The sequence below is a fragment of the Mesorhizobium sp. B2-4-17 genome, from assembly GCF_006441275.1.
Taxonomy (GTDB): domain Bacteria; phylum Pseudomonadota; class Alphaproteobacteria; order Rhizobiales; family Rhizobiaceae; genus Mesorhizobium.
Map to the genome: position 1 here is coordinate 54987 of NZ_VFUX01000023.1, position 57487 is coordinate 112473.

General features: G+C 63.8%; 50 protein-coding genes and 2 pseudogenes (2 of these 52 only partly in view). 36 read left to right on the plus strand and 16 right to left on the minus strand.

What is annotated here, in order from left to right:
- From FJ548_RS18950 to FJ548_RS19015, 13 genes are all read left to right on the plus strand, one after another.
- Window positions 1–719: the 3' portion of an ADP-ribosylglycohydrolase family protein gene (locus FJ548_RS18950; RefSeq protein WP_140778659.1), read on the plus strand. Its footprint begins 322 nt before the window's first position; 719 of the gene's 1041 nt are visible here — the last part of the coding sequence; the start codon falls outside the window, past its left edge; it ends in the stop codon at window positions 717–719.
- Window positions 716–1690: a PfkB family carbohydrate kinase gene (locus FJ548_RS18955; protein ID WP_140778660.1), complete on the plus strand. Its 975-nt coding sequence runs from the start codon at window positions 716–718 to the stop codon at window positions 1688–1690. The genes FJ548_RS18950 and FJ548_RS18955 overlap by 4 nt, the downstream gene beginning before the upstream one ends.
- A 40-nt stretch (window positions 1691–1730) precedes the next feature.
- Window positions 1731–2792, plus strand: a complete 1062-nt coding sequence (locus FJ548_RS18960; protein ID WP_140695093.1) for an ABC transporter substrate-binding protein — start codon at window positions 1731–1733, stop codon at window positions 2790–2792.
- Window positions 2793–2859: 67 nt separating this feature from the next.
- Window positions 2860–3729 carry an ABC transporter permease gene (locus FJ548_RS18965; RefSeq protein ID WP_181165567.1) on the plus strand — a complete coding sequence of 290 codons (870 nt, stop codon included), beginning with the start codon at window positions 2860–2862 and terminating at the stop codon, window positions 3727–3729.
- Window positions 3729–4517, plus strand: a complete 789-nt coding sequence (locus tag FJ548_RS18970; protein WP_140695180.1) for an ABC transporter permease — start codon at window positions 3729–3731, stop codon at window positions 4515–4517. The genes FJ548_RS18965 and FJ548_RS18970 overlap by 1 nt, the downstream gene beginning before the upstream one ends.
- Window positions 4517–5584 (plus strand): ABC transporter ATP-binding protein, encoded by a 1068-nt coding sequence (locus FJ548_RS18975; protein ID WP_140695095.1) that lies wholly within the window; start codon window positions 4517–4519, stop codon window positions 5582–5584. The genes FJ548_RS18970 and FJ548_RS18975 overlap by 1 nt, the downstream gene beginning before the upstream one ends.
- Before the next feature lie 228 nt (window positions 5585–5812).
- The gene (locus FJ548_RS18985; protein ID WP_140778661.1) at window positions 5813–7063 is read left to right on the plus strand and encodes an aconitase X; all 1251 of its coding nucleotides are present in this window, start codon (window positions 5813–5815) and stop codon (window positions 7061–7063) included.
- Window positions 7060–7509: a DUF126 domain-containing protein gene (locus FJ548_RS18990; RefSeq protein WP_140609039.1), complete on the plus strand. Its 450-nt coding sequence runs from the start codon at window positions 7060–7062 to the stop codon at window positions 7507–7509. Before FJ548_RS18985 ends, FJ548_RS18990 begins: the two co-directional genes overlap by 4 nt.
- A 160-nt stretch (window positions 7510–7669) precedes the next feature.
- Window positions 7670–8758 carry a Gfo/Idh/MocA family oxidoreductase gene (locus FJ548_RS18995; RefSeq protein WP_140609037.1) on the plus strand — a complete coding sequence of 363 codons (1089 nt, stop codon included), beginning with the start codon at window positions 7670–7672 and terminating at the stop codon, window positions 8756–8758.
- Between the two features lie 57 nt (window positions 8759–8815).
- Window positions 8816–9730 carry a sugar phosphate isomerase/epimerase gene (locus tag FJ548_RS19000; protein WP_140609035.1) on the plus strand — a complete coding sequence of 305 codons (915 nt, stop codon included), beginning with the start codon at window positions 8816–8818 and terminating at the stop codon, window positions 9728–9730.
- Window positions 9731–9748: 18 nt separating this feature from the next.
- On the plus strand, window positions 9749–10828 hold the full coding sequence (locus FJ548_RS19005; protein WP_140609033.1) for a fatty acid desaturase family protein: 1080 nt from the start codon (window positions 9749–9751) through the stop codon (window positions 10826–10828).
- A gap of 28 nt (window positions 10829–10856) precedes the next feature.
- Window positions 10857–11171, plus strand: a complete 315-nt coding sequence (locus FJ548_RS19010; RefSeq protein ID WP_140695105.1) for a MocE family 2Fe-2S type ferredoxin — start codon at window positions 10857–10859, stop codon at window positions 11169–11171.
- A 45-nt stretch (window positions 11172–11216) separates the two neighbouring features.
- Window positions 11217–12017, plus strand: a complete 801-nt coding sequence (locus FJ548_RS19015) for a 3-methyl-2-oxobutanoate hydroxymethyltransferase (protein WP_140695108.1) — start codon at window positions 11217–11219, stop codon at window positions 12015–12017.
- Here the strand turns inward: FJ548_RS19015 and hutH are convergent.
- Together hutH and FJ548_RS19025 are read right to left on the minus strand one after the other, a co-directional pair.
- Window positions 11982–13493, minus strand: a complete 1512-nt coding sequence (hutH, locus tag FJ548_RS19020) for a histidine ammonia-lyase (RefSeq protein ID WP_140778662.1) — start codon at window positions 13491–13493, stop codon at window positions 11982–11984. The genes FJ548_RS19015 and hutH overlap by 36 nt on opposite strands.
- Window positions 13490–14491 (minus strand): ornithine cyclodeaminase family protein, encoded by a 1002-nt coding sequence (locus FJ548_RS19025; RefSeq protein ID WP_140778663.1) that lies wholly within the window; start codon window positions 14489–14491, stop codon window positions 13490–13492. Before FJ548_RS19025 ends, hutH begins: the two co-directional genes overlap by 4 nt.
- 117 nt (window positions 14492–14608) lie before the next feature.
- Here FJ548_RS19025 and FJ548_RS19030 point away from each other — a divergent pair, with 117 nt between their 5' ends.
- The 7 genes and pseudogenes from FJ548_RS19030 to FJ548_RS19060 all read left to right on the plus strand — a co-directional run bounded on the left by FJ548_RS19030 (window position 14609) and on the right by FJ548_RS19060 (window position 21584).
- Window positions 14609–16054, plus strand: coding sequence for a DHA2 family efflux MFS transporter permease subunit (locus FJ548_RS19030; protein ID WP_140778664.1), 1446 nt, complete (start codon window positions 14609–14611; stop codon window positions 16052–16054).
- A gap of 76 nt (window positions 16055–16130) precedes the next feature.
- Window positions 16131–16370: pseudogene (locus FJ548_RS30515) on the plus strand (carboxymuconolactone decarboxylase family protein); the annotation flags it as partial.
- A gap of 184 nt (window positions 16371–16554) precedes the next feature.
- On the plus strand, window positions 16555–17391 hold the full coding sequence (locus tag FJ548_RS19040) for a metallophosphoesterase (RefSeq protein ID WP_140778665.1): 837 nt from the start codon (window positions 16555–16557) through the stop codon (window positions 17389–17391).
- On the plus strand, window positions 17388–18545 hold the full coding sequence (locus tag FJ548_RS19045; RefSeq protein WP_140778666.1) for an ABC transporter ATP-binding protein: 1158 nt from the start codon (window positions 17388–17390) through the stop codon (window positions 18543–18545). The genes FJ548_RS19040 and FJ548_RS19045 overlap by 4 nt, the downstream gene beginning before the upstream one ends.
- Window positions 18538–19461 (plus strand): sugar ABC transporter permease, encoded by a 924-nt coding sequence (locus tag FJ548_RS19050; protein ID WP_140695123.1) that lies wholly within the window; start codon window positions 18538–18540, stop codon window positions 19459–19461. The genes FJ548_RS19045 and FJ548_RS19050 overlap by 8 nt, the downstream gene beginning before the upstream one ends.
- Window positions 19458–20294, plus strand: a complete 837-nt coding sequence (locus FJ548_RS19055) for a carbohydrate ABC transporter permease (protein WP_140778667.1) — start codon at window positions 19458–19460, stop codon at window positions 20292–20294. The genes FJ548_RS19050 and FJ548_RS19055 overlap by 4 nt, the downstream gene beginning before the upstream one ends.
- 24 nt (window positions 20295–20318) lie before the next feature.
- Window positions 20319–21584 carry an ABC transporter substrate-binding protein gene (locus FJ548_RS19060; protein WP_140778668.1) on the plus strand — a complete coding sequence of 422 codons (1266 nt, stop codon included), beginning with the start codon at window positions 20319–20321 and terminating at the stop codon, window positions 21582–21584.
- Window positions 21585–21636: 52 nt separating this feature from the next.
- On the opposite strand, the pseudogene FJ548_RS19065 reads toward FJ548_RS19060, so the two are convergent.
- From FJ548_RS19065 to FJ548_RS19075, 3 genes and pseudogenes are all read right to left on the minus strand, one after another.
- A pseudogene (locus FJ548_RS19065) lies at window positions 21637–22071 on the minus strand (amidohydrolase family protein); the annotation flags it as partial.
- Window positions 22072–22116: 45 nt separating this feature from the next.
- Entirely contained in the window at window positions 22117–23115 is a 999-nt protein-coding gene (locus FJ548_RS19070; RefSeq protein WP_140778669.1) for an ABC transporter permease, read from the minus strand.
- A gap of 60 nt (window positions 23116–23175) precedes the next feature.
- The gene (locus tag FJ548_RS19075) at window positions 23176–23919 is read right to left on the minus strand and encodes an ATP-binding cassette domain-containing protein (RefSeq protein ID WP_140609134.1); all 744 of its coding nucleotides are present in this window, start codon (window positions 23917–23919) and stop codon (window positions 23176–23178) included.
- A gap of 454 nt (window positions 23920–24373) precedes the next feature.
- Between FJ548_RS19075 and FJ548_RS19080 the strand changes: the two genes are divergently transcribed.
- Together FJ548_RS19080 and FJ548_RS19085 are read left to right on the plus strand one after the other, a co-directional pair.
- Window positions 24374–25363 carry a sugar-binding protein gene (locus FJ548_RS19080; protein ID WP_140695131.1) on the plus strand — a complete coding sequence of 330 codons (990 nt, stop codon included), beginning with the start codon at window positions 24374–24376 and terminating at the stop codon, window positions 25361–25363.
- A 189-nt stretch (window positions 25364–25552) separates the two neighbouring features.
- Complete coding sequence (locus tag FJ548_RS19085) at window positions 25553–26335, plus strand: FadR/GntR family transcriptional regulator (protein ID WP_140695134.1); 783 nt, start codon at window positions 25553–25555, stop codon at window positions 26333–26335.
- A gap of 252 nt (window positions 26336–26587) precedes the next feature.
- Here FJ548_RS19085 and FJ548_RS19095 read toward each other — a convergent pair whose 3' ends face one another.
- On the minus strand, window positions 26588–27526 hold the full coding sequence (locus FJ548_RS19095) for an NAD(P)-dependent oxidoreductase (RefSeq protein ID WP_140778670.1): 939 nt from the start codon (window positions 27524–27526) through the stop codon (window positions 26588–26590).
- Window positions 27527–27644: 118 nt separating this feature from the next.
- Between FJ548_RS19095 and FJ548_RS19100 the strand changes: the two genes are divergently transcribed.
- Window positions 27645–28541 (plus strand): NAD(P)-dependent oxidoreductase, encoded by an 897-nt coding sequence (locus FJ548_RS19100; RefSeq protein ID WP_140778671.1) that lies wholly within the window; start codon window positions 27645–27647, stop codon window positions 28539–28541.
- 102 nt (window positions 28542–28643) lie between these two features.
- Window positions 28644–29420 carry a FadR/GntR family transcriptional regulator gene (locus FJ548_RS19105; protein ID WP_140609002.1) on the plus strand — a complete coding sequence of 259 codons (777 nt, stop codon included), beginning with the start codon at window positions 28644–28646 and terminating at the stop codon, window positions 29418–29420.
- A gap of 14 nt (window positions 29421–29434) precedes the next feature.
- Here the strand turns inward: FJ548_RS19105 and FJ548_RS19110 are convergent, their stop codons facing one another.
- Window positions 29435–29725 (minus strand): DUF3175 domain-containing protein, encoded by a 291-nt coding sequence (locus FJ548_RS19110; protein ID WP_140609000.1) that lies wholly within the window; start codon window positions 29723–29725, stop codon window positions 29435–29437.
- A 160-nt stretch (window positions 29726–29885) separates the two neighbouring features.
- Between FJ548_RS19110 and FJ548_RS19115 the strand changes: the two genes are divergently transcribed.
- The 7 genes from FJ548_RS19115 (at window position 29886) to FJ548_RS19145 (ending at window position 37792) form a co-directional block, all read left to right on the plus strand.
- The gene (locus FJ548_RS19115) at window positions 29886–31115 is read left to right on the plus strand and encodes an MFS transporter (RefSeq protein WP_140766416.1); all 1230 of its coding nucleotides are present in this window, start codon (window positions 29886–29888) and stop codon (window positions 31113–31115) included.
- Window positions 31116–31271: 156 nt separating this feature from the next.
- Window positions 31272–32306, plus strand: coding sequence for a LacI family DNA-binding transcriptional regulator (locus tag FJ548_RS19120; RefSeq protein ID WP_181168845.1), 1035 nt, complete (start codon window positions 31272–31274; stop codon window positions 32304–32306).
- 224 nt (window positions 32307–32530) lie between these two features.
- Window positions 32531–33658, plus strand: coding sequence for a sugar ABC transporter substrate-binding protein (locus tag FJ548_RS19125; RefSeq protein ID WP_140608996.1), 1128 nt, complete (start codon window positions 32531–32533; stop codon window positions 33656–33658).
- Window positions 33659–33733: 75 nt separating this feature from the next.
- Window positions 33734–35281 carry a sugar ABC transporter ATP-binding protein gene (locus FJ548_RS19130; RefSeq protein WP_140778672.1) on the plus strand — a complete coding sequence of 516 codons (1548 nt, stop codon included), beginning with the start codon at window positions 33734–33736 and terminating at the stop codon, window positions 35279–35281.
- The gene (locus FJ548_RS19135) at window positions 35278–36258 is read left to right on the plus strand and encodes an ABC transporter permease (protein ID WP_140778673.1); all 981 of its coding nucleotides are present in this window, start codon (window positions 35278–35280) and stop codon (window positions 36256–36258) included. Before FJ548_RS19130 ends, FJ548_RS19135 begins: the two co-directional genes overlap by 4 nt.
- On the plus strand, window positions 36255–37241 hold the full coding sequence (locus FJ548_RS19140) for an ABC transporter permease (RefSeq protein ID WP_140778674.1): 987 nt from the start codon (window positions 36255–36257) through the stop codon (window positions 37239–37241). Before FJ548_RS19135 ends, FJ548_RS19140 begins: the two co-directional genes overlap by 4 nt.
- Before the next feature lie 2 nt (window positions 37242–37243).
- The gene (locus FJ548_RS19145; RefSeq protein WP_140778675.1) at window positions 37244–37792 is read left to right on the plus strand and encodes a gluconokinase; all 549 of its coding nucleotides are present in this window, start codon (window positions 37244–37246) and stop codon (window positions 37790–37792) included.
- Here FJ548_RS19145 and FJ548_RS19150 read toward each other — a convergent pair.
- From FJ548_RS19150 to FJ548_RS19160, 3 genes are all read right to left on the minus strand, one after another.
- Complete coding sequence (locus FJ548_RS19150) at window positions 37787–38932, minus strand: hypothetical protein (protein ID WP_181168846.1); 1146 nt, start codon at window positions 38930–38932, stop codon at window positions 37787–37789. The two genes, FJ548_RS19145 and FJ548_RS19150, sit on opposite strands and share 6 nt — an antisense overlap.
- Window positions 38933–38937: 5 nt before the next feature.
- Window positions 38938–39387, minus strand: a complete 450-nt coding sequence (locus tag FJ548_RS19155; protein WP_023768256.1) for an Rrf2 family transcriptional regulator — start codon at window positions 39385–39387, stop codon at window positions 38938–38940.
- 251 nt (window positions 39388–39638) lie between these two features.
- Complete coding sequence (locus FJ548_RS19160) at window positions 39639–40625, minus strand: sulfate ABC transporter substrate-binding protein (protein WP_140778676.1); 987 nt, start codon at window positions 40623–40625, stop codon at window positions 39639–39641.
- Between the two features lie 222 nt (window positions 40626–40847).
- Between FJ548_RS19160 and FJ548_RS19165 the strand changes: the two genes are divergently transcribed.
- Both FJ548_RS19165 and FJ548_RS19170 read left to right on the plus strand, forming a co-directional pair.
- Window positions 40848–41120, plus strand: coding sequence for an antitoxin (locus tag FJ548_RS19165; protein ID WP_140778677.1), 273 nt, complete (start codon window positions 40848–40850; stop codon window positions 41118–41120).
- Window positions 41117–41518, plus strand: a complete 402-nt coding sequence (locus tag FJ548_RS19170; protein ID WP_181165565.1) for a type II toxin-antitoxin system VapC family toxin — start codon at window positions 41117–41119, stop codon at window positions 41516–41518. Before FJ548_RS19165 ends, FJ548_RS19170 begins: the two co-directional genes overlap by 4 nt.
- 7 nt (window positions 41519–41525) lie before the next feature.
- Here the strand turns inward: FJ548_RS19170 and FJ548_RS19175 are convergent, their stop codons facing one another.
- The 4 genes from FJ548_RS19175 to FJ548_RS19190 form a co-directional block, all read right to left on the minus strand.
- Window positions 41526–42581: a sulfate/molybdate ABC transporter ATP-binding protein gene (locus tag FJ548_RS19175; RefSeq protein ID WP_140778678.1), complete on the minus strand. Its 1056-nt coding sequence runs from the start codon at window positions 42579–42581 to the stop codon at window positions 41526–41528.
- 71 nt (window positions 42582–42652) lie between these two features.
- Complete coding sequence (gene cysW / locus FJ548_RS19180; RefSeq protein WP_140778679.1) at window positions 42653–43537, minus strand: sulfate ABC transporter permease subunit CysW; 885 nt, start codon at window positions 43535–43537, stop codon at window positions 42653–42655.
- Window positions 43530–44381, minus strand: a complete 852-nt coding sequence (gene cysT, locus FJ548_RS19185; RefSeq protein ID WP_140608974.1) for a sulfate ABC transporter permease subunit CysT — start codon at window positions 44379–44381, stop codon at window positions 43530–43532. Before cysT ends, cysW begins: the two co-directional genes overlap by 8 nt.
- Window positions 44382–44398: 17 nt before the next feature.
- Window positions 44399–45427: a sulfate ABC transporter substrate-binding protein gene (locus FJ548_RS19190; protein ID WP_140778680.1), complete on the minus strand. Its 1029-nt coding sequence runs from the start codon at window positions 45425–45427 to the stop codon at window positions 44399–44401.
- 54 nt (window positions 45428–45481) lie between these two features.
- On the opposite strand from FJ548_RS19190, the gene FJ548_RS29920 reads away from it, so the two are divergent.
- Window positions 45482–45652: a hypothetical protein gene (locus tag FJ548_RS29920; protein WP_181168847.1), complete on the plus strand. Its 171-nt coding sequence runs from the start codon at window positions 45482–45484 to the stop codon at window positions 45650–45652.
- A gap of 15 nt (window positions 45653–45667) precedes the next feature.
- Here the strand turns inward: FJ548_RS29920 and pbpC are convergent, their stop codons facing one another.
- Both pbpC and FJ548_RS19205 read right to left on the minus strand, forming a co-directional pair.
- Window positions 45668–47758: a penicillin-binding protein 1C gene (gene pbpC, locus FJ548_RS19195; protein WP_246678715.1), complete on the minus strand. Its 2091-nt coding sequence runs from the start codon at window positions 47756–47758 to the stop codon at window positions 45668–45670.
- Between the two features lie 212 nt (window positions 47759–47970).
- On the minus strand, window positions 47971–53451 hold the full coding sequence (locus FJ548_RS19205) for an alpha-2-macroglobulin family protein (RefSeq protein WP_140778681.1): 5481 nt from the start codon (window positions 53449–53451) through the stop codon (window positions 47971–47973).
- Window positions 53452–53732: 281 nt separating this feature from the next.
- On the opposite strand from FJ548_RS19205, the gene FJ548_RS19210 reads away from it, so the two are divergent.
- Together FJ548_RS19210 and FJ548_RS19215 are read left to right on the plus strand one after the other, a co-directional pair.
- On the plus strand, window positions 53733–55661 hold the full coding sequence (locus FJ548_RS19210) for an autotransporter assembly complex family protein (protein ID WP_140695168.1): 1929 nt from the start codon (window positions 53733–53735) through the stop codon (window positions 55659–55661).
- Window position 55662: 1 nt separating this feature from the next.
- On the plus strand, window positions 55663–57487 hold part of the coding region annotated (locus tag FJ548_RS19215) for a translocation/assembly module TamB (protein ID WP_140778682.1) (this coding region is incomplete at its 3' end). Its footprint extends 2681 nt past the window's final position; 1825 of 4506 annotated nt are visible.

Below are 57487 nucleotides of genomic sequence, written 5' to 3' on the forward strand. Positions count from 1 at the left end.
ACGATCTGCTCGGGCCGTCCACCAAGCGCGCCATCGACGCCATCAACAATGGTGTGCCAGCCGAGGACGCGGGGCGTGGCGGGGACACCAATGGTGCAGCCATGCGCATCGCGCCGGTCGGCATCATGATGCCGGTCGAAGCGCTGGAGGCTTTGGTCGCCAAGGTGGCCGAGACCTGCCGGGCGACACACAACACCTCGATCGCCATTGCCTCGGCCGCTGCCGTCGCGGCCGCTGTCAGCCGCGGCGTTTCCGGCGGTGACTGGCGCGCCGCCTCCGACAGTGCCGTCGTGGCCGCGGGGCGAGGGGCGACGCTCGGCTACTGGGTGACCGGCGGCGATATCGCCGCGCGTATCGTCTGGGCGCAGGATCTGGTGCGTGGCAAAGCGACGAGGGACGCGATCCGGCTGATCACCGACCTGGTCGGCACCGGCGTCGCCAGCCAGGAGTCCGTTCCGGCCGCCTTCGCGGTGCTGGAAGTCGCCGGCGGCGATCCCTGGCAAGCGGCGGTCATCAGCGCCAATCTCGGCGGCGACACCGACACGATCGGCGCCATTGCGGCCGGCATGGGGGGCGCCTGCACTGGTCTTTCGAAGTTGCCGCGACAGCACGTCGCGCGCCTCCTTGGCATCGACATTGAGCAAGTTCGCGAACTCGCCGGCGACCTCGTCGCGGCGCGATTGGCGAAAACCGGCTCCGGCAAGGATGCGGCGGCATGAGTGGGCGGCTCGTCCATATCGGCAGCGCGGTGGTCGACTACGTCTACCGTATCGACGCCTTGCCGGCGCCGGGCACGGAGAAGACGGCGTCAACCTATGCCCAAGTCGCTGGCGGCGGCTTCAACATGATGGTCGCGGCCAGCCGGACCGGCATGACAGTGGTGTTTGGCGGCCAGCTCGGCAGCGGGCCGAACGGCGACTTCCTGCGTGCCGCCTTTGCCGCCAAGGGCATCGAAACGCTGACGCCGCCATCGCCTGCCATGGACAGCGGCAATTGCGTCGCGATGATCTCAAGCGATGCCGAACGCACTTTCGTCTCATGGCCGGGTGCGGAGAGTATTCTTAGCCTCGACATGATGGCGCCCGTGGTCGTCGCGCAGGGCGACTGGGTATTCACCTCGGGCTATACGCTGAGCTATCCCGGAAGCCGCAAGGCGCTCACCGACTGGATCGAGGCGCTGCCTGCGCAGACCCCTTTCGTCTTTGACCCGACGCCGGTCATCTCGCACATTCCGCGTGCCATCCTGTCGCGAGTGCTTGCTCGTACGACCTGGCTAAGCTGCAACGCGACGGAGGCCGCCGAGATTGCCGGCCCTGGTGACGTCGAGGCACTCGCGGGGCGACTGCTTGCGGACCATTGCCCAAAAGCCGATGGCATCATCATCCGCAGCGGCGCCAAGGGCTGTCATGTGCGGCTGGCAAATGGTTCCGCCCAGAGTATTCCGGGATTCGAGGTAGCGGCGGTGGACACCAATGGCGCCGGCGACACCCATATCGGCGCCTTCGTCAGCGCGCTGTCGAATGGTGTTCCGCCGTTCGAGGCGGCGCGCTACGCCAATGCGGCGGCCGCCATTTCAGTCACCCGTTATGGCGGTTCGTCGGCGCCGACGGACGCCGAAATCCAGACTTTCCTGGGCGAGGGCGCGGCCGGCGCGCCCGGCCAGGCACAGAAGGCCCATCAGACAGCCTGACAAGCCCGGGAACCGGGCAAACCAAAGAGAGGAACGAACCATGCGCATGCTCAATTTGACTGCTTTGCTGACGGCGACCGCCGTCGTCACCTCCGCACTCGCCTTCGCCGCCAACGCTGGTGAAGTGCATGTGCTCAACTGGAAGGGTTATGGCGCCGACGAACCCTGGGCCATCGAGGCGTTCGAAAAGGCGACCGGCAACAAGGTCGTCAACGACTTCTTCAATTCCGAACAGGAAATGCTGACCAAGATCCGCACCAATCCGGGTCTCTACGACGTCGTCATGATCAATGCCGCCTTCAACGACCAGGCGATGGCGGAAAAGCTGATCCAGCCGATCGATACCTCAAAACTGCCGAACTATGCCGACATCAGCAAGGACAAGGCCGGGTCGCCGATGCTCGACCATGACGGCAAGGTCTATGGCGTGCCGTGGGTCTGGGGCCTGACGGCGCTCGCCATCAACGAAAAATCCTTCGACAAGCCGCCGACGTCGATCGCCGAGATGTGGAATCCGGCGCACAAGGGCCGCGTCATCATCCGCGACGATGCTGTCGAGGCGGTGCAGTTCGGCGCCATCGCCACCGGCCAGAACATCAACGACATCAAGGATATGGGTGCGGTCAAGACCAAGCTCACCTCGCTGATGCCGCAGATCAAGACCTTCTGGAGCTCGGAGAACGACTGGAACCAGATGGTCGCCTCCAACCAGATCGATATCGGCACCTACTGGAGCGGCTCGGCCGACCGCGCCAAGACCCACTTCAAACTGCCGGTCTCGCTGGTCATCCCGCAGGAAGGCGCCGTCGCCTGGCTCGACGCCTTTTCCATTCCGGTCGGTTCGAAGAACGTCGCCGGCGCCGAGGCCTTCATCAACTACATGATCGACCCGAAATTCTACGTCGAATGGGTCACCAAGGTCGGTGCTCCCGTCTCCGCCAATACCAAGGCGGTGGAAGCGCTGCCCGAAGATGCCTTCAACCGCAAGGTGATGGGCGACCCTGCGGTGGCCAAGCGCATCCAGTTCCAGGCGCCGATCACCGACGCCCAGCGCGAGGCCTACCTTGCGCTCTGGCAGCAACTCAAGGTCGACGTGAAGTAACACCCACATCCGGACCAGCCGGCGGCTCGCGCCGGCTGGTCCTTCAATCCTGGGGAGGAGGGTTATCATGGCAGTGCAGGGGGCAGTTGCGTCACGCGGCGGGCTGAGATCGGCGCTGCCATTGCTGGCGCCGGCCTATCTCTGGCTGACGGTGGCGATCTTCCTGCCTCTTTCCGCCATGGTCTTTTTCTCCTTCATGACCGACTTGCCTTTGTCGGGAAAGCCATGGGCATTCACGCTTGGCAACTATGCCGCATTCTTCTCGCAGAGCCTTTACCTGACATTGCTCCTGGCCTCGCTGCGCCTCGGCCTTGAAGTAACGCTGTGGTGCATCGTCATCGGCTATCCCGCCGCTTACGTGCTGGCCAAGGTGCTGAAGGGACGCAGCCGCGAGGCGATCTTCCTGCTCGTCATCCTGCCGTTCTGGTCGAACGGGCTGGTGCGCATCTTCTCCTGGGCGATGGTTTTACGCGAGGGCGGCATCCTCGACACGGCGCTCAACGCCGTGCTGCCGTTCAAGATCAACATCGACCTCATGTATTCCTATCCGGCGGTCATCATCGGACTGGTGCACTCCTACGTGCCCTATATGGTGCTGACCTGTTATCTCACGCTGCAAGCCATCGACGACTCGCTGATCGAGGCCGGGCGCTCGCTCGGCGCCTCGCGGCTGCAGGTGCTTAAGCGGGTCATCATCCCGCTGTCGATGCCCGGTCTTGTGGCGGGCGCCGCGCTCATCTTCGTGCCGGTCGTCGGCTCCTTCATGGAGCCGCGTATCCTCGGCGGTCGAACCGGCACCTTCTACGGCACCGTCATCGAGGACCAGTTCGTCGCCGTGTTCAACTGGCCGCTTGGGGCGGCGCTGTCCTTCATCCTGCTGGCCGTCGTGCTGGTCATCCTGGCGATCGCGTCGCCGGTGCTGCGGAGGACGACATGATGCCGACCACTCGCATCCTGGAATGGCTCGGCCGGTTCTATATCCTGCTGCTGCTGGCCTTCCTCTATGTGCCGATCATCATCATGGCGCTGATGTCGTTCAACGCCTCGCCCTTCTACCAATTGCCGTTCGAATGGACGACCGAGTGGTACGCTTCGCTGTGGCAGAACGACCAGCTGATCGCGGCCACCTGGAACAGCCTCGAGATCGCCGTCATCACTACGGTCATCTGTGTGGTTCTTGGCACGGCTGCGTCGCTGGCGCTCTTTCGTTACGAGTTTCGCGGCAAGAAATTGCTGCAGGCGCTGCTGTTCCCGCCGATCGCCATTCCGTGGCTGATCACCGGCACGGCGATGCTGATCTTCTTCTTCGGCGTCGGCATCGGGCGCGGCCTGTTCGCCATCCTGCTCGGCCATGTCGCGCTGGCGTTGCCCTATGTCATCGTCGTCGTCTCGGCCCGGCTGCAGACCTTCGCGCCGGAGCTGGAAGAGGCGGCGCGCTCGCTTGGCGCCAATCAGTGGCAGGTGACCAATCGCGTCACGCTGCCCTGGATCATGCCGGGCGTCATCGCCGGCGGGCTGTTCGCCTTTGCGGTTTCGTTCGACCAGTTCGTCGTCTCCTACTTCCTGTCGACGCCGGGACAGACGACGCTGCCGGTCGAAATCTATGCCGCGATCCGCAAGGGTTTTACGCCCGAGATCAATGCGGTCTCGACCATCATTATTGTCGTGTCGATGGCGCTGATGCTGCTCACGGCGCGCTTCTTCAAATTCGGCGGAGAGAAATAATGGCCGGCGTGCAGGTATCGAACGTCTCGCGCAGCTTCGGCGCGCACAAGGCGTTGGACGATGTCTCCATCGATTTCGCCGATGGCGGCTTCTATGCCCTGCTTGGCCCGTCCGGCAGTGGCAAGACCACGCTGCTGCGGCAGATCGCCGGTTTCGACTTTCCCGACTCGGGCCGTATTTCCATCGGCGGCGAGAGCGTCGAGCGGGTGCCGGTGGAAAAGCGGCGCATCGGCATGGTGTTCCAGAATTATGCGCTGTTTCCCAATATGAGTGTCGCCGACAATATCGCCTTCGGCCTGTCGGTGCGCGGCGCGGCGAAGGCTGTGATCGCCACGGAAGTGCAGCGCGCGCTCGACCTCGTGCAACTCGGCAAGCTTGGCGCCCGGCGCCCGCACCAGCTCTCCGGCGGCCAGCGCCAGCGCGTGGCGCTGGCGCGCGCGATCGTCACCAAGCCGCGCGTGCTTTTGCTCGACGAGCCGCTGGGCGCGCTCGACAAGGCGCTGCGCGTCGACATGCAGATCGAGTTGAAGCGCATCCAGCGCGAGATCGGCATTACCACCATCTTCGTCACCCACGACCAGGAAGAAGCGCTGACGATGAGCGACCGCATCGGCATTCTGCGCGACGGCAGGCTGGTGCAGGAAGGACCGCCGGAGGAAATCTACGACCGGCCAAAGAGCGAATTCGCCGCCACCTTCCTCGGCGACGCCAACATCTTTCGCGGCGACGCGACCGGCAACGGTATCCGCCTGCCGGACGGTACGGCCATCGCGGCCGGCGCGGGTGCGACGCTTGCCGCCGGGACCAAGGCGAGTTGTGCCGTGCGGCCCGAACGCATCCGCATCGACACCGATGCCGAGGCCATGGATGCCGCCAATGCCAACATGCTCAAGGGGCAGGTGTCGAAGCGCATCTTCGCCGGCAACAACAGCACCTATTTCGTCGAGCGCGCCGGCCAGACGCTGAAGGTCATCGTCCAGAACACCGGCATGGAGCGGCTGGCGGAAGGCCAGAACGTGGTGCTGCGCTGGTCGCCGGAAAGCACGGTGCTGATTGCTGCGGGTTAGGTCGCTGTCGATAGATGGGCCGCTTGCGTTCCTTCGCGCCCCTCTGTCCTGCCGGACATCTCCCCCACGAGGGGGGGATCGGCTGTCGTCGCCGGTTTCGCGGAATTCCACGTTGCAAAAAGTGCAATAAAGCCGAAGCTGGCAATCTCCCCCCTCGTGGGGGAGATGCCCGGTAGGGCAGAGGGGGCGCTGTCCCGCCATACTGTCGAGTAAGCTTCTGGAGTACCGATGACTTTGGAATTGACTGCCGGAGATCAATCCATGCTCGACGGCGAGCAAGGCCCTTCGGCCGCTGCCGCGATGAAAATCCTGGTCGCCTTCTCCAACGCGGTTGGAGCCGAGAGCCTGCTCGATATCACCGGTGCCCATATCGATGGTTGTCTCTATCATGGCAAGGCGGGGCTCGATTTCGTCGAACGGCTGGTCGAGGGCGGCGGGCGTGTCCGCGTGCCGACGACGCTCAATGTCGGCTCGTTCGACCTCATCCATCCAGGCATGGTGAAGATGGCGGCAGCGGAGGAAGTGCCAGCGCGACGGCTGATGAAGGCGCATCTGGAGCTTGGCTGCGAGGCGACCTTCACCTGCGCGCCCTATCAGACGCGCTTTCGGCCTGGATTCGGCCAGCAGATCGCCTGGGGCGAATCCAACGCCATCGTTTTCGCCAATTCGGTGATCGGCGCGCGCACCAACCGCTATGGCGACTTCATCGATCTGTGCTGCGCCATGACTGGACGCGCGCCGGCCTGGGGCCTGCATCTGAGCGAAAACCGGCGCGGCCGCATCCTGTTCGAACTGGCGGTTGCCGATCCGGAACCGAGCGACAGCCTGTTCGTGGGCATCGGGCTGATCATCGGGCAAGCCAGCGGCGACCGAATTCCTGTCGTCATCGGCCTGCCAAGGCCGCGCGACGAGGATCAGTTGAAGGCGATGGGCGCGGCGGCGGCAACGACCGGCGCGGTGGCGCTGTTTCATGTGGTCGGCATAACGCCGGAAGCGGGAACGCTCGATGAGGCGTTCCAGGGGATGGTGCCCGAGGAGACTATCCGCATCAGCCGTGCCGACATCGATCATGCGTTGGTCAGGCTGTCTGGAGTGGCCGACGGTGCGCCGCTCTCGGCCGTGTCGCTGGGCACGCCGCACTTTTCCCACGAAGAATGGATGCGCCTGTTGCCCATGCTGCGCGAGGTCGCGCCTGGCAAGGGCATTCCGCTCTATGTCAACACCGGGCGGGCGACGCTGGCGCGGCTGCAGGAGGAGGGCGCGCTTGACGGCATGGAGGCGTTCGGCCTGATCCCCGTCGCCGACACCTGCACCTATGTCACCGCGATCCTCGAACGGCTCGACGGCGTGGTTATGACTAATTCCGGCAAATGGGCACATTACGCGCCGGGCAATATCGGCGTGACTGTCGCTTTCGCCGAGATGAGGGATTGCATCCGTTCCGCCGCTGTCGGGCATGTCGTGCGAGGTACGTCATGAGCAAGCTGATCGAACGAGCAGGCAGCTTCCAACTGATCGGCGCAGCAGAGGGACACAGCTTGGTGTTTTCGCAGCCGCTCAGCTTCTGGGGTGGCATAGATGCCGAAACCGGCGACATAACAGATCATTCGCACCCCGGCCTCGGCCAGAACGTCGCCGGCAAGATCCTCGTCATGCCGAGCGGGCGTGGGTCGTCTTCCTCGTCCTCTGTCCTGGCCGAGGCGATCCGCCGGGGCACGGCGCCCGCAGGTATCCTTCTGGAGAGGCCGGACCCGATCCTCGCCGTCGGCGCCATCGTCGCCGAGTTTCTTTACGGGATCAGTATGCCGCTCGTGGTTTGCGACATTGCGGGCATCGCCTCCGGCGGGCGCATTGCGATCGGTGCTGGCGAGGATGGCGGGGCGGTCGTCAGCTTTGTCGATGCCGCGGTCGCTGAGGTTCAATAAGATAGAACATCACTCTTCGACGCCGCGCCCAACTGAGCCGTCCTTTTTGCATTTGAACCTTCGCGGCTCTCACCTCCATTGTGCTGATGGGAAATGATGGTGCAGGCCTTGGCCGATGCCGGGGCCATGGCGTTATATCCAGTTTCTCGGGGAGGATTGGATGGCGAGCATGGGTTTCGAGCCGGACGTCAAGGTGCGCGCCAGGGAATACCGGATCGGCTGCGTCGGCGCCGGTATGATCATGGCCGAGTGCCACCTGGGCGCTTACGCCCAGGCCGAATTTCCAGTGGTGGCGATCGCGTCGCGGACGAAGGCCAGCGCCGAGAAGGTCGCCACACGCTGGGACATCCCGACCGTGCATGACACGCCGGAGCAGCTGATCGAAGACAACAATGTCGAGATCGTCGACCTTGCCTTTCCTCCCGACCAGCAGCCGGCGTTGATCCGCCACGCGCTCAAGCAGAAGCACATCAAGGCGATCCTGGCGCAGAAGCCGTTGGCGCTGTCAGTCGAGGAAGCCGTCAAGCTGCGCGACGAGGCGGCGATTTCAGGCAAGATCCTCTCGGTCAACCAGAACATGCGCTACGACCAGTCGATGCGCGTGCTGAAGCAGATCATCCACAGTGGCGCGCTCGGCGACATCGTCTTCGCGCAGATCGACATGCACGCGATCCCGCACTGGCAAGCCTTCCTCGCCGATTACGACCGGCTCACACTTGCCAATATGAGCGTGCATCATCTCGACGTGCTGCGCTTCCTGTTCGGTGATCCCCTGGAGATCACCACGTTAACGCGCAAGGATCCGCGCACGACGTTCGAGCATTCCGATGGCATCACGGTGTCGACCTTGCGGTTCCCTTCCGGCGTGCTCGCTGTGTCGCTGGAGGATGTGTGGTCCGGGCCCCGTCAGCAGGGCTATCGAGACGATCAGCACATCAACTGGCGCGTCGACGGCACCAAGGGTGTCGCCAAGGGCACGATCGGCTGGCCGACAGGCGTGGCATCGACCTTGACCTATGCCTCGACCGAGACGACCGGCGGAGAATGGGTCAGTCCGAGCTGGGACACGATGTGGTTCCCGCACGCCTTCATCGGCGTGATGGAGCAGCTTCAATATGCCGTAAAGACCGGCACGCCGCCGGCGCTGTCGGTCGCCGACAACGTCAAGACCATGGCGCTGGTCGAAGCCGGCTATCGCTCGATGGCAAAAGGCCGCACCGTCAGGCTCTCCGAAATCTCGACCGACTGAACATCCGGCCACGGATTAGTATGGCCACTGAATCGCTTACCGGGAGGACTTCACCCCATGATGCAGGCAGGTATCTTTACAGGCTATTTTCCTTACGAGCTGGATGAGGCCGCCAGGCGCATCCGCGGGCTCGGTTTCAACACCGTGCAGCTCGACCTGCATTTCAGGGATATCGACCTGTCGGCGGGACAGATCACCAGGGATAAGGCAAAAAAGGTCCGCGATACATTCCGCGACCACAATCTGCCGGTCTGCTGCATTTCAGGCTACACCAACATCATCCATCCCGACAAAGCCGAGCGCGAAAGGCGCGTCGGCTATCTCAAGGAGATCATCCGCAACGCGCGCGATTTCGGCTCGCCCTATGTGATCTCCGAAACCGGCACCTACAACACCGAATCCGACTGGGTGCATCATCCCAGGAACAAGACCGAAGAGGGTTTCGAGGAATGCCGCAAGGTGATCTCCGACCTTGCCCGGACGGCCTATGACCACGGCGCGGTGTTCCTGCTCGAAACCTATGTCAACAATGTCGTCGGCTCGGTCGAGGAGACGGTGAAAATGTTCGCGCAGGTCGATCACCCCGGGCTCGGCCTGTTGATGGACCCGACCAATTATTTCGAGGCCCACAACATCGATCGCATGGACCAGGTGCTGAACCAGGTGTTCGACACGCTGGCCGAAAAGATCAGGATCGCGCACGCCAAGGACGTCAAGCGCTCGGGCGGCGACAAGTCGGAAAAGCATGCGGACATCGGCGACGAGAACGCCCATGAGGGGCTGACATTCCGTGGCGTCGGCGAGATCGAACTGCCCGCTCCTGGTCTCGGCTCGCTCAACTACGATCTCTATCTCAGACGGCTCAGCGAGAAGCACCCGAACATCCCTGTCATCATCGAGCATCTGACCGAGGACGACGTGCCGCGCGCCAAGACATTTCTGGACGGGAAATTCCGCGCCAACGGCCTTTGAGGCCAGCGGGAGAAGACGATGGCGAAGCGCGACTACAGCCTGGTCGGCGAAAGCACACGGATCGCGATCGAGACCGGCCTGGCCTCGGCCGAGTGGTATCACACCGACGTGCCGCGCAAGGCGATGAAGGAGTTGATGCGGCGCTGCGACGGCCCGGCGATCCGCGACACGGCGATCTGGCTCGCGGCGATCCTGGGCTCGGCCGCCGGGATCGTCTGGTTCTGGGGCTCGGGGTGGGTGGTGCCGTTCCTGTTCGTCTACGGCGTGCTCTACGGCTCGTCCAGCGACTCGCGCTGGCATGAATGCGGCCACGGCACGGCGTTCCGCACGCGCTGGATGAACGACGTGGTTTACCACATCGCCTCCTTCATGCTGATGCGCAATCCCGTGCAATGGCGCTGGAGCCATGCCCGCCACCACACCGACACCATCATCGTCGGCCGCGATGCCGAGATTGCCGTCATGCGTCCGCCGGACCTGTTGAAGGCGGCGCTGGCCTTCACCGGCATTCTCGACTTCCGCTATTCGCTGCCGACGCTTGTGCGCCAGGCTTTCGGCACGCTGTCTGACGACGAGAAGAGCTACATCCCGGAGATGGAACAGCACAAGGCCGTGGTCGCGGCCCGCTGGCATGTCGCCATCTATGTCGCGACGATCGCTCTCGCGATCGGGCTTAGATCATGGGTGCCGCTGGTGCTGATCGGTGTGCCGCGCCTCTACGGCACCTGGCATATGGTGACGACCGGCCTGCTGCAGCATATCGGCCTTGCCGACAATGTCGTCGATCACCGGCTCAACACCCGCACCGTCTACATGAACCCGATCAGCCGGTTCATCTACTGGAACATGAACTACCATGTCGAACACCACATGTTCCCGATGGTGCCCTATCACGCGCTGCCAAGGCTGCACGAACTGATCAAGCACGATTTGCCGGAGCCGAACCCGTCGATGTGGCATGCCTATCGCGAGGTCTGGCCGGTGCTGCTCAGGCAGCTGAGATACGAGGACTATTACCTCAAGCGTGAACTGCCGCCGACGGCCAGACCCTATCGCGGCGAGTTCCATGGGGCCGATATGTCGGCGGCGGCCGAGTAGCGATCGCCAATGTCGTGAGGAGCCCGAGATGGCCAATTGGGTTGAAGCGTGCGCGGTGGACGACGTCGAGGAAGAGGATGTCATTCGCTTCGATCATGGCGGCCGCACCTTCGCGGTCTACCGTTCGCCGGATGACGAGTTCTTCGCCACCGACGGCTATTGCACGCATGAGAAGGCGCATCTGGCCGACGGGCTGGTGATGGACGACATCATCGAATGCCCGAAACACAATGGCCGTTTCAACTACAAGACCGGCCAGGCCAAGGGCGCGCCGGTCTGCGTCAATCTTAAGACCTATCCGGTCAAGGTCGAGGCCGGTAAGGTGATGATCGAGATCGACTGATCGGCCGACATGGCCTCCCCCAACACAATGAAGGAACAAAGTTCGATGAGCCGAAAGAGACCGACCGTCGCCGATCTGCGCGCGATGAAGGGTAAGCGCCAACTGACCATGCTGCGTGTTCTGACCCTGGACGAGGCCGAGGCCGCCGAACGGGCAGGGGTCGACATCGTCTCGGTGCCGCCCGAACTGGTGCTCAACCCGCAATACCGCGATGCAGCCCCCAGCCTGTTCACCATGCCGGGCGAGAATTTCTTCGAGATCGGCACGGCGGATGATTTCGTCCGCTGGGCCTTCCGCCTCTACAAGGCCGGCGCCGACGCGGTCTATTGCAGCGCCGGCTACGCCACCATCAAGCGGATGGCCGACGATGCTATCCCCGTTATCGGCCATGTCGGCCTCATTCCATCGCGCGCGACCTGGACCGGTGGCTTCAAGGCCGTCGGCAAGACCGCCGACGCCGCCATGCAGGTTTTCGAGGCGGTGAAGCAACTGGAGGCGGCCGGCGCCATCGGCGCCGAGATCGAAGTGGTGCCGGTCGAGGTGGCGAAGGCGATCTCGGAGCGTACTCCGCTCATCATGCTGTCGATGGGGGCGGGCACGGGCTGCGACGCGCAATATCTGTTCGCCGAGGATATTCTTGGCCAGAACCGTGGTCACATGCCCCGCCACTCCAAAGTCTATCGCAACTTCGCCGCCGAGTATGACCGGCTGCAAGCGGAGCGGACGGCCGCATTCTCCGAATATGTCGCCGACGTCAACAGCGGCGCCTATCCCGAGGACAGGCACATCGTGCACATGGATCCGGCCGAGCTACGCCTGTTCCTGGACAAGGTCAGCCTGATGTAAGGTCCAATTCCCGCTGGCAAGCGCGGCATGCAGCGCTTCGGCGTCGATGCCGAGCGGCCTGTCCTCCTTCAGCACCGGGACGAGCGCACGGATCCCCGCGTGGACGGCCGATATACGTGGTGCCAGCACCAGCCCTTCACGCAGGTCGACGGCCTGGGCGGCGGCCATCAGTTCGAAGGCGATCAGCCGCCGCCACAGCACGATCATCCCGGCGCATTTCGCAATGGCGAGCGGCGACTGGGTCGCGTGGTCCTCGACACCTTCCGACACAGGGAGAAAGTCGAGCATAACCGGATTGGCCTTGTGGCGGATGGCGGCCAGGATCGATGTCGCCGTCTTCTGCAGCGGCACGAAGCCGGCCGATGCGCCGCCCACCGGCGACAGATATTTGGGCAGGCCGTTGCGGCCAGAACCGGTGAGCTGGATCAGACGTGCGACGCAGGCGGCCGCGCATTGCGCGATCGCCAGACTGAGCGTCTCGAAGGCGAGCGACAGGGCAGCCGTGTGGAAATTGCCTGTCGACATCACCACGCCGTCGTCGCCGAGCACCAGCGGGTTGTCGGCCGCGGCATTGAGCTCGATCTCGACGGCCCGCTTTGCCTGGGCGATTGCGTCGATCAGCGCACCGTGGATCGATGGCATGCAGCGGATCGAGAGCGGGTCCTGCAGGGTTGTCGGCGCCGGTGCCTCGTCGCGGGCGAGAAGATCATGCAGCGCCTTGGCGGCTTCCTGCTGGCCGGCCGCCGGGCGTGCCATGTGCAGGCGCGGATCAAGGATGGTGCGGTTGGCGCCGATGCCTTCCATGGTCAGCGCGCCGGCCTGCTGCTGCTGGACAAGGGCCGACAGCGTATCCGTCACCACGAGCGCGCCGCTGCCGGCGGAGACCGCCGAGGCGTTGACGAGCGACAGCCCGTCCTTGGGCGCCAGGCGGATCGGGGCAAGGCGGGCCATCATCAGCGCCTTTGCCGCCGGCATTCGTCGTCCCTGATAATCGGCCTCGCCTTCACCGATCAGCAGGCGGGCGAGCGCGGTCATCAGCACGAGGTCGCCGGCGCCGATGGAACCGAGCGACGGCATCACCGGATGGACACCGGCATTGAGGGCGTCGACCAAAGCGACGAACACGGCAGGCGAAAGGCCGGAGCCACCGGCCGAAAGCATCGATGCGCGCGCGACCATGGTGGCGCGGACAGTCTCGGTCGGCAGCGTTTCGCCGACCGCTCCGCTGCGCCCTTCCAGCAATTGGCGCTGGAAAGCGCTGGCGTCGCCTTCGACCGTCGTGCCGAGATTGGCGCCAAGTCCGGTGTTCAGGCCATAGATATGCTGGCCAGAGGCGGCGGCATGATCGAGCACTTTTCGCGCCTTTTCCAACCTGCCGATGACATCGGGTCCGATTTCCACCTTGCGCGCTTCACGGGCGACCGCGGCGACATCGCCTGTGCCGATGCGGGCTCCGGTGAGGACCAGCGCGCTCATGCGAAGCGCAGCCTCTGGCCGATGCCTTGGGCTTGCGCCTTGGACAGCATCGCCTTTCCGAGCGCAATGTCGGAGAGCGACAGGCCGCGATGCCAGAACAGGATTGTTTCGTCGTCGCTTTCGCGACCCGGCTTTAGACCGGCGGCGATCTGGCCAAGCTCGGCATCCAGCGTCTTTTCGCTGAGCCGCCCGGTCTCGACATGGGCCCGCAGCGAGCCGAACTTGCCGCCCTTGCACTGGCCCCAATCGTCGACGACCATCTTCTGCATGATGTCGGTCAGCGACAGTTCCACCGCGCTCATCGTGCCATAGGGTATCACAAGCGCGCCGGGCTTGATCCATTCGGTCTTGAGTAGCGGCTGCGGCTCCGGCAGACGCGAGGCCTCGACGACGATGTCCGCTCCCTTGACGCAGCCTTCCCAGTCGGCCACCGCCGTTACCGTCTTGCCGAGATCGGCCGACAGTTTGGCGGCAAAGCCGTCGCGGCTTTCCGGGCGGCGCGAATGGACGCGGATCTCGTCGAAGTCGAAGAGATGGTCGAGCAGGCGCACGTTCCAATAGGCCGTGCCGCGCGCGCCGATATGGGCCAGCACCTTGGAATTCCTGCGCGCCAGATGCTTGGCGCCGATCGCGGTGACCGCGCCGGTGCGCATGTCGGTGATGACGGTGGCGTCGAGAATGGCGCGCGGCGTGCCGGTGCGCGGATCGAACAGATTGAGGATGCCGAACTCGGACGGCAGTCCGTGCAGATAGTTGTCGACATAATCGCCGACAATCTTCACGCCCGCCGCATCGAGCGGCGCCACATAGCCGCGCAGCACGTTGAAATGGCCGTGGAAGGACGGGTCGGGCTCCAAGTGGACGCGCGGCTCGATCACCGTCTGGCCCTTGCCCTGCGCCACGAGCCCGGCCTCGACCGCGCCGATGATTTCCGCATCGGTCATGGCAAGGGCGTCGATGTCGAAGGCATTGAGATAGTCGATATAGATGGGCTTCATGCGCGCACTGTTCCTCGGGAGCCCCCACTCCCTCCATAACAGGCAAACAGGCGATACGAAAGTTTGTTGGATAACCTATGGACTGAGCCAGCCGGATGCTGGTCAAACCGGGTCGTCATGACTGCTCTTTCCCAAGACGAAGCCCCACCTCAACCGACGACGACAGCAGCAACAAACGCGCGGCGCGTGGCGCTGATCGTTGCCATCGCCTTCTTCATGCAACTGCTGGATTCGACGATCATCTCGACGTCGCTGCCGCAGATGGGCGCCTCCTTTGGCGTGCCGGCAGTGGCGATGAGCATCGGCATCACCGTCTACATGCTGACCATGGCGGTGTTCGTGCCGCTATCGGGCTGGCTCGCCGACCGGTTCGGCGCGCGCAACATTTTCCTCGTCGCGATCGCGCTGTTCACGCTGGCCTCGCTCGCCTGCGGCTTCTCCCGGAACCTGACAGAATTCGTCGCCGCACGCGCCGTGCAGGGCCTGGGCAGCGCGCTGATGACGCCGGTCGGGCGCATTCTTGTCTTGCGCAATGCGTCGAAATCCGAACTGCTCAACGCCACCGCGCTGATCACCTGGCCGGCGCTGTTCGCGCCCGTGGTCGGGCCTGTGCTTGGCGGCTTCATCACCGCCTATCTGTCCTGGCACTGGAATTTCTTCATCAACATCCCGCTTGGGCTGATCGGGCTGGGGCTTGTCGCCCGCTTCATCCCCGGCGACCGTGAGGCCGACCTCAAGCCGCTCGATTGGCCGGGATTTTTCCTGACCTCGCTCGGGCTCGCCTGCCTCCTCTACGGCCTCGAGCGCATCGCGCATCCCGAGGATGGCATGCTCCCGACGGTGCTGCTGATCGCGGCGGGGATCGTCGTCGGCTGGCTGGCGGTGCGGCATCTCCGGCACGCGCCGCATCCGCTGCTCGACTTCTCCTCGTTCAAGGTGCAGACCTTCGCCATCTCCACGCTTGCCGCCGGCACCATCTTCCGGGTGGCGATCAACGCCATGCCGTTCCTGCTGCCGCTTTTGTTCCAGGTCGGCTTCGGCCTCTCGCCCGTCGATGCCGGCATGATGATCCTGGCCTATTTCCTCGGCAATCTCGGCATGAAGACGGTGACCACCCCGATGCTGCGGCGTTTCGGTTTTCGCTCGGTGATGGTCGTCAACGGCATCATCGCCTCGGCCTCGATCATGGCTTGCGGAGCGATCTCGCCGCAGACGCCGCAGGTCCTGATAGTCGTGCTGATGCTGATCGCCGGCCTGTCGCGTTCGATGCAGTTCACCGCGCTCAACACGCTGGCCTTTGCCGATATCGCCGCGGCGCAGCGCAGTTCGGCGGCGACGCTGTCGTCGATGCTGCAGCAGGTGGCGATGCTGTTCGGCGTCGCCGTGGCGGCGGCGATCCTCAACCTATCCCAGATCGCCAGGGATGGGCCGGCACTCGACCTCGTCGATTTTCGAATCGCCTTTCTGGCGATCGGCGCCATCGGGCTGGTGGCGGCGCTCCGTTTCCTCGTGCTGCCGCAAGGGGCAGGTGCCGAGGTTTCCGGCCACGCGGCGAGGAATTGAAATCGAATTTTCCGGTCGACGCGTAGGTGAATTCCGCACCGATCGTTTGCCTTGATGCGATGCTTTCGCGCATCCCGATCTCGTCAACAATTTCTGGCGCGGGCTGGCCAATGATCCGGTGTCGACGGCGAATGATTGCTCCTACTGTGTCCGCTCGCACACGTACTGTGTCTACTCGCACACGGCGGCGGCGCGGGCCATGGGCATGACCGAGGCGCGGCATGGCGAGCTGGTTCGATCATCGGCTGGCCGCCCAGACCGATCATCTGGTTACGGGATGCAGATTCCGGTCGATCCGCAATTCGAAGTGAAGTGAGATGAGGCTTCCCATCTCCCACAAGGGAAAAGGGATCAGCAGCCACGCCGCCAGCCGGCCGATATGCACGGCGAGAACTTTTGTCCCCATGCTGTTAAGGAAGTGACATGTAACGGCACTATGGAAGCCTCACGCGAAGTGGTCGCCTGGGGTTCTCCAGCGTCGGCCCCGCAGTGGAGCCGTCATGAAAATCGTTCAGATCACCGACACCCATTTCAGCCCGACCAAGCCACACTTCAATGGCAATTGGCAGCCGCTGGTGGCCTGGATCGAGCAGAGCGGCGCCGACCTTGTCATCCACACGGGCGACCTCAGTGTCGACGGCGCCGACAGGGACGATGACATCGCCTTCTGCATGGATCTGATGCAGGAAATCGCGAAGCCGATGCTGATCGTGCCCGGCAATCACGATGTTGGCCATCTGCCCGGATCGCTGCAGCCGGTCAATGCCGGGCGGCTCGATCGCTGGCGCCGGCTGGTCGGCCCCGACTACTGGATGGAGGACGCCGGAAGCTGGCGGCTCGTCGGGATCGACAGCCTGCTGATGGGTTTCGACGACGCCGAGGAAGAGGCGCAGTTCGAATGGCTGCGGACCATACTGGAAAGCCGCGGCGGCCGGCGCGTCGCGCTCTTCGCCCACAAGCCGCTCTTTATCGACGAACCGGGTGAGGGCGATACCGGCTACTGGAGCGTCCGCCCGGCACACCGCCAACGCCTCTACGATCTGATCGCCGCTCACGATGTCGCGCTGTTTGCAAGCGGTCACCTGCACCGGGCGTGGCAAGGCAAATACGATAACACGTCACTGGTGTGGGGCCCGTCGGCGGCCTTCGTCGTCGGCGACATGGAACGCGATATGCCGGGCGAGCGGCTGCTCGGCGCCGTCATGCATGATTTCGGCGACACGGTCTCCAGCGAGATCGTCGCTATTCCAGGCATGACCATTCACGTCCTCGACGATGTGGTCGAGGAGGTCTATCCGCACGAGGCGCACAAGGTTCGCAAGAAGGTCGTATCATGAGCGCGCTCTCGCTTCGCGGCCTGAAAAAGTCGTTTGGCGGCAACGCCATCCTGAATGGAATCAGCCTCGATGTGGAACCCGGCGAGTTCATCGCTCTCGTCGGTCCTTCGGGTTGCGGCAAGAGCACCTTGCTGCGTATCCTGGCAGGGCTCGACCATGCCGACAGTGGCGAAATCGTCGTCGGCGGCAAGGACATGTCTCCGGTCGCCGCGGCCGACCGCAACATCGCCATGGTGTTCCAGTCCTACGCGCTCTATCCGCATCTCACCGCCGGCCAGAACATCGCGGTTCCCTTGGCCATGAAGCGGCTGAGCGGGGGCCAGCGCTTGCCGGTGATCGGCTCATTGCTGCCTGGCCAGAAGGATATTCGCGCCGGTATTTCACGCGACGTGCGCGAAATGGCGACTGTCTTGAAGATCGATCATCTGCTCGACCGCAAGCCGGGGCAGATGTCGGGTGGCCAGCGGCAGCGCGTGGCGCTGGCGCGCGCCATGGTGCGGCAGCCCAGCATCTTCCTGATGGACGAGCCGCTTTCCAACCTCGACGCGAATCTGCGCGTCCATGCGCGCGGCGAGATCGTCGAACTGCACCGCCGCGCCGGCGTGCCGACGCTCTATGTGACGCACGACCAGGCCGAGGCACTTTCGATGGCCGACCGTGTGGCGGTGATGATCGGCGGCAATCTGCTGCAGCTGGCCGCGCCCGATGTGATATACAACGATCCCGCCCATATCGAGGTCGCGCGTTTCGTCGGCCAGCCGAGGATCAACATCGTCCAGGCGCAGGCCGAAAGCGGCCGCGTCGGCTTCGAGGGCATCCGGCTGGCCCTGCTGGAGAAGGTGGCGACCGGCCCGGTCAGCCTCGGCATCCGGCCCGAATTCGTGAAGCTGTCACCGAACGGGCGGAGCGGCATTGCCGGGCGGATCGAGCGTCTCGAATTCCTCGGGTCGGAAGTCATTGCCCATTGCCGGCTCGACGCCTCCGGCGAGACCGTCATCGCCAAGCTCGTGCCGCACGAGGCGAGGGAACTGATCGCGGGAATGCCGGTGGGCGTCCTTGTGTCCATCGAACAGGCCATGGTCTTTGGACCGGAGGGAAGGCGCCTGCGCATCGCCGGCACGACGGGCGCGCGGCAGGAGCCGGCCTATGTCTAGCGTTGCGGTGGCGGGCAGGGTCCCGAGTGCCGCCGCGCTTCGGCAGCGCAGCGAAGACCGGACCGCCTGGCTGCTGGCATTGCCGGCCATCGTGCTGTTGCTGTTGTTCGTGCTCTTGCCCGTGGCCGCCGTCATCTTCCTCGGCTTCACCGATTTCGAGCTCGGCTATGGCAAGTTTCGCCTGGTCGGCTTCGAGAATTACGCACATCTGCTGGGCGACCGCACCTTTCGTCGATCGCTGTGGAACACATCGGTCTATACGGCGCTCGTCGCGCCGGTCTCGATCGTGCTTGGCCTGGGCGTCGCGCTGCTGATCGAAGGCGAGGGGCGCGCGCGCGGCTTCTTCCGCACCGTTTACTTCCTGCCCGTCGCCTCCCTGATCGTCGCCATGGCGACTGTCTGGCAATATATCTTCCACCCGACGATCGGGCCGCTCAACGCGCTGCTTTCGCTGGCCGGCATTCCCGGCCCGAACTGGCTCGGCGCGTCGAATACCGTCCTCTACAGCCTGTCGATCATCGGAATCTGGCAGTCGGTCGGCTTCAACATGGTGCTGTTCCTGGCCGGCCTGACGGCGATCCCGCGCGAGCTCTACGCCGCTGCTCACGTCGACGGCGCGAGATCGGCGCTCGACCGGTTCTTCCTGGTCACCTGGCCGATGCTCGGACCGACGACGCTGTTCGTCGTCACCATCAGCATCACCAATGCGGTGAAGGTTTTCGAAACGGTGAAGATGCTGACCGATGGCGGCCCCAACAAGGCCTCCGAAGTGCTGCTCTTCACCATCTACCAGGAGGGTTTCGTCTATCTGCGCGTCGGCTACGCCTCGGCGATGACCGTCGTCTTCCTGGCGATCCTGGTCGTGCTGATGCTTCTGCAATACCGCGTGCTCGACCGGCGGGTGCACTACACATGACAAGCACCGCCATCCCCGCAGGCCGCATCATCCGCTTCGCGCTGCTTTCGCTTGGCGCGCTGATGATCCTCGCGCCCTACATCTTCATGATCTCGACGGCGGGCAAGACGCAGAGCGACATCTTCACGTCGTCGCTGTCGCTCATCCCCCAGCATTTCTACTTCGCCGAGAATTTCGCCAAGGCGCTCAACAAGGTGCCCATGGCAACGCTTTTGTGGAACGGCGTGGTGGTGTGCGGCCTGATCTTCTTCTTCCAGGTCGCGGTCGCGATCCCTTGCGCCTACGCCATGGCCAAGCTGAAGTTCCGGGCCGCGCGGCTGATGATGGTGCTGGTCATGCTCGGCCTGCTGGTGCCGATCCATGCGACGGCGCTGCCGCTTTATGTCGCCTTCGACAGGCTGTCCCTGCTCAACAGCTACACCGCGCTGGTGGCGCCGTTCACCATATCGGTGTTCGCGATCTTCATGTTCCTGCAGTTCTTCCGCGCCATGCCCGACGACCTGCTGCACGCGGCACGGCTCGACGGAATGTCCGAGCTCGGCATCGTCGCGCGCGTCATCGTGCCCAATGCATGGCCGGCCGTCACCGCATTCGCGATCTTTTCCGTCGTTGCGCACTGGAACGATCTCTACTGGCCGCTGATCGTCGTCAGCAAGCAGGCCTACGCCACGCCGCCGCTCGGCCTGATGTATTTCCGGGCCGCCGAGGCCGGCGACGACTATGGCGCGCTGATGGCAGCCACGCTGATCATCACCCTTCCTCTCGTCGCCGCCTTCCTGCTCGCGCAGAAGCGGTTCGTCGAAGGGATCACCATGACCGGTCTCAAAGGCTGACCGGACCAACAAGGAGCACGAGCAATGAAGCATTTCTCAAGGATCTTTGCCGCAACGGCGCTGTCGCTGGCGGCGGCCCTTCCGGCCTATGCCGAAACGACGCTGACGGTTCACTATCCGATGCCAGGCTTCTTCAAGAACGTGATGGACACGATCTCGAAGAAGTTCATGGAAGAAAATCCCGACATCAAGATCCAGTTCGCCAGCCCGTCGGCGACCTATGAGGAGGGTATCCAGACCATTCTTCGCCAGGCCGGCACCGACGAAATGCCCGACATCACCTTCATCGGCCTCAACCGCCTGCGCATGCTCAACGAGCGCAACGTCGCCGTCGATCTCGGCCCGATGGTCAAGAAGGAAGGCAACATGGCGGAGCTCGGCTTCTCCGACACGATCCTGAAGCTGGCCCAGGTCAACGGCAAGCAGGTTGGCCTCGCCTTCGCCACCTCAAATCCGATCATGTATTACAATGCCGACCTGGTGAAGGCGGCCGGCGGCGATCCGGACAATCCGCCAAAGACCTGGGACGAGGTGATCGCGCTCGGCGGCAAGATCAAGGCGCTCGGCAACGGCGTCGACGGCATCGATTTCCGCTGGCAGAGCGATGACTGGATGTTCTCGGCGCTGCTGTTCGGCGCCGGCGGCAAGATGCTGAACGACGACGGAAGCAAGGTCGCCTTCAACGGGCCGGAAGGCGAGAAGGCGGTGGAGATCCTCGAGCGGATGGTGAAGGAGGGCGGCATGCCGGTCTTCACCAAGCCGGCTGGCGAACAGGCTTTCGCGGCCGGCAAGGTCGGCTTCGAGTTCCAGACCACCGGCGCCCTTGTCAACACGATCAAGAATGTCGGCGACAAGTTCACGTTGCGGACCGCCAAGATTCCGCTGATCGATCCGGTCAATGGCCGTCTGCCGACCGGCGGCAATGCCGTGGTCATCCTGACCAAGGATACGGCCAAGCAGGACGCCGCCTGGAAGTTCGCCAAATTCGCCGCCGGTCCCTATGGCGCCTCGGTCGTCGTGCCGGGCACGGGCTACGTCCCCAACAACGAGCTTGCGGCGAAATCCTCCGACTATCTCGGCGATTTCTACAAGAAGAACCCGCTCTTCCAGGCCGGGCTCAGCCAGATGCCGCTGATGGTTCCGTGGTACGCCTTCCCCGGCACCAACGGTGTGAAGGTCACACAGACGATCGTCGACAATTTGTCGCGGATCGTCGACCAGTCGGCGTCGCCCAAGGACGCGCTCGCCGACGCGGCGGGCGACGTCGAAGGCATGCTGCCGACGCAGTAAGGATCGCCACAGGCTTTTGCCTTCTCCCACGGGAGAAGGCGAGGTCCGGCGCTCACACAGGCTTGTAAACTCGCTCCGCCGTGTTCCAGAAGATATCAGCTTGTGCCGTCGGCCCATGTTTCGCCACCGCATCGCGGTGCGCCTTGATCAGCTCGGCGTGACTGGTCCAAAGCTTCTCGATCGGAAAGTTCGAGCCGAACATCAGATGGTCCGAGCCCAGAATGTCGATGGCGTTGTCGACGGTATAAGCGATCAAGGCGGGGTCCTTGCGGTGGACGAACGTGCCAAGACCTGAGAGCTTCGCGTAGAGATTGGGTGCCGCCGACAACGTGCGCAGGCCGCCTTTCCAGGCCTCGGTGGTTTCCTTGTCCATGCCGGTCAGCATACCGGCATGGATGAGGATGAAATTGGTTTCGAGATTTTCCCCAACCAATGTCAGCCCGTCCTTCATCTGAGCAGGGAAAAGCTGCAGGTCGAAGGACAGGCCAGACTGAGCGACAGGCACCAGAACGAATAAGGCTTCGACGCGCTCTCAGTCGCTGCGCCTGAAATTGCGGATGCGGTCGAACAGCACCGCCAGCAGGATGGCGCCGCCGATGAAGGTGCCTTGCCAGAAGGCGTTGATACCGAGCAGGCCAAGGCTGTTGCGGATCACCTCGATAAGCGCCGCGCCGACAATGGCGCCGAAGGCGGTGCCGACGCCGCCGGCCAGGTTGGCGCCTCCGATGACGGTGGCGGCGATCACCTGCAGCTCCATGCCGGTGCCGAGATTGGTGGTGACGGCGCCCAGCCACCCGGTCTGGATGATACCGGCAATGCCGGCCGACAGCGCCGAGATCATATAGACGGCGACCTTGATCTGCTTCACCGGGACGCCGGTCAGCGTCGCCGCGTGCTCGTTGCCGCCAATGGCGAAGATATGCCGGCCGAACTTGGTCCAGCGCAGGATGAAGCCGGTGATCAGCGCCAGGAGGATCATATAGAGCACCGGATTGGCGATGCCGAACATCCAGGCGCCGCCGCCGAGCGCCAGGAGCTTGTTGTGGTCCGGGCCGAACTGGAAGACGACCGTGTTGTTGGAGGCGACCATGGCCAGGCTGCGGGCAATGGACAGCATGCCGAGCGTGACCACGAAGGGTGGGAAGCCGAGATAGGCGATCAGAACGCCATTGAAGGCACCGATGGCAAGGGCAGTGGCGATCGAGGCCAGGATGCCGACCTCGATCGAATAGCCGGCGTGCATGGTCACGGCCAGCACCATCGAACACAGGCACAGCACGGACCCGACCGACAGGTCGATGCCGCCGGTGATGATGACGAAGGTCATGCCGAGCGCGACAATGGCGACGAAGGTGATGTTGCGGGTGATGTTGTAGAGGTTCTTCGAGGTGGCGAAGGCGTCGGTGGCGAACGACAGGAAGACGCAGGCCAGGATAACGGCAATGACCACCCAGAAGGTCTGGCTGGAGAACAGACGCGACAGGAAAGTGTGCTGCTTCTGCGCTATCGTCTGGTCAAGGGTGACTGCCATTATCGTTCTTTCCTGCCAGCGCCGATGCGTGCCGGCGTGGCGAAATGCGGTTTTTCGCCATCATGCCACCTGCTCGATGGCGCCGGTGATCAGCCCGGTGACTTCCTCGGGCGAACTGGACGCGATCGTCTTGTCAGCGACCTTGCGGCCGCGCCGCATGACGATGACACGGTCGGCGACATCGAAGACATCGGGCATGCGGTGACTGATCAGCACAACGGCAATGCCCTGATCGCGCAGATGGCGGATCAGGTTCAGCACTTCGGCGACCTGCCTGACCGAGATCGCCGCCGTCGGCTCGTCCATCAGCACGATCTTGGCCTGCGACAGCATGGTGCGCGCGATCGCCACCGCCTGGCGCTGGCCGCCCGACATCTGCTTGACCAGGTCACGCGGCCGCGTCTCCGACTTCAGTTCGGCGAAGAGCTGGCCGGCGCGCTTGTACATGGCGGCATAGTCGAGGATGCGGAACGGACCGACGCCGCGCCGCAGCTCGCGGCCGAGATACACATTGGCGGCGGCCGTCAGATTGTTGCACAGCGCGAGGTCCTGGTGGACGATCTCGATGCCGTGCTGGCGGGCTTCCGCCGGCTTGTGCAGGATCAGTTCCCTGTCGTCCATGCGCATGACGCCGTGGCTCGGCCGGAAATTGCCGGCGATCATCTTGACCAGCGTCGACTTGCCGGCGCCGTTGTCGCCCATCAGGCCGACGACCTGTCCGGGCTCGATCGACAGCGACACGTCATTGACCGCCTGGATGGCGCCGAAATGCTTCGAGATGTTGGTGAGTTCGAGAACCGCCACCAGCCTTTGCCTCCCCGTGCCTTGCCGCATGCCCATGGCCGGCGCAGCCTTTTTCGCTTTCCTCCAGCTCCTCCCGGAAGCAGCGATGCCGTCATTTACGCAAATGGCCGCGCGGGCGTCAATTGTCGGATGAATAGGAACCGGCAATTGTCAGATGAATAGTGCGATGCTGTTTTGAAAAATCCGTTTTGTAGGACAAATTGCAATTGACGTTGACGCTTCGCCGTTATTAGCTTGGCGCCGGAGGAAGACATGCCGTCTCCCTGACGCCATCATTGCCGGCGGGAGCGGCTGAAGATTATCGATCGTGCTGGCGATTGCCGGTCCGCTCGCATCTGAAAATGCTTATCGGCCTGGCTTGGTGGCACGAGCGCTCGCGCCTTTGTCATCTCGTATCCGGGCTGGTTCGTGTGGCGGGCACGCCGTGTCCGTCTGTTTCCAAGGGAGGACTGACATGAGGAAAACAGTTTTGCTCGCCGCCGTCGCCGCCATGGCGCTGGGCGCCGGGCCGGCTCTGGCCAAGAAGCAGGTCGTCATCGTGGTGAAAGGTCTCGACAATCCGTTCTTCGAGGCCATCCATCAGGGCTGCGAGAAATGGAACAAGGAAAACGCCAGCGCAGAATATGAATGCTTCTACACCGGTCCGGCGTCGACTTCGGATGAGGCAGGCGAGGCGCAGATCGTGCAGGACATGCTGAGCAAGCCCGATACAGCGGCGATGGCGATTTCGCCGTCCAACGCGCCGCTGATCGCGCAGACGATCAAGAGCGCCAACCCGACGATCCCGATCATGACCGTCGACGCCGACCTGACCAAGGAGGACGCTGCCCTTCGCAAGACCTATCTCGGCACCGACAATTATCTGATGGGCAAGAAGATCGGCGAATACATCAAGAAGGCCAAGCCGAAGGGCGGCACGATCTGCACCATCGAGGGCAATCCGGCTGCCGACAACATCCTGCGCCGCGCGCAAGGCATGCGCGACGCGCTGTCCGGCAAGGAAGGACTTGCGGCTTTGGCAGGTGAGGGTGGCTGGACCGAAGTGGCGGGTTGCCCGGTATTCACCAATGACGACGGCGCCAAGGGCGTGCAGGCGATGACCGATATCCTTGCCGCCAATCCCAAGCTCGACGCATTCGGCATCATGGGTGGCTGGCCGCTGTTTGGGGCGCCGCAGCCCTACCGCGACCTGTTCGGGCCGTTGAAGGACCGGATCGCCAAGAACGACTTCGTCATAGGCGCCGCCGACACGATCGGCGACGAGGTGGCGATCGCCAGGGACGGCCTTGTCACCGCGCTGGTCGGCCAGCGGCCGTTCGAGATGGGCTACAAGGCCCCGTCGGTGATGATCGATCTCATCAAGGGCACCAAGGTCGCGGATCCGGTGTTCACCGGCCTCGACGAATGCACCAAGGACACAGTCGACACCTGCATCCAGAGGTAGGTTTCGACTCCGGGGGTGCTCGGCAGCGAGCGCCCCCATTCTATCGAAGTCTTCAAGAAGACGCTGTGGTTTGGAGCCTCTGGCTCCGGCTTCGACGCGTCCACAATTTGGATTTTCGGCTACAGGATCGGCGCGCCTGCGTAGGTTCGGATCAATCCGGACGACAGCCGGCCGACTATTGGAACGTGGATGCCGCACGAGAAGGCGAAGGGAAAAGCCAGCCGGGCCAAGGCGCCAGCGGGTCGCGACCAGCTTGCCGTGCGCAGGGCGGATGCGGCGCACTTTCCCGGGTTCAGTGTTCATGCTTCGCTCGCCAGCGAGATTGGTCTCCGGATCGTGCGCGGCGACTATCCGCCCGGCAGCATCCTGCCCAACGAGGCCAGATGGGCCGAGACCTTCAATGTCAGCCGCTCGGCGGTGCGCGAGGCGATCAAGATGCTGATGGCCAAGAGCCTTTTGGCATCAAGGCCGAAGATCGGCAGCTGGGTCGAACCGAGGGAACGCTGGAACCTGCTCGACCGCGACGTGCTTGCCTGGTACGCCACGGCGCCCGATCGCGAAGCGTTCCTGCGCACCGTGCAGGAGTTTCGCCACATCATCGAGCCGGAAGCGTCCGCCTTTGCGGCCATGCGGCGCAGCGACGAGCAGATGGCCGAGATCAGCCTGGCCTGCCGCGAGATGGGCGAGGCGTCGAGCCTGCCGGAGCGCATCCGCGCCGACACACGCTTTCACCTCGCCATCCTGCGGGCCTCCGGCAACGACCTTCTGGTGCCGCTCGGCGTGCTGATCGAATCCGCGCTCGACCATCTCTTCGTCTTCACGACGCGGCAGGTCGGCGACCAGTGGCGGGCGCAGAAGCTGCACGAGGCCATCGAGAAGAACATCCGCCTGCAGCGTCCGGCGGCGGCCCGCAATGCCGTGCACAAGCTGCTCGCCGACACCGATGAGAGGATTGGAAGAGGGCGGCGGTGACCCAAGGCAGGTGGTGGAGGTGGCTCACGACATAGGTTGGCGCTGCCCCTCATCCGCCTGCCGGCACCTTCTCCCCGTAAAGCGACGGGGAGAAGGGGGCCAATCGCACCCTCTGCGCTTTTTTCAAAACGCCGACGATTGGCGAAATCGCAGATGACGGCGTCTTTCTCCCCGTCACTATACGGGGAGAAATGTCCGGCAGGACAATGAGGGGCAGCGCAGCCTTTGTTAGAAGTGTCAGCGTCCAGGCTCTCAAATCGTCTGTTTCTTGCCATCCTTCGTCGGCATCAGGTCGACGCCGTTGACCTTGCCGATATGGGTCGCCAGCATCGGCACGAACTGCTCGGCCGGACCTGTGGCGTGGGCGCCGGCGAAGGAATTCTTGGTGGCGTTGCCGAGCGGGTTGGCGATGCCGGCCGCACCCGCCATGGACTCCAGATAGGTCAGGTCCTTGAAGGCGTTGGCGACGGTGAATCTATGGGCGTCGCGGTCGCCCTCCAGCGTCCAGCGCATGAAGGTCTGGTAGAAGGGGCAGTCCATGCGGCCGTTGCGGATGACGCTGTCGAAGCGCGGCGGCGAGATACCGACCTTCTCGGCCAGTGCCAAGGCCTCGGAATAGATGGCGGCGTAGCCGAGCGAGATGAAATTGTTGAGCAGCTTCATGCGATGGCCATCGCCGGTGTCGCCGATATGGACGATGCGGCCAGCCCAGGTTTCGATCACCGGCTGCACCCTGGCGAAGACGGCGTCGGGCGCGCCGACCATGGCATCGAGCGTGCCTTCCCAGGCTTCCTTCGGCGTGCGGCTCAACGGCGCGTCGACATAGTCGATATCAAGCGCCTTGAGTTCGGCCGCAAGGGCCACGGTGGAGACCGGGTCCGAGGTCGAGCAATCAACGAGGACCGAGCCTTTCGTCAAGCCTTCCTTGAGGCCGCCGGGGCCGCGGATGATGGCTTCCACTTCGCGCGAACCGGTGACGCAGATGAACACGATATCGGATGCCGCTGCTACGTCGCGCGACGTCGACGCTTCCTCGGCACCTCGGCCCAAAAGGTCTTCCGCCGGCTTGCGGTTCTTGCGGCCAAGGAATGTCAGGGGATAGCCCTTGTCGACGATGTTCTTGGCGATGCCGTGTCCCATCAGGCCAAGGCCGATGAAGCCGATCTTTTCGCGCGCGGCGGTGGTGTTCATGTCATCCGTCCTGTTGGGATTATCGATAATTGCGCTGTCGTTTTAGCCTTCAGTGGTTGCGAAATGCAATATTGTCTGACAATAGACGGGAATTCCAGAGCCTGTGATGGAGACCAGAATGACGAAGCGCATCATGTTCACCGGCGGCAGCGGCAAGGCTGGACGCCATGTCGTGCAATATCTTGTCGAGCAGGGCTGCCAGGTGCTCAACATCGACACCAGGCCGCTCGACAATCCCAAGGTCCGCACACTGATCACCGACATCACCGACAGCGGGCAGGTATTCAATGCGCTGTCGAGCTATATGGGCCTGCATGAATTCGATCCGTCGCTGCGTCCCCAGCCGGTCGATGCCGTGGTGCATTTCGCCGCCATCCCGCGCATCATGATCACGCCCGACAATGAGGTGTTCCGCATCAACGCGATGGGCACCTATAACGTCATCGAGGCCGCGGTGAAGCTTGGCATCCGCAAGGTCATCATCGCCTCTTCAGAGACGACCTACGGGCTGGTTTTCGCCAACGAGCCGCGCAATCCAACGCATTTCCCGCTCGACGAGGAGTATGACGTCGACCCGATGGACAGCTACGCGCTATCCAAGATCGTCAATGAGAAGACGGCGCGTGCCTTCGCGCTGCGCAGCGGCAGCGATATCTATGCCTTGCGCATCGGCAATGTCATCGAACCGCACGAATACCAGTTGTTCCCGAAATGGTTCGCCGATCCGGGTTTCCGCAAGCGCATTGCCTGGAGCTATATCGATGCGCGCGACCTTGGCCAGATCACGCTGCGCGCCATCGAGAAGGATGGGCTCGGCTACCAGGTGTTCAACGCCGCCAATGACGACACCTCGTCGGACTTGCCGACGGCGGAGCTGCTGAAGCGCTTTTATCCCAGCGTGCCGGTCAAGGGCGAGCTTGGCGAATACGAGACGCTGCTCTCGAACCGCAAGGCCCGCGACATGCTCGGCTTCCGCCCGGAGCACAGCTGGCGCAAATATGTGAAAACGGCCTGAGCGAACGAGCAAACCGGGCTGGGTTGTGCATAGCGGCGGGCTTTGCGGCCCAACCGCCCGCGGGTGCTTGACAGCTTCCGCAAACCGGCCTTTCTGAAGTGTATGCGGGACGCAAAGCCGAACAAGGAAAAATCGCCGAAAAAGCCGACAGCCGCCGAACGGTCCTCCGGTGTTCGCCGGCCCGACGCAGCGCGGATTCCTGGCGCCAGCGTGCACACGTCGCTGGCGAGCGAAATTGGCCTGAGGATCGTGCGCGGCGACTATCCGCCCGGCACCATCCTGCCCAACGAGGCGAAGTGGTCGGAGACTTTCAGCGTCAGCCGCTCGGCGGTGCGCGAGGCGATCAAGATGCTGATGGCCAAAAGCCTGCTTGCCTCACGCCCCAAGATCGGCAGTTGGGTCGAGCCCAAGGAGCGCTGGAACCTGCTCGATCGTGACGTGCTCGCCTGGTACGCGACCTCGCCGGATCGCGAAGTTTTCCTGAAAACCGTGCAGGAGTTCCGCCATATCATCGAGCCGGAAGCGACGGCATTCGCCGCCATGCGGCGGACCGACGAGCAGATGGCCGAGATCAGCCAGGCCTGCCGCGAGATGGGGGAGGCGGCCAGCCTGCAGGAGCGCACGCGTGCCGACACGCGCTTCCACCTCGCCATTCTGCGGGCCTCCGGCAACGACCTTTTGGTGCCGCTCGGCGTGCTGATCGAATCCGCCTTCGACCATCTCTTCACCTATACGACTCGGGCGGTCGACGACCTGAATTACGCGCAGAAACTGCATGAGGCGATCGAGAAGAACATCCGCCTGCAGCGGCCGGACGCGGCCCGCGCCGCGGTGCGGAAACTGCTCGCCAACACCGACCACGTGATCAAATCACGCTAAGCCCGAACTGACCGCTAATCCTCTTTTTCGCGGCCGAAGGCCACGCGAAGTTCGTCCTTGGCGCGCTCGAGCACTTGTCTGCGTGCGGCGGGCAGGTTCTTGCCGGCGCGGTTGATGTAGAAATTCAGCATCGACATGGCGGACTGGAATGGTTCGGCCTTGCGGCGATGACTGTGTTCGGCCGAGCGCTTGAGCGAGGCGGCGATCTTCTTGGCATCGTCGGATTCGAAGATGTGATCCTCGAGATCCATCGCGTTGCTGTGCTCGGTCACTTCGGCCGACCATTTCTTCTTGGTTGCGGTCATGACGGGGCTCCTTTGCAGGGTTGCTGGTCGCAAAACTCCATGGATTGGCGTCGGTTCCCGCGTCCCGCCTGCTCTGGAGCCACCGATTTGCCCGCCGTGGCGCTGCTGTAGACCCAGAATGCGCCGATAGTGGCGGCAACGGCAGCCGACAGGAAACGCCTTGACCCGAACCGACTTGAGCCGGCCACTCCCCGGTATCGACAGCTCCTATGCCTGGATGCGGCTCGCCATCTCGATGCTGCTGGCGACGATCGGCGGCGTCGGCATGTGGGCCGTTGTCGTGGTGCTGCCCGCCGTGCAGGCCGAGTTCGGCATCGACCGCGCCGCGGCATCCATGCCCTACACCGCGACCATGGTCGGCTTCGCCGCCGGCAACGTGCTGGTCGGTCGGGCCATCGACCGCATGGGCTACTGGATGCCGGCACTGCTCTCGTCGGTCGCGCTCGCCGCCGGCTTCCTGCTCGCGGCGCTGTCGACATCGATCCTGCAATTCACCCTTGCCCAGGGGGTGCTGATCGGTGTCGGTACGTCAGCGATCTTCGGCCCGCTGATTGCCGACATCTCGCACTGGTTCAACCGTCGGCGCGGTGTCGCGGTGACCGCGGCCGCGGCCGGCAACTATCTTGCCGGGACGATCTGGCCGACCATCATGCCCACGCTGATGAAGGCGGAAGGCTGGCGTTTCACCTATGCGGCGATCGGTATCGTTTGCCTGGTGACCATGGTGCCACTGGTGCTGATGCTGCGGCGCGGCGCTCCGGAAGTGGCCGCCGCCGGTTCGCCAGGAAGCCGGCTGGTGCAGCCGATCTCCCTGTCGCCCGCGGCGCTGCAGGTGCTGCTGGTCGTCGCCGGCCTGGGCTGCTGCGTGGCGATGTCGATGCCGCAGGTGCACATCGTCGCCTATTGCATGGATCTCGGCTACGGCGTGGCGCACGGCGCCGACATGCTGTCGATCATGATGGCGGCGGGCGTCGTCAGCCGGCTTGCCTCGGGCTTTGTCGCCGACCGGATCGGCGGTGTGAAGACCCTGCTCATAGGCTCGGTGCTGCAGTGCCTGTCGCTGTTCTTCTACATCCCGTTCGACGGGCTCGCTTCGCTCTATGTCGTCTCTCTGGTCTTCGGCCTGTCGCAGGGTGGCATCGTGCCTTGCTACGCGATCATCGTGCGCGAATACATGCCCGCCAGGGAAGCCGGCCAGCGCATCGGCATCGTCATGATGGCGACCATCTTCGGCATGGCGATCGGCGGTTGGATGTCGGGCTGGATTTACGACCTGACCGGCTCCTACGCCGCCGCATTCCTGAACGGCATCGCCTGGAATCTGCTCAACATACTGGCCATGGTGCTGGTGCTCTGGAAGGCAAAGCACAGGACCGCCGTAGCGGTCTGAGGCAAGGGAGGGGCGTGGCCCTCGATCGCCTCGGCTTGACAATGGCCAGTCGCTGAGCGACGCCAGAGGCCAAGGGGCGCGGCAGCAGGCCGGTGAGATGACGACAGCTGGAATGATCGTATTGCAGGCGCGCTTCGGCGGCCATGCGCACGGGCCATGGCCTTGATCAAGCCGCGCTCGCGCCGCGGAGGCGGCCGCCCGACCATAGCGGACGTCGCGCGCAAGGCCGGCGTCGGCGCCATCACCGTGTCGCGCGCGCTGCGCGAGCCGGAACGGGTCAGCCAAGATTTGCGCCGCCAGATCCAGGCCGCTGTCGACGAACTCGGCTATGTGCCGGATCCCAATGCGCGGGCGCTTGCTTCGGCCCGCGCCGAGGTGTTCGGCGTGCTGGTGCCGTCGCTTACCAACAATGTCTTCGCCGAGGTGGTGCGCGGCATCTATGACAGCCTGTCGGACAGCCCGTTCCGCATCCAGCTTGGCAACACGCATTATTCCGGGCTGGAGGAAGAACGGCTGCTGCAGGTGTTCGGCTCCCAGCGGCCCGCGGCGCTGATCGTGGCCGGCATCGACCAGACGCCAGCCTCGCGAAAGCTGTTAGAGACTGCCGGCTGCCCGGTGGTGCAGGTCATGGAGACCGGGCCCGATCCGATCGACATGATGGTCGGCTTCTCGCATCTCGACGGCGGCAGGACGGCGACCGAACATCTGATCGAGGTGGGGTATCGCCGCATCGGCTTCATCGGCGCGCGCATGGATCCGCGCTCGCAGCGGCGTCTGGCCGGCTACCGCGGGGCGATGGAGAAGGCCGGCCTGTTCGATCCGCGTCTGGTAACGACCACGCCGGTGCCGTCCAGAGTATCGCTTGGCCGCGAACTGTTTCGCGATGCCCTGGCCAAGATGCCGACGCTCGACGGCGTCTTCTGCAACAATGACGACATCGCACTCGGGGTGCTGTTCGAATGCCACCGCGCCGCGATCGGAGTGCCGAACACAATCGGCATCGTCGGCTTCAATGATCTTGACATGATGCAGGTCGCCTTTCCTTCGATCACCAGCGTCCGCACCCATCGTTATGAAATCGGCAGGCGCGCGGTCGCCATGGCGCTGGCGGCGATCGCCGGTGACAGGCCGCAGGAGCGGATCGTCGACCTCGGCTTCGAACTGAAACGGCGCGAGAGCACGGCACGCTGAATACGCTTTCGAGAACGCCCCCGAATGGTGCTTTACATGGCGTCATGGTAGCGCTACCATTATTCCTGAACAGAGTGTTGAGCCTCAGGCGCCAAGTCTGTTTATTATACATAAACAACAGCTAAAGCCTGTTTATTATGGATAATATGAAGGGGCCAGCCGGAAACGCGGAAATTCCATAAAACTGAAACGACAAATCAGAACTGCAATCGGGAGGATTATCGATGATCAAGTCACTTGTCGGTGGCATCGTTGCCGCCAGTGCGTTCGTCATGCTCAACTCGGCCGCCATGGCCGCCGGCCCGGAGATCGTCTCCGGTCCCGCCGCCCAGGCCGACTGTTTCGCGCCGTGGAGCGCGGACACGAAATTCTTCAAATATCCGAAGAAGGAAGGGCCGTACCGCATCGCCTTCGCCAATGGCTATATCGCCAACACCTGGCGCATCCAGATGGTGCAGACGGCCAAAGCCTATGCGGCGCAGCCCGACGTCAAGGCAAAGATCAAGGAATTCAAGGTCGTGTCGACCGGAGAGGATGTGCCGGCGCAGATTTCGGCGATCAACAATTTCATCGATTCCGGCTATGATGCCATTGTCACCGACGCGCAGAACCCGACCGCTTTCGGCCCGGTCATCAAGCGCGCCAAGGAAGCCGGCATCGTGCTGGTCGCCTTCGACAACATCCTCGACACCAAGGACGCCATCAACGTCAATGTCGACCAGAAGGGCCTTGGCGAATTGTGGGCCAAATGGCTAGTCGAAAAGGTGCCGAATGGCGGCAAGATCCTGGAAGTGCGCGGGGTGGCCGGCACCTCGGTCGACACCGACCGCCACAACGGAATCCACGAAGTGCTGGATGCTTCCGGCAAGAAATGGGCCGTCACCGAAGTTGCCGGTAAATGGGATGACGGCGTGGCGCAGAAGGTGACCGCCGACGCGATCGCCACCAACGGTCCGTTCGACGGCATCACCGGCCAGGGCGGCGACACCGGCATCGTGCAGGCGATGATCGACGCCAAGCATCCATTCGTGCCGTTCGGCGGCGAGACCGAAAACGGCTTCCGCAAATTCTGCGCGGCGCATTCGGCCGACGGCTTGAAGTGCACCTCCGCCGGCTCCGGCCCGGCCCAGGTCGCCGTCGCTATCAAGACGGCCATCGCGGCACTCGAAGGCGAAGTGGTGCCGCAGGAGGTGAAGCTGCCCCTAGCTGTCGCCACGGATCCGGACATGAAGGAAGGCACGGATTACTTCCCGAAAGAGTCGGACAACTTCTTCGTCGGCAATTCCTTCCCGACCTGCGGCATCAATTTCAGCGCCCAGGAAATCATGGGGCAGACCAAGGAAAACCAGTAATCGCTGGCCATCGTCTGGCGCCGCGGCTCACCCCTCGGCGCCAGCCTGCAATCCCATGATCGCCCTGGAGGGTTGATGGACGGTGCGGCTCCTCTCTTTCGCATGGAAGGTATTTCCAAGCGCTATGGCGGCGTGCGCGCGTTGGAAAAGGCCGAACTTTCAGTCGAGGCCGGCAGCATCCATGCCATCCTCGGTGAAAACGGTGCTGGCAAGTCGACGCTGATCAAGGTCATGGCCGGTGTCGTGGCGCCCGACGAGGGCCGCATGCTGCTGGACGGGCGCGAGGTGACCTTCGCTTCGCCAGGTGCGGCGAACAGAGCGGGCATCGTCTGCATCTTTCAGGAACTGTCGCTGATCCCCGAACTCAGCGTCGCCGACAACATCGTTATTTCCGATCCGCCCAAACGCTTCGGCATGATCGACCGCAAGGCGCAGCGCCGCATCGCCGAGGACGCGCTGGCGCGCGCGGGTGCCGGTGACATCCATCCGCTGGCGGTGGTCAAGGACCTGCCGCTATCGCGGCGGCAGATGGTGGAGATTGCCAAGGCATTGGCGCGCAAGCCGCACATCCTGATCCTTGACGAAGCGACCTCGGCGCTGACAGCCGGGGATGTCTCGAAGATATTCGGTGTCCTGAAACGGCTGCGCTCGGAAGGGCTCGCGCTGCTCTATATCTCGCATCGCATGAACGAGATCGCCGAACTCGCCGACCAGTGCACGGTGTTCCGCAACGGCCGTAACGTCGCCAGCTACAAGGCCGGCTCGAAGAGCGACAATGAAGTGGTCGAGCTCATGATCGGCCGCGAATACAGCCACATTTTCCCGCCCAAACTGCCGGCGGCTCCGGCCAGCGCCGCCCCTAGGCTTGAGGCGCGCAAGCTCGGTTGGACGGACCGGCTGGACAACATTTCGCTGAGCGTCAGGGCAGGAGAGGTGGTCGGGCTTGGCGGCCTCGACGGCCAGGGTCAGCGTGAATTGTTGCTCGCCTTTTTTGGCGTGCTGCGCGGTCTGTCCGGCCAGATCCTGATCGACGGCAAGCCCGTGGCGATCACCAGTCCCGCTACGGCGCGCGAGGACGGCATCGGCATGGCGCTCATCCCCGAAGACCGCAAGACCGAAGGCCTGATGCTGCCGATGACGGTGCGCGAGAACCTGTCTTTCGCCTCGCTCGACCGGCTGTCGAAGGGCGGCATCATCGACCGCGCCGCCGAACAGCGGCTGATCGACGATATGGTGAGCCTGCTGGCGATCAAGACCGCCGGTCTTGACATTCCGGTCGGCGCGCTGTCGGGCGGCAACCAGCAGAAGGTGGTCATCGCCAAATGGCTGATGCGCCAGCCGCGCATCATCCTGCTCAACGACCCGACGCGCGGCATCGATGTCGGCACCAAGCAGGAGATTTATCAGCTGATGCGCAAGCTGGCGGATGCCGGGGCGGCGATCCTGTTCTATTCGACATACTATGACGAGCTGATCGGCTGCTGCGACCGGGTGCTGGTGCTCTATGACGGAGCGGTCAAGCGCGAACTGGTCGGCGCCGAGATCACCGAGCGGGCGCTGATATCGAGCGCGCTCAACATCCATGGCGAGGAGAGCCCGGTGGGCCTGGGAGCGGAGGCGTGAAGGATTGGCGCTACTGGCTGGCCGAGCAACGTGGAACGCTGCTGGCGCTCGGCATCTTTATTGCCATGTTCGTCATCTATACCTCGAACCATCCGGCCGGCTTTACCCCCAATGTCGTACAGACGGCGGCGAACAAGGGCGTGCTGCTTGCCTTCGTCGCCATGGCGCAGACACTGGTGGTGATCACCGCCGGCATCGACCTGTCCGTCGGCATGATTTTTCTCCTAACCAACTGCCTGGCTTCCTGGCTTGTGGTGGGCACTCCGATCCAGACGGCGCTTGGCGTGCTTGCCGTGCTGGCGGTCGGCCTTCTGTGCGGCGCCATCAATGGCGCCATTGTCATCTACGGAAGGCTGCAACCGATCGTCGCCACCATCGCCACGGGGGCGATCTATTACGGTATCGGCCTCCTGCTGCGGCCGTTTCCGGGCGGTTCGGTCAATGAGGACCTGGCCGATGCGCTGACGGGCCGCGTGTTCGGCGTTGTGCCGGCTAGCCTTGTCGTGCTGCTCGCCGTCGTGCTGGTGATCTGGGTGCCGTTCAGCCGCTCGGTGCTTGGTCGCGCGGCCTACGCGGCGGGGTCCTCGGAAACGGCGGCCTATATGTCGGGCGTGCCGATCCGTCGCGGCAAGTTCGCCGCCTACACGCTGGCCGGGCTGCTGGCCGCGATCGGCGGGCTGTTCCTCACCTTCTTCACCTATACGGGCGAGGCGGCCTATGCCAGCGGCAACGCCTACACGCTGTTCTCGATCGCCGCCGTGGTGCTGGGCGGCGTCTCGCTGTTCGGCGGCAAGGGCAGTGCCGTCGGGGCCATTTTCGGCGCGCTTGCCTTCCGCACGATCGGCGATTTGTTGTTCGTCTTTGATTTCGATCCGCTCTGGCAGCCCTTGTTCCAGGGCATTATCCTGCTGGTCGCGGTCAGCCTCGGCGCCTTCGCCCTGTTTCGGGTCCGCAACCGGCTGGAGTGGTTCCTGTGAGCGAAACGACGCTTGGCGGCATTGCCGGCCGCATGCCGAAATTCATCCGGTGCGCCGATCCGGCGGTGCTGACGGCCTTTGCCTGCATTGTGCTGCTGCTGTTGCTGGGCAGCCTCTATTCGCGCAGTTTCCTGTCGCCTGAATATCTTTTGCAGCAGCTCAAGGTGGCCTCGTTCCTGGGCGTCATCGCGACCGGCATGATGCTGGTCATCCTGCTTGGCCAGATCGACCTGTCGGTGCCATGGTCGGTGGCGGCGGGAGCGATGATGGCCTGCGCGGCCGCGGCCTACGGTCCGGCCGGCGTGGCACTGGCCATCCCGTTCGGCATCTTCTGCGGCGTGCTGATCGGCATCGTCAACGGCATCGGCGTCGCCTATCTGCGCATCCCCTCGATGATCATCACGCTCGCCACCAACGCCGTCGCGCAAGGGCTGATGGTCGTCTATACCGGCGGCTTCTCGCCACAAGACTCGGCCACGGGCGCCATGCGATATCTTGCGACAGGCTTTACCATTCCCGGCGTTCCCAACGCGGTCATCATCTGGGCGCTGATCGGTGCGGCGATGGTGTTCGTGCTGACCCGCACCGGCTTCGGCCGCACCGTCTACGGCATCGGAAACCGCGAGCGCGCGGCCTATCTCTCCGGCGTCGATACGCGGCGCGTGGTGATGATCGCGTTCGCCGTCTCCGGCGGGCTCTCGGCCTTCGGTGGCGTGCTCCTGGCCGGCTACGCGTCCAAGGCGGCACAATCGATGGGCGACGCCTACCTGCTGCCGTCGATCGCCGCCGTCGTGCTGGGCGGCACCTCGATCCTGGGCGGGCGCGGCTCCTATCTTGGCACCGTTGCCGGCGTCATCCTGATCACGCTGCTGCAATCCATCCTGTCGGTCATGCAGATGCCGGAAGCCGGACGGCAGATCATCTATGGCGTCGTCATCGTGGCCATGCTCTTGCTTTATGGCCGCGCGCCGGCAAGCCGCTGACAGTGGATGAAGAGGCAGCACAGGCGCCGACGGGCGCTCCCGGCTCGGCGCCTCCGGCCATCGTGGTGATGGGCGTCGCGGGCTGCGGCAAGTCGGCCGTCGGCACTGCGCTGGCCGCTGCGCTGGGTGCGGCCTTCATCGAAGGCGACGGACTGCACCCGCCTGAGAATGTCGCCCGCATGGCACGCGGCGAGCCGCTCACCGACCAGCTGCGCGAAGGCTGGCTCGATGCGATCGGCGAGCGCATCGCGGCGTCGGTTGGCAAGGGGCAAGGCGTGGTCGCCGCCTGCTCGGCGCTGAAGTGGGGTTATCGCGCTCGCCTGCGCCGCTTTTGCCCCGACATCGTCTTCCTTTATCTGGAGATCGATCCCGCCACCGCCAGGCGGCGCGTCGGCAACCGCAAGGGCCATTTCATGCCGGCGAGCCTTGTCGACAGCCAATTCGCCATCCTCGAACCGCCTGGGGTGGAGGAACGCGCATTGACGCTCGACGCGACGCGCCCGGTCGACGAACTCGTCACCGACGCGGTCCGTTCGATACGCCGATCATGAGGCTTCTTCGGCGCCGATGCCGACGCTTGGAGCCGCCTCTGTCAGCCGCTGGCGCCCGGACCAGGACATCATCTGCTCGGGGCAATGTTTCAGAGCCTGCAGCAGACAGTCGCGCTTCAGCAGGATGTAATGCGCCTGCAAGGCAAGGTTCTTCGCTCCGTCCCTGGCTGGGTCTGTCGCCGATGTCGCCGGCAGCAGTTCGGGGCTGATCAGGGCGCGGTAGTCGCGGAAGGGAACCGCCTCGAAAGTCGACATGGCAAACAGCGGCGTCTTGCTTCTGGCGGCGAAATTCGCCGGTGCCGAGGCCAGGTGCGTCCAGCCGCTCTCGCCCATGGCGGCCTCGGTAAAGGTCGAGCCGGCATGGATGGTGTTGGTCATCAGCACAACGCCGTTCTGCCTCAGGATCTTCTGGATGCGGATCGTGACCTGATAGGCGTCATGGCGATCGAAGATGATCCGGCTTTTCAGGAACCGGTTTTCGACACGGACCATCGCCGGGTTGAGGAAGCGCAGGCCGAAAGGCGTTTCCGACACGCCATGCGTGTTGACGCTCACCTGATGCGCTTCGATGCCGGCCTCATGCAAGGCGCGCTTGCCGATGATGGTCTGGGCGGTGAACTGATCACACCAGAGGATGGCGCCATGGCCGCGCCGCAGGGCGGCCTGCAGCCCGTCGAGCCCTTCCAGCCGGACCACAGGTGACCAGCGTCTGGCAGCCAGATGCGCGGCAAGCTGCAAGCGGCGGCGATGGTGGGCGGCGAGCAAGGCTTCGAACAGCTTGCGCGCGTCGATGCTGTCGCCAAGCACTGCGCGCACGGCGCCGGCATAGCCGGAAAAGTCCTTGCGCATATGGCGCTTCAGGCGAAGCCGGGACGCCCGGTCGCAGATCGATGCCCACCAGCGCACCGGCAGCATCGCCGCGACCGCCAGATAGAAGACGGCAAGCAGGCTTTCGCGAAAATCCCGGTTGGAAAAGCGACGCAGCCGGCCGGGATGAACCAGCTTGCGGCTGAAGAAGCGCACATCCTCGGCATATTCCGGGACAAAGATGTCGGCGATGATTTCAGTGCGAAAGCTGGCAGCCGATGGCTGCTTGCGGGCGGCTTTTCGGGATTTCGTAAACCTCGGCAGCTCATCCACCGGCTCTAGATCTGGGATGTCAACTCGACCGGAAAATCATCATTGTCGGCATCGCGCATGGCGGCGAGGCTGCGATTGTCCAGCACCTCGGCGATTGCCTGGCGCACTTCCAGCATCATGTGCCGGACCTGACAGGTGGCCTCGTCGCAATCCTCGCAGCGCTGATATTGCGTGCGGCTGGCGCAAGGGATCGGCGCCAGCGGCCCGTCGAGCACGCGTACGACGTGGCCGATCTTGATCTCGGAGGCGGGGCGGGCGAGGCGATAGCCGCCTTCCTTGCCCTTGCGGCTTTGGACGAAGCCGGCATTGCGCAATTCGCCCAGGATGGCGTCGAGGAATTTCTTCGGGATGTTGTTGGCGACGGCAATGTCGTTGACGAAGGCCAATTGGCCAACCGGAAGGCTGGAAAGATGCACGAGGGCCTTGAGGCCGTATTTGCCCTTTTTCGTCAGCATGCCCAAGTCAACCCGCTAAAACCCCAACCACCCCGCATCTGGCGGCTGTTTGTGTGTAAATGATGACGCTTTTCCCGCGCGCTGCCGTTTCGCGACAACAAGTCGCCGGATGGCACGTTAGGCACAAACGCGTTGATTCTTTGTAACGTTTTGCATTGCGCCGGCAGAATCCCGGCCGGACCCGGCTGCCGGCCCATAAACGAAAAAGCCGGCAAAGTGCCGGCTCTCTCCGCGTCGCAGTGCTGCAGCTCTCAGCGGCTGCCATAGGCCTGGTCGAGCAGGCCGCCGGCGGCGAAATGCTCTTTCTGGATATTGCCCCAACCGCCGAAAACATCTTCCACCGTCAGCAGCCGAACATCGGGGAAATCGGCCTTGTATTTGGCGGCGACGGCGGGGTCGCGGGCCCTCAGGCCATTTTCGGCGGCTATGTCCTGGCCCTCTGGCGTGTAAAGGAAGTCGAGATAGGTCTTGGCCAGATCACGCGTGCCGTGCTCGTCGGCGACCTTGTCGACGATCGCCACCGGGAATTCGGCCAGCAGGCTGACCGAGGGCGTGACCTGCTCGAATTTGTCGTTGCCATATTCCTTGCGGATGCCGCGTGTCTCGGACTCGAACGTGATCAGCACGTCGCCGATCTCGCGCTGCACGAAGGTGGTGGTCGCGGCGCGCCCGCCGGTGTCGAAGATCGGCACGTTGTTGAACAGCTTTGTGATGAACTCCTTCACCTTGGCGTCGTCGCCCTTGAAGGCTTCCTTGGCGTAGGCGGTCGCTGCCAGATAGGTGTAGCGCGCATTGCCGGAGGTTTTCGGGTTGGGGAAGATCACCTGCACGTCGTCGCGCACCAGATCGTTCCAGTCCTTGATGTGTTTGGGATTGCCGGCGCGCACCAGGAAGGACGGCAGCGAATAGAAGGGCGAGGCGTTGTCGGGGAAATCTTTCTGCCAGTCGGCGGAGACCAGACCTTTCTTGACCAGGAAATCAACGTCGGTGACCTGATTGAAAGTGACGACATCGGCGCCAAGGCCTTCGGCGATGGCTCGCGCCTGGGCCGAGGTGCCGGCATGCGACTGGTCGACGGTGACGCCGGGATGTTTCTCGATGAACGCCTTGTTGACCTGAACGAACAGTTCGCGGCCGACGTCATAGGAGGCGTTGAGCAGCTTGTCGGCCGACCAGGCTTGGGAGGATGCGAGGAACAGGCCGGCGACTGTTGCGACGCCGAGGAAAAATCGCTTCATGAAAACAGGCTCCGGATGCAATGCGTGTATGGCTCACACCATAGCCGGGGTGTGGAGCGCCCGACGAGGCATGCGGGGAGGCTCTGCGCCCGGGCCGTGAGAAAAGACGTGGGCGAAACAGCGTCTGATTGGTATTTCGTTCCAACCAGCCGGTCGGGCGGTCTCGCGCATTGTATTTGCTTTTTTATGCATATACATTTGGCATATGCAAAGGAGCCAACAATGCCCCAGCACCGCCAGTCAACGACGACGCCCAAAGAGGCGAAGCTGTTCCGCAACAATCGAAGCCAGGCAGTGCGCATTCCCGTCGAGTTCGAGCTTCCGGGCGACAGGGTCCTGATCAGTCGGGAAGGCGACCGTCTGGTCGTCGAGCCGGTTCGCAGGCCGGGTCTCACCGCGCTGCTTGCCCAGTGGGCGAACGAGCTACCGCTCGGTCCCGAGGACGATTTCCCTGAATTCGACGACGCGCCTGTCAAACCCGAGGACATTCTTTGATGCGGTTCATGCTGGACACGAACATCATCAGCGACATGATCCGAAACCCGGCTGGCAAAGCCGCGAGTACCGTGTTGCGTGTGGGGGACTCCGCAGTGTGCACCAGCATCGTGGTCGCCTCGGAATTGCGGTATGGCTGTGCCCGAAAGGGATCGGCAAAACTGCTCAAGAAAGTTGAGGAACTGTTGGCTGAGATTCCCGTCTTGCCGCTCGATGTGCCGGTGGACGCCGACTACGGCTCCATACGCGCCGAATTGGAAGGCCTCGGCCAACCAATTGGCCACAATGATCTCTTCATTGCTGCCCATGCCTGCGCTCTTGGTATCACGCTGGTAACGGCCAACACTGGAGAATTCACCCGGATCAGCGGGCTGAAGGTTGAAAACTGGCTGGCTTGACGCTCATTCAGGCCGTCACGTTTATGACTTTCGGAAACAGCTTCCAGCGTCCCGGCCTGAAAGCAACCCGGCTTTTCTGCGCCGCCGGGTGGTCGAAGGGTAACTCTATCTCGACGCGCTGGCGCTCGCCGCCGATCTCGAGTTCCACCCGCCGGGTGCCGGCGACGCGGCGGCTGGCGGCGACGGTGCCGGCGATGCAGCCGCTGCAGCCGTCGAGCAGTTCGACATCATGCGGACGGAAGTACAGCATCGCACCGCCCAAGGGCGCATGCGGCGCCGATAGCCCGATCGGACGGTCGGCGAGCCAGATCTCGCCATTCTCGACCTTGACCGGAAGCGAGCTCGATTCACCGATGAAGCCGTAGACGAAGGGAGAGTTTGGGGTGTCGTAGATGTCGTCGGCGGTGCCGACCTGCTCGATGCGGCCCTGGCTCATCACCACCACGCGATCGGCAAGCTCCAGCGCCTCTTCCTGGTCATGGGTGACGAAGACGGTGGTGTGGCCGGTGCGGTCGTGGATTTCACGCAGCCAGCGGCGGAGTTCGCGGCGCACCTGCGCATCGAGTGCACCGAACGGCTCGTCGAGCAGCAGCACCTTGGGTTCGATCGCCATGGCGCGCGCCAACGCGACCCGCTGGCGCTGGCCGCCGGAGAGCTGCGCCGGATAGCGTTTCTCCAATCCCGAAAGCTGGACGAGATCGAGAAGCTCGGAGGCACGGCGGCGGATTTCCGCCGCCGGCGGGCGCGTCGGCCCGTGCCGGACCTTGAGGCCGAAACCGATATTGTCGGCCACCGTCATGTGCCGGAACAGCGCGTAGTGCTGGAAGACGAAGCCGACATTGCGCTCCTGGATCGATTTCTGCGAAGCATCCTCGTCGCCGAAGAAGATCTTTCCGCGCGTCGGCCGTTCCAGCCCGGCGATCAGCCGCAGCAGCGTCGTCTTGCCGGAGCCGGATGGCCCGAGCAACGCGATCAGCTCGCCGGACTTGATGTCGAGCGACACGTCGTGGAGCGCCGGAAACCGCTCGAACTCCTTGCGAACATTGGCAACGCGAACTTCCATCAACAGTCCCTTTGTAGTGGATGCATGCCGTCATCCCGAAACCAGTAGCCAGTTTTGGGCGACATGCATTGCTAGTGCCCGCGGGTCGCGGCGAGTTCGGCGCCGTAGCGCATCTCGAGCAGTGTTTTCAACACCAGCGTGATAAGCGCGAGGCCGGCCAGCAGCGAGGCGACGGCAAAGGCGCCGACGGCATTGTATTCATTGTAGAGGATTTCGACATGCAGCGGCATGGTGTTGGTCAGGCCCCTGATATGGCCCGAAACCACCGAGACCGCGCCGAATTCGCCCATGGCGCGGGCGTTGCACAACAGCACGCCGTAGAGCAGGCCCCATTTGACGTTGGGCAGCGTCACATACCAGAAGGTCTGCCAGCCATTGGCACCGAGCGAGAGCGCCGCTTCCTCATCGCCATTGCCCTGCTCCTGCATCAGCGGGATCAGTTCGCGGGCGACAAAGGGGAAGGTAACGAAGACGGTAGCGAGCACGATGCCCGGCACGGCGAACAGGATGACGATGCCGTTGGCCTTCAACCAGGCGCCAAGCAGCCCCTGGGCGCCGAACAGAAGCACGTAGACCAGTCCCGATATGACCGGCGAGACCGAGAAGGGCAGGTCGATCAGCGTGGTCAGGAAGGCCTTGCCCTTGAACTCGAACTTGGCGATCGCCCAGGCCGCGGAGATGCCGAAGACAATGTTGAGCGGCACCGAGATCGCCGCCACCAGCAGCGTCAGCCGGATCGCCGAGCGCGTATCGGCGTCGCCGAGCGATTGCGTGTAGGCGCCGACGCCTTTGGCGAGCGCTTCATGGAAGACGATGATCAGCGGCAACAGCAGGAAAATGCCCAGAAAGGCGAAGGTGACGACCATGAGCACGGCTTGCGCCGGGCGGCTTTCGGTGACCGCCGCCGAGCGGCTTTCATGATACAGCTCGTAGGATTTGATCTCGGGATCAGCCATAGCGCTTGCGGCTCCATGTCTGCACGAGATTGACGACCAGAAGCATGATGAAAGACAGCAACAACATGATCGCCGCGATCGCGGTGGCGGCGGGGTAGTTGTACTCCTCAAGCCGGATGACGATCAGAAGCGGCGCGATCTCGGATTTGTAGGGCAAGTTGCCGGCGATGAAGATGACCGAGCCGTATTCTCCGACACCGCGCGCGAAGGCGAGCGAAAAGCCGGTGATAATGGCTGGCGCAAGGCCTGGAAACAGCACACGGGTGATGATCTGAAACCGGTTCGCGCCAAGCGTGGCGGCGGCTTCCTCTACCTCCTTGTCGATTTCCTCCATGATCGGCTGCACGGTACGCACGACGAAGGGCAGGCCGATGAAGACCAGCGCGATGACGATGCCTGATGGCGTGTAGGCGACCTTGATGCCGAGCGGCATCAGCAATTTGCCGATCCAGCCGTTCGGTGCATAGAGTGTGGTCAGCGCGATGCCGGCCACCGCCGTCGGCAGCGCGAAGGGCAGGTCGACCATGGCGTCGACAATGCGGCGGCCGGGAAAGCGGTAGCGCACCAGGACCCAGGCGACGAGCGTGCCGAAGATCACATTGACGGCAGCCGCGATGAAGGCGGTGCCGAAACTGATTTCCAGCGCATTGGTGGTGCGGCGATCGATGGCGATCGCCCAGAAATCGGTCCAGCCGAGGGCGGCCGAACGCCAGATCAGCCCCGACAAGGGGATCAGGATGATGAGGGTGAGGTAGGCAAGCGAGAAGCCGAGCGTCAATCCGAAACCCGGAATGACGCTCGGCTGTCTGAACCGCCACCCCGCCTGCGCGGGTGCTGTGGTCATGTTGTCCTGGTCTATTCTTACTGGGCCGGCTTGTAGATCTGGTCGAATATACCACCGTCGGCGAAATGGTAAGGCTGGGCTTTTTTCCAGCCCCCGAACAGCGGGTCGTCGATGGAGATCAGCTTGATATCCGGGGTCTTGGGGAGATCCGCCGGTGCTACGAGTTCGGGCTTGGCCGGCCGATAGTGGTTCTTGGCGATGATCGTCTGCCCCTCCTTGGAATAGAGGTAGCTCAGATAGGCTTCGGCGACCTTGCGCGTGCCCTTGGCATCGACATTGGCATCGACGATCGCCACCGGCGGTTCGGCCAGGATCGAGGTCGGCGGATAGACGATGTCGAAATTGTCGGCACCGAATTCGTCAAGCGCCAGGTAGGCGTCGTTTTCCCAGGCAATCAGCACATCGCCCAGGCCTTTTTGCGCGAAGGTCACGGTCGAGCCGCGCGCACCGGTGTCGAGTACCGGCGCATTGGCATAGAGCTTGCCGACGAATTCCTTGTTCCTGGCCTCGTCGCCGCCGTCGTGAGCGTTGGCGTAGGCCCAGGCGGCCAGATAGTTCCAGCGTGCGCCACCCGAGGTCTTGGGGTTGGGCGTGATCACCTGGACGCCGTCCTTCACCAGATCGTTCCAGTCGTGGATGGCTTTGGGATTGCCCTTGCGGACGAGGAAGATGATGGTCGAGGTGTAAGGCGCTGAATTGTTCTCGAATTTCGTGCGCCAGTCGGGATTGATCTTCTTCGACTTCGAGACGATGGCGTTGATGTCGCCCTCGAGCGCCAGCGTCACGACGTCGGCGTCGAGGCCATCGATGACGGCGCGAGCCTGTGCGGCCGACCCGCCATGCGACTGCTGGATGGTCACCGTCTCGCCGGTCTCGGCCTTCCAATACGCGGTGAAGGCCTCGTCATAGGCTTTATACAACTCGCGTGTTGGATCGTAGGACACGTTGAGAATGGTGGTGTCGGCAAACGCGAAACCGAGCGTGCCGAACTGGACAGATGTGGCGATCAGCGCGCCGAGCAGCTTCATGAAATGAGGTTTGGTCATTTCTGCCTCCATTGAACTGCTTAAAATCTACCAAGTTGATAGAAATTAGATGCAATGAATGTTGCCTTTTTTGCCCTTCTGGAGAAAATCTTCGACGACATCGGGCTGTGTCGCGAAATGTTTTCCTCATCCATGCTCGGTGAGGATCGATATCCGTCACCCAGCCTCGCGATCGGCATGGGCAATAATCTTCCAAACTCTACCTACAAAAAATCAATGCGCTGAATCGCCTGGCCTCGTTTATTCAACGAAAACCTTCACGCTGGCCGCCCGTCCCACGGCGTCGATCACGGTCAGCGTCGAATAGCCAGCGCCGTCCGGTTGCCAGGTCGCCGTGCGGCGGCGGTCGATGCCGGTGAGCGGCTTGCCGTTGGCAAGCCAGCGGAATGGGGCGCGGCCGCCCTGCAGCTTGAGCACCAGCGGCGTGGCATCGGCAGAAGTGGTGCCGAGATCGACGCGGGCGCCGTCCGGTGGAAAGACGATGGTTGGGGCCGGCTCGGTCGGCGTTGCCTGCACGAGACCGTCCGAACCGGCGCCGAAGCGGGCAAGTGTTACCGGCAGGTCCTCTCGCCTGGGGGTGAAAGCGCCGGGCGGCTTGCCCGGCAGCGGCACGGTGGCAAGGCCGGAGCGGACAAAGCCTTCGAACAGGATGGGCGCGGCCGAGACATAGCCGGAGAGACCGGGCACAGCGCCGGCGTCGGGCCGGCCAACCCAGACGCCCAACACATAGCGGCCGTCGAAGCCGACCGACCAGGCGTCGCGGTAACCGTAGGAGGTTCCGGTCTTGTAGGCGATGCCACGCTGCAAGGCGCCTTCCGGCGGCTTGACCCCCGACAATATGTCGATGATCTGCCAGTTGGCCTGGTCGTTGAGGATGGTGGTGGCCGAGCTTTCGGCATTGGCCGGTTCGGTGCCATCGTGCAACGTGTGCGTCTTGCCGCCATTGGCGAGCCCCGTATAGAGCTGGACCAGATCGCGCAGCGTGACGCCAACCCCGCCGAGGCCAATGGCCAGGCCCGGCGCCTCATTGACCGGCAGGATCGGGTTGACGCCCGCCTGGCGGAAGCGCGCGGTCAACCGCGCCGGGCCGACGGCGTCGAGCACGCGGATCGCCGGCACATTGAGCGACAGTTGCAGCGCCTGGCGGATGCTGACGTCACCCTGGTAGCCCAAGTCGAAATTCCTCGGCCTGTACCCGCTGAAATCGACAGGGCTGTCCTCGATCAGCGTTTCCTGCGCCACCAGCCCCTGTTCGAAGGCGAGGCCGTAGATGAACGGCTTCAGCGTCGAGCCGGGCGAGCGCACGACCTTGGTCATGTCGATCCAGCCGGAACGGCTGGCGTCGAAGAAGTTAGCCGAGCCGACTTCGCCCAGAATGTCGCCGGTGCGGGAGTCGGCCAGCACCATGGCGACGGAGAGACGCGGCCCAAGCTTGGCGGCGGCGTCGCGCGCCACCTGTTCCAATCCTTGCTGGACGCTTTTGCGGATCGTCAGCTTGAGCGGCTGTCCGGGCACGGCTTTCGGCAGCATCGCATAGGAGGCATGTGCCGCCAGCGCCGGCAAGGTGCGGCGCAGGCCCGACACATCGTCGAGTGCTGCGCGTCCCGCCTCGCGCTCGCCGATCAGGCCGGATGAGACCATGCGGCTCAGCACTCGGTCGCGGGCGGCATGGGCGATTTCGAGGTTGCGGTCAGGCCGGCGCTTTTCCGGTAATTGGGGCAGGGCGACGAGCAGCGCGGCTTCAGAGACGGTGAGCCGCTTCGGCTCCTTGCCGAAATAGGCGAGCGAGGCGGCGCGCACGCCTTCGAGGTTGCCGCCATAGGGCGCCAGCGTCAGGTAGCGTTCGAGGATCTCGCGCTTGGACAGCCGCCGCTCGATCTGGATGGCGCGCAGCATCTGCTTGATCTTGGAACCGATGCTGCGGCTTTCGCGCGGCTCGATCAGGCGCGCAAGCTGCATCGACAGGGTCGAGCCCCCGGAAACGATGTGGCCGCTGGTGACGAGCTGGCCGGCGGCGCGGCCAAGCGCCAACACGTCGACGCCGTCATGATCCCAGAAACGCTTGTCCTCATAGGTGACCAGCATATCGACGAACTGCTTGTCGACCTGATCGAGATGGGTTTCGAGCCGCCAGTAGCCGTCCGGCGTGGCGAAGGCGCGCAATAACTGGCCATCGCGGTCCTGGACCTCGGTGGAGACGGCGAGTTTCTTGGGAAGCGGGGGCGGGAAGGCGCGGTCGAGCTCCCAAAGGGCTGCGAAGGAAAGAGCCAGGAAGCCGGCGCAGGCACCAGCGGTTATGGCGGCGCGGCGAAGAAATTTTCTGGAGAGCATCGCGCCGCCCCTCATCGCCCTGCCGGGCATTTCTCCCCGTATAGAGACGGGGAGAAAGAGGCTGTTGCTGATGGTTTCGCCAATCGCCAGCGTTGCAGAAACAGCGGCGAAATTCGCGGCAGTCCCCTTCTCCCCGTCACTATACGGGGAGAAGGTGCCGGCAGGCGGATGAGGGGCGGCGCCATCGTCCTGTTCATAGTTGTCAGCACACCTTACGGCGCCTTGATCTCCATCATGCCGGTGGCGGTGCGGGCCGAATATTGCGGCCGGTACATGTCCTCCACCGTTGCCGCGGGATGGGCGTAGGTGCCCGGCGTCACGGCGCGCACGACATAGGCGAGCGTCAGATTGTGGTCATGGTCGCCATCGGCCGGGTTGAACGCCGCAACGAAACGGTCGTCGCGGAATTCGAGATGCGCGGCGTCGGTCTGTGCCAGCCAGGAGAAGTTCGTTAGCTGGGCACTGGAGACCAGGCCGGGGTTGTCGATCTCGAAGCCGGCCGGCAGAAGGTCGGTGACCAGCAGGCGCGAGGGCCAGCTGTTCTGCTCCGTCACCTTGAGCACGACGACATAGCGTTCGTTCTGCGTTGCCTCCGTCACATTGGCTTCAGTGCCGTCGAGCTTGTAGTAGGTGCGCGCGATGGTGAAGCCTTCACCGCCGGCCGGCAAAGGCTGGACCGGCGACGCCACGGTGGTGACGACGGCCTGCAGCGGGGTCTTGCCGGTGTTGGCGATTTCGAGCGGGCTGTCGACGAGGTCGGAGCCGTTGACCTGGTTGGAATAGCCGCCGGAATGCGGCGCGCCGTTGACGGTCAGCGTGATGGAATCATTGCCTTCCTTCAGCGCACGAGCCGACAGCAGCATCCAGGATTCGTCCTGGGTGCTGGTCCAGCGGGCTTCGGCCCGTTCCCTGGTCACCAGCTTGATCAGCTCGGGCACGATCGTCGACACCGGCTTCGATTCCGCCGCCAGCGCCAGCATCGCCGCGCCGTCACGCAGCGGCGAGCCGTAGTCGGAGCGGTAGTAGTCGTAGTCGGTACTCGACTTGGCAAGCTGCAGCGCGGTCTTGAACGTCGCCTCCGAGCGCTGGGTGTCGCCGTAGAGCGCCAGGCTCGCCGCCAACTGGGCGACGGCCATCGGACTCGAGAAGGCTTCCAGCTGGGTGTCGGCATAGTAACGCAGGTCGCCGATCGAGGCCTTTTTGTTGCGGGCCAGGACATAGAGGGCGTAGGCGATCTCGCTGCCGCGGTCCTGTACGCTCTGGTCATAGCCGAGCGAGTTTTGCAAATTGTTCAGCGCCTGGTTCATGGCCTGGGCAGGCACGTCGTGTTTCTGCTCACGCGCCCGGGTCAGGAACTCGCTGACATAGGCGTCGAGCCACAGGTCGCCGGAGCCGGGTCCCCACAGGCCGAAGCTGCCGTTTGAGGATTGGTAGCTCAGGACCTTGTAGATGGCATCCTGGACGCGGCCATGCAGGTCTGGATCGCTTTCCATGCCGATGCCGGAGGCCATCTCGTTGACGTAGAGGAGCGGCATGGCGCGGCTGGTCGTCTGCTCGGCGCAGCCATAGGGATAGCGGTCGAGCGTCATCAAGAGCGAGGGCACGTCGAAGGCAGCCGCCTGCGAAACACCGACACTGACGGAGGCGCCATCAAGCAGGCTTGCCGCCAGAAGCTCCTTGTCGACGCGAAGCGCGCCGCCATTGCCCTTAAGGTCGACCACCAGGCGGGTGGTGACCGGCAGCTGTGCCGGGCGCACCGGCACATAGAGCGTCTGCTCGACTTTGATGCCGTCGGCATGGGCAAGCCGGATGGTCAGCGAGGCATTGCCCGCCGTCTTGGCGATCAGAGGCACGGTCAAGGTCTGGCGCTTGCCCTGGGCGAGCGTCAGCTTCTGGGGCAGGGGCTTGTCGCCGGTCGACAGGTCGCCCGTGGTGTCGATCGACAGCGCGTAGTCGCCGGCAGGGCCGTCGGTGTCAGCCACGTCGAGCCGCATGACGGCGTTGTCCCCAGGGGCGAGGAAGCGCGGCAGGCCGGCCGTGATCACCACGGGATCGCGCACGATCACATCCGACTGTGCATGGCCGACGGCATCCTTGGTCCAGGCGACGGCCATGACGCGCACGGTGCCGTTGAACTGCGGAATGTCGAAGTCGATCCGCGCCTTGCCGTCGGCGTCGAGTTGGACAGGGCCAGAGAAGAAGGCGACCAGCTTTTCGGTGGGCGGGCTGCCTTGCGCCTGCATGTTGGCGCCGTCACCGCCGGTCCGCAGCTTGCCGGTGGTGCCTAGCGAGCCGTCGATCAGGCGGCCGTAGATGTCGCGGATCTCCATGCCCAGCATGCGCTGGCCGAAGAACCAGTTCTCAGGGTCCGGCGCCTTATAGTTGGTCAGGTTGAGGATGCCGACATCGACGGCCGCGACCATGACATAGGCATTGCTTCCCGGCTGCACGCCGGCCACGGAAACCGGAATCGACAGCTGTCGGCGCGGCATGGTCTTGTCCGGCGGCGCGAGCGTAACGGCGAGCTTCTTGGCGCCCGGGTCGACCTTCAGCCATTTCACGCCGATGGCGCGGGCCGGCATACGGCTCTCTTGGGCATCGCCCGGCCGGAACAGTGTCGCGGTGACATAGGCGCCGGCACCCCAGTCGTCGCCGACCGGAATGTCGACGGTGCTGCCGCCGGCCGGCACGGTCGCCGTGATGGTCTTCAAGAGCTTGTCGGAACCGATGTTGATCAGAAGTTCGCCCGCAAAATGCGGCGAGACCTTGAGCTTGGCCACTTCGCCGGCGGCGTAATTGTCCTTGTCCAGCGCAATTTCCAGGCCGTCAGGCGTTTCGGTGGTGGTCGAGGCGACGTACCAGCCGGCGTCGAATTCATAGCTGGTCGCCGGTCCCTCGGGGTCCGAGGTTTCGACCTCGAGCCGGTACTGGCCCCAGTCGACCGGTAAGGAGACGGTGGCGTCGCCATCGGCGCCGAGGTCGACCTGGCCGTTGGCGATCGACTTGGTGAAGGTGACCGGCTCGTAGTTCCACGAATTGTTGGAGCGGTACCACTGGTAATTGCGTTCGACCTTGACCAGTGTCCAGCGCGCGCCTTTCAGCGCCTCGCGCTTGTCGTCGGGATCGACGGCGATCAGGCTGAACTTGGCCGTGCCGCCCTGTGGCACCTCATTGTCGGCGAAGTCCGGGCGGATGCCGATCATGTGGCCTTGCGGGCGGATACCGATGTTGAGCGACCGTTCGATGGCGCGGCCACCGGCTTCGCGCATGCGCACCGTCACCTTGCCGTCGACCAGCTTGGTGGTCGAAGGCAACTGGTCGACCGAGATCGGGAAGGTCGCCTTGCCGTCATCGCCGACCACCGGCAGATTGGCGAGCGGCGTGACCGTGGGCTCCGCCGACTGTTCATCGGCGAGGCCGAAGGAAAAATCGGGGAAGCGGTCCCAGTCGCGCGACGTCGACAGCGTCAACTCACCTTCCAGCGCCAGACCCGCCGCCGGCGCGCCGTAAAGGAAGCGGCCATCTATGTTGATGTTGGCGGTTTCGCCCCGCGCGATCTCCTGCTTGTCGGCCTTCATGTCGAATTCGATGCGATCCGGCACGAAGTCCTCGACCAGGAACATCTGGCTGGCCACCGCCGGCTGCTTGGGATCGGTGTGGATCGACACCGACCAGGTGCCGCGCATCGCATTGGGTTCCAAAGGCAGGTCGACGGCGTGGCCGCCGGCCGAGGCGCCGTCGCTGACGATGCGGCGGTCCTCGACACCATCCGGGCGCGAGAAGATGAAGGTCAGCGGCAGGTTCTCGACCGCCTTGGCCGCGCCGTCGCGGGCAAGGGCGGCGACATGGACATCCTCGCCGGCGCGGTAGATGCCGCGTTCGGTCCAGGCGTAGACATCCAGCGCACCGGGCGCCGCGCGCCCGGTGACGCCACGGTCGGACAGGTCGAAGCCGGCCTTGGACATGTCGAGGAAGACAAAATCATTGTCCCCTTGCTTCGCCATCAGCACGGCCGGCGCCATGCCGCCATCGCCGCGCGTCAGGCCGGGATTGAACACGGCATGGCCGTCGGCATCCGACGTCGCGGTGCCGAGAACCTCGTTGTTCCTGGCAACCAGCGTCAGTTCGGCGCCGGCAATCGGCTTGGCGGAGCCGAGCGAACGGGCAAAGACGTTGAGACCGTCCTGGCCGGTATAGGTCGACAGGCCGATGTCGGAGACGACGAACCACTGCGTGGCCAACGAATTGTAGCTGTCGCCCTTGTCGTTGACGGCTTGGGCGGTCAGCACATAGACGCCGGGCTTGCGCTGCGGCAGGGCTTCGTCGACCGGAAAGGAGGTGGTGACCTCCTTGTTCAAATCGTTGACGATATCGAGCTGGCCATGCCAGACCGGCGCGCCCATCTGCTCGGAAACGGTGGAGATGTCATAGCCGTCGAGCTGGTGCAGGAACTGGTAGCCCGACAGAAGCTGCGCCAGCGAACGGTCGCCGATGCGGAAGAGCTTCATCTCGGCGGCGTTCATGTTGACGGTGACGACCGGAATGCCGCGGCGCGCGCCGGCCGGCAGCACGAAGCTGTCGCCGGTGAAGCGGGCGGACGGCGCGCGGTCCTGCACATAGATCGACAGCACCACGGGGGCGGCGGTGACTTCGCCGATGGCGGCCGGCAGGCCGGCGCGGAAGGTGACGTCATAATGCTGGCCGTGTTCGAGGCCTTCGACGCAGATCTGCTTGTCCTTGGCCTCGACGCCCTTGGGTGGCGCGTTGTCGACGGTCACGAACTGCGCGTAATCAACACCGGTCTTAACCAGTTCCTCGGAGAATTGCGCGCAGATGCGTGGCGCGCTGGTGTCGGCATCGACGCTATGGTCGATGACGCGGAAACCCTTGCGGGCCTTCAGATCGGCATACTCGGCCTGGACGGAAGGCGAAGCCACGAGGGCAAGGCTCGCCTCATAGGCCTGCAAGGCCGGGCGGTAGAGGTCACGTTTGTCGAGGCCGGCGCCGAGCAGCGCCAGCACGTCGGCGCGCGTCTTGGTGGTGCGCAGCAGCTTGTAGGCGTTGAAAGCGGCGGAAGTGCCATTTGCCGGCAAAGTGGAGGCTTCGGATGTGTTGGCGGCAGGCTGCACGGCCAGCGTTTCGCGCGCCAGGTCGAGCCAGAGCTGGCCGTCGTCCGGCATCACCGAGACCGCGGCCTCGTATTTCTGCATGGCGGAGCGATGGTCGCCGGTCAGCACGGCCTGCTCGGCGGCATTGGTCAGCGCCGCCATGCCTTCGGTCGGCTTGGTAAAGGCGGGACCGAGCAGTTTATTGCTGTATTGCTGAGCCTGGTCGGCCATCCAGTTGGGGAAGAAGGCAAGCTCCGGCGGCGCGCCGATATCGGGATCGCCGTCGATGTTGACGATCTTGCCCGCAACCGCACCATTGAAGGGCTTCAACTGGTTGTAGTCGGATTTGAGAAAGCACCATTTGGCCTTGGTGTTGTAGGTGAAGGCACGGCAGGCCGGATCGCCAAGGCAGGTCGTCTTGCACTGGTCGAGCGTGACGTTCTGGTCGGATCGGAGGTCGAAACCGAAATAGTCGGAATTGTCCGTTGTTGCGATTTTTCGCGCCTCGGCCGCTTGCGCCACAGTACCCAAGGCAAAAAAGAGAAGGATGAGAATCGACAGACCACGAGCCGCGCGCATTGCCATAACACCCTCCAGACAATTGCAGACGTCCGGGCATGATCAAGCTTCAGTCAGGCTTGTCAACGCGCGGGCGCGGCAGGTTTCCGCCTGCCAACGGTTTATTTTCCGGCCGATCACCGGTATGCGGGCAATAACCTCCATAGGACAGGGGATCACGCATTCTTGCGGTGTCGCAAAAGGTGTGAATTCCAAGCCCGTCCTATTTCAGACAATTGGATTGTGGCCCCTTTACGAGCGCTTCAGAACTTCATTCCAATTTTAGTTTTGTGGACTAGGTTGTCTTAATGCCGGCGCATGAAAAGCAGATGTCAGGGGGTACCGCGCCAGGGCGCGGGCTTCCTCGCGCCCTGCTTTTGGCCGTGATGTGCTCGACGGCGCTGGTCGCCGAATCGAGACCAGCGGCCGCGTTCGAGCTTTTCGGCATCAAGCTGTGGGGTTCCTCCAGCGACGAAGACGCCGATATTGTCGATCCCTTGCGTTACGCGGTGACGCTCTCCGCGCCCGACGCCGACAAGGATCTCGTCAAGAAGCTCGAAAACGCCTCGGCCCTGAAAGGCGACGAGGACCGCCCCGTCTCGGGCTCGCTCGGGCTGATGGCCAAGGCGCGCAGCGACCGCGAACAGCTGGTAGCGGCCCTCTATGCGGATGCCCGCTATGAAGGCGTGGTCACCATCACCATCGATGGCAAGCCGCTCGACGCGTTGCCGCCGGACGCCGAATTCAAGGGTCCGCAGCCCATTCCGGTGGCGATCAATATCTCGACCGGCCCCAAATTCACACTCGGCAACATCCGGCTGGAAGGCGACGCGGCTGGCCTGATGGGCGCCGACTATGGCCTGATATCAGGCGGCGACGCCGGCTCCGGCGCGGTGCTCAAGGCCGAAGCATTGGTCGTGCGCACGCTGAAGGAGCAGGGCAGGCCGCTGGCCAAGGTGACGGACCGCCAGATCGTCGCCGACCACGCCACCTCGACGCTCGATGTGACGCTGACGGTCGCTGCCGGCCCGGTCGCAGGCTATGGCGCGACCACGGTGGAAGGCACCGAGAAGGTCGACCGCGACTTCACCGAATACATGACCGGGCTGAAGCGTGGCAGGCAATACTCCCCGCAGGAGATCAGCGATGCGCGCGACAGGCTGCTGGGGCTCGAGGTCTTCAACAGCGTGACGTTCAAGGAAGCCGACAAACTGGACGCCGACGGCAACATCCCGATCGGCGTCCAGGTCAGCGAGCGCAAGCCGCGCTATTTCGGGCTTGGCGGCACGTTTTCGAACACCGAGGGCCTCGGCCTGGAAGGCTATTGGGGACACCGCAACCTGTTTGGTCGCGCCGAGAAGCTGCGCATCGACGGCGCCATCAGCGGCATCGGCAACAACAATCTGTCGGACCTGAACTACAATGCCGGAATCATGTTCGAGAAGCCCGGCGTGATCGGACCGGCCTCGAAGTTCTTTGCCAGTGTGAAAACGGTCTTCGAGCACCCGGACGCGTACGACCATTTCTCGGTCAAGGGCAGCACCGGCCTGTCCTATGAACTCGACAAGAAGCAGACCGTTTCGGCCGAGGTGGCGCTCGACTATTCACGCATCCGCGATGCCTTCGGCAAACACACTTACCTGATCGCCAGCGTTCCCCTGCAGTATGTCTATGATAACAGGGACAGCCGGCTGAACCCGACCAAGGGCTTCAGGGTACTGGCCTATGCCGAGCCCAGCTACGACATTCTGAGCGGCGCGGCCTTCCTCAAGCTGAAGGGCGAGGGATCGGCCTATCAGTCGCTGGATACGGCCTCGAAATTCGTCCTGGCCGAACGCGTCTCCGTCGGCTCGATCGTCGGCACGGGGCTTGAGAATGTCCCGGCCGACAGGCGCTTCTATTCCGGCGGCGGCGGCTCGGTACGGGGCTATGCCTATCAGGGCATCGGTCCCAAGGATTTCACCGGCCAGCCGATCGGAGGCCTGTCCTTCTTCGAGACCTCGGTTGAGATGCGCATCGCCGTCACCGACACGATCGGCATCGTGCCGTTCGTCGATGCCGGCACGGTATCGACCAAATCGGTTCCCAACTTCTCCAACGTCAAGGTCGGCGCCGGCGTCGGCCTGCGCTATGTGACGCCGTTCGGGCCACTGCGCATCGACGCCGCCGTGCCGCTCAACCGCGACCCCAGCGATCCGCATTTCGGCATCTATGCCGGCATCGGACAGGCGTTTTGAGATGAGGACGGTCTGGCGCATCCTTCGCATTGTCCTCTACACGCTGCTGATCGTGGTCGCGGGGGCGATCGGCGCGCTGGTCGTGCTGACCAAGACCGAACGCGGACGCGACAATCTCGCCGGCATCATTTCGCGCCTGGCCTCGAGCGACGACCGCAAGGTCACCGTCAGCGGCATCGACGGCATCTGGTCGGGCGCGCTCAGCGTCGACCATGTCGTGCTGGAGGACCGCGAGGGTGCCTGGTTGGTGGCGCGCAAAGTGGCGGTCGACTGGTCGCCGCTGGCGCTGCTGTCGAAAAACTTCAGCGCCGACCGCATCGCGGCCGACCGCATCGAACTGGCGCGGCTGCCGGTGGCCAGCACCCAACAGCCCGCGCAGAGCCGCACGACGACGCTGCCTGTTTCCATTGATATCAAGCAGATCGACTTGCCCGAAATCGCGCTTGGTCAGGAGCTGGCTGGCAGCGGCATCGCCGAGCTTGCGGCGAAGGGATCGGTCAAGGCCGACGCCAAGCCGCTGGCGGTCGAGACGGTGCTCAATGTTACTCGCCATGACGGCAAGCAAGGCAAGGTCGACGCCAAAATCCACTTTGCGCCGGCCGAAAACAGGCTTGACCTCGACCTTAAGGCTTCGGAGCCGGCGGGCGGCATCATCGCCAATCTGCTCAAGCTGCCCGATGCGCCGCCCGTCGACATAGTCGCATCAGGCACCGGGCCGCTCGCCAACTGGAACGGCATAGCCACATTCACCGTCGACGGTGAGATCGTCACTCAATTGACGGGCCGCCACCAGTCGACCGACAAGGGCAGCCATGTCGAGGCCAAGGGTGACGGCGACTTCGCCGGCTTCCTGCCGGAGAATTTGAAGCCCCTGTTTGCCGGCAAGACCAGCTTCGATGTCGCGGGCACCGCCACATCAGCCGGTGGTATCAGCGTCGACCGGGCGATTATCGACAGCGATGCCATGCACGGCACCGCCACCGGCATCGTCGATCCCGCCGGCGCCAGCGATCTCTCTGTCCAACTCGCCGCCAAGGGCCCGCCCGTCGTGGTCAGCGTCGGCAGCGAGGCGCAACCGATCACGCTAGCGATCAAGAACGCTACCGCTCGCGCCTTTGGCGACGGCAAGGCACCGATTATCGACATCGGCGCCTCCTTCGTTTCGATCGTCGCCGGGGGCACCCGGCTCGACGATCTGGCGGCGCAAATCCACTCCGACGGTTTCGACATCCAGAATCGCGCCGGCCCGGTTGCGGTCAAGCTGGAGGCTGGCGGCCTGAAAACCGACGTCGCGACGCTGGCGCCGCTGGTCACCGGCAAGGTCGACGTCGATCTGGCCGGTTCAATCAGCAAGGACGCCATTGCCATTGACCAGGGCACGCTGCGTTCCGATGCGGTCAATGCCTCGCTGACGGCGACAGTGGCGCTTGCCGACCTGTCGATGCAACTCAAGATGAACGCCGACGCCGTGGCCACCGCCTTGCCGCCTCAGATCGCCTCGGTGCTCGGCGGGCGGGTAAAATTCTCGGCTGCCGCGACCCGCGATCCGCAGGGATCGTTCGCCGCCAATTCGATCGAACTCACCTCCGGATCGCTTAGCGCCAGCGGCACCGCCAGCATGCACGGCACGGACATCCAGGCCGACATCAAGGGCAAATTGGGCGACATTTCGGTGTTGTCGCCGACGGTCGGCGTGCCGGTTGCCGGCGGGGTCGATTTCGCGCTGTCGGCAAGCGGCGCCATGACGGCGCCCGATTTCACGGTGTCCGCCGACAGCGACAGCCTGACGGCCTCGGGCCGCACGGTGAAGGCGATCAAGCTGACGG

Excerpts from the sequence above, each read along its gene's own strand:
- FJ548_RS18955 (WP_140778660.1), top strand. The coding sequence starts at position 716 with ATGAGTGGGCGGCTCGTCCATATCGGCAGCGCGGTGGTCGACTACGTC.
- FJ548_RS18960 (WP_140695093.1), top strand. The coding sequence starts at position 1,731 with ATGCGCATGCTCAATTTGACTGCTTTGCTGACGGCGACCGCCGTCGTC.
- FJ548_RS18965 (WP_181165567.1), top strand. The coding sequence starts at position 2,860 with ATGGCAGTGCAGGGGGCAGTTGCGTCACGCGGCGGGCTGAGATCGGCG.
- FJ548_RS18970 (WP_140695180.1), top strand. The coding sequence starts at position 3,729 with ATGCCGACCACTCGCATCCTGGAATGGCTCGGCCGGTTCTATATCCTG.
- FJ548_RS18975 (WP_140695095.1), top strand. The coding sequence starts at position 4,517 with ATGGCCGGCGTGCAGGTATCGAACGTCTCGCGCAGCTTCGGCGCGCAC.
- FJ548_RS18985 (WP_140778661.1), top strand. The coding sequence starts at position 5,813 with ATGACTTTGGAATTGACTGCCGGAGATCAATCCATGCTCGACGGCGAG.
- FJ548_RS18990 (WP_140609039.1), top strand. The coding sequence starts at position 7,060 with ATGAGCAAGCTGATCGAACGAGCAGGCAGCTTCCAACTGATCGGCGCA.
- FJ548_RS18995 (WP_140609037.1), top strand. The coding sequence starts at position 7,670 with ATGGCGAGCATGGGTTTCGAGCCGGACGTCAAGGTGCGCGCCAGGGAA.
- FJ548_RS19000 (WP_140609035.1), top strand. The coding sequence starts at position 8,816 with ATGATGCAGGCAGGTATCTTTACAGGCTATTTTCCTTACGAGCTGGAT.
- FJ548_RS19005 (WP_140609033.1), top strand. The coding sequence starts at position 9,749 with ATGGCGAAGCGCGACTACAGCCTGGTCGGCGAAAGCACACGGATCGCG.
- FJ548_RS19010 (WP_140695105.1), top strand. The coding sequence starts at position 10,857 with ATGGCCAATTGGGTTGAAGCGTGCGCGGTGGACGACGTCGAGGAAGAG.
- FJ548_RS19015 (WP_140695108.1), top strand. The coding sequence starts at position 11,217 with ATGAGCCGAAAGAGACCGACCGTCGCCGATCTGCGCGCGATGAAGGGT.
- hutH (WP_140778662.1), bottom strand. The coding sequence starts at position 13,493 with ATGAGCGCGCTGGTCCTCACCGGAGCCCGCATCGGCACAGGCGATGTC.
- FJ548_RS19025 (WP_140778663.1), bottom strand. The coding sequence starts at position 14,491 with ATGAAGCCCATCTATATCGACTATCTCAATGCCTTCGACATCGACGCC.
- FJ548_RS19030 (WP_140778664.1), top strand. The coding sequence starts at position 14,609 with ATGACTGCTCTTTCCCAAGACGAAGCCCCACCTCAACCGACGACGACA.
- FJ548_RS19040 (WP_140778665.1), top strand. The coding sequence starts at position 16,555 with ATGAAAATCGTTCAGATCACCGACACCCATTTCAGCCCGACCAAGCCA.
- FJ548_RS19045 (WP_140778666.1), top strand. The coding sequence starts at position 17,388 with ATGAGCGCGCTCTCGCTTCGCGGCCTGAAAAAGTCGTTTGGCGGCAAC.
- FJ548_RS19050 (WP_140695123.1), top strand. The coding sequence starts at position 18,538 with ATGTCTAGCGTTGCGGTGGCGGGCAGGGTCCCGAGTGCCGCCGCGCTT.
- FJ548_RS19055 (WP_140778667.1), top strand. The coding sequence starts at position 19,458 with ATGACAAGCACCGCCATCCCCGCAGGCCGCATCATCCGCTTCGCGCTG.
- FJ548_RS19060 (WP_140778668.1), top strand. The coding sequence starts at position 20,319 with ATGAAGCATTTCTCAAGGATCTTTGCCGCAACGGCGCTGTCGCTGGCG.
- FJ548_RS19070 (WP_140778669.1), bottom strand. The coding sequence starts at position 23,115 with ATGGCAGTCACCCTTGACCAGACGATAGCGCAGAAGCAGCACACTTTC.
- FJ548_RS19080 (WP_140695131.1), top strand. The coding sequence starts at position 24,374 with ATGAGGAAAACAGTTTTGCTCGCCGCCGTCGCCGCCATGGCGCTGGGC.
- FJ548_RS19085 (WP_140695134.1), top strand. The coding sequence starts at position 25,553 with ATGCCGCACGAGAAGGCGAAGGGAAAAGCCAGCCGGGCCAAGGCGCCA.
- FJ548_RS19095 (WP_140778670.1), bottom strand. The coding sequence starts at position 27,526 with ATGAACACCACCGCCGCGCGCGAAAAGATCGGCTTCATCGGCCTTGGC.
- FJ548_RS19100 (WP_140778671.1), top strand. The coding sequence starts at position 27,645 with ATGACGAAGCGCATCATGTTCACCGGCGGCAGCGGCAAGGCTGGACGC.
- FJ548_RS19105 (WP_140609002.1), top strand. The coding sequence starts at position 28,644 with ATGCGGGACGCAAAGCCGAACAAGGAAAAATCGCCGAAAAAGCCGACA.
- FJ548_RS19110 (WP_140609000.1), bottom strand. The coding sequence starts at position 29,725 with ATGACCGCAACCAAGAAGAAATGGTCGGCCGAAGTGACCGAGCACAGC.
- FJ548_RS19120 (WP_181168845.1), top strand. The coding sequence starts at position 31,272 with ATGGCCTTGATCAAGCCGCGCTCGCGCCGCGGAGGCGGCCGCCCGACC.
- FJ548_RS19125 (WP_140608996.1), top strand. The coding sequence starts at position 32,531 with ATGATCAAGTCACTTGTCGGTGGCATCGTTGCCGCCAGTGCGTTCGTC.
- FJ548_RS19130 (WP_140778672.1), top strand. The coding sequence starts at position 33,734 with ATGGACGGTGCGGCTCCTCTCTTTCGCATGGAAGGTATTTCCAAGCGC.
- FJ548_RS19155 (WP_023768256.1), bottom strand. The coding sequence starts at position 39,387 with ATGCTGACGAAAAAGGGCAAATACGGCCTCAAGGCCCTCGTGCATCTT.
- FJ548_RS19160 (WP_140778676.1), bottom strand. The coding sequence starts at position 40,625 with ATGAAGCGATTTTTCCTCGGCGTCGCAACAGTCGCCGGCCTGTTCCTC.
- FJ548_RS19165 (WP_140778677.1), top strand. The coding sequence starts at position 40,848 with ATGCCCCAGCACCGCCAGTCAACGACGACGCCCAAAGAGGCGAAGCTG.
- FJ548_RS19175 (WP_140778678.1), bottom strand. The coding sequence starts at position 42,581 with ATGGAAGTTCGCGTTGCCAATGTTCGCAAGGAGTTCGAGCGGTTTCCG.
- cysW (WP_140778679.1), bottom strand. The coding sequence starts at position 43,537 with ATGGCTGATCCCGAGATCAAATCCTACGAGCTGTATCATGAAAGCCGC.
- cysT (WP_140608974.1), bottom strand. The coding sequence starts at position 44,381 with ATGACCACAGCACCCGCGCAGGCGGGGTGGCGGTTCAGACAGCCGAGC.
- FJ548_RS19190 (WP_140778680.1), bottom strand. The coding sequence starts at position 45,427 with ATGACCAAACCTCATTTCATGAAGCTGCTCGGCGCGCTGATCGCCACA.
- FJ548_RS29920 (WP_181168847.1), top strand. The coding sequence starts at position 45,482 with ATGAATGTTGCCTTTTTTGCCCTTCTGGAGAAAATCTTCGACGACATC.
- pbpC (WP_246678715.1), bottom strand. The coding sequence starts at position 47,758 with ATGCTCTCCAGAAAATTTCTTCGCCGCGCCGCCATAACCGCTGGTGCC.
- FJ548_RS19205 (WP_140778681.1), bottom strand. The coding sequence starts at position 53,451 with ATGGCAATGCGCGCGGCTCGTGGTCTGTCGATTCTCATCCTTCTCTTT.
- FJ548_RS19210 (WP_140695168.1), top strand. The coding sequence starts at position 53,733 with ATGCCGGCGCATGAAAAGCAGATGTCAGGGGGTACCGCGCCAGGGCGC.